Annotated in this window: 45 protein-coding genes and 2 tRNA genes (2 of these 47 cut by a window edge); 24 read left to right on the top strand and 23 right to left on the bottom strand. The window is 69.1% G+C overall.

Annotated features, from left to right (window positions below):
- On the bottom strand, positions 1 to 690 hold the beginning of the coding sequence (gene ggt / locus J4O73_RS18430; RefSeq protein ID WP_426219663.1) for a gamma-glutamyltransferase. It extends 1,080 nt beyond the left edge of the window; the window shows 690 of its 1,770 coding nt (coding positions 1-690); the start codon lies at positions 688 to 690; its stop codon lies beyond the left edge, outside the window.
- A 166-nt stretch (positions 691 to 856) separates the two neighbouring features.
- On the opposite strand from ggt, the gene J4O73_RS18425 reads away from it, so the two are divergent.
- The 11 genes from J4O73_RS18425 to J4O73_RS18375 all read left to right on the top strand — a co-directional run bounded on the left by J4O73_RS18425 (position 857) and on the right by J4O73_RS18375 (position 13,529).
- Complete coding sequence (locus J4O73_RS18425; protein ID WP_426219662.1) at positions 857 to 1,786, top strand: rhamnosyltransferase; 930 nt, start codon at positions 857 to 859, stop codon at positions 1,784 to 1,786.
- Positions 1,783 to 2,709 carry a glycosyltransferase family 2 protein gene (locus tag J4O73_RS18420; RefSeq protein WP_426219660.1) on the top strand — a complete coding sequence of 309 codons (927 nt, stop codon included), beginning with the start codon at positions 1,783 to 1,785 and terminating at the stop codon, positions 2,707 to 2,709. Before J4O73_RS18425 ends, J4O73_RS18420 begins: the two co-directional genes overlap by 4 nt.
- Positions 2,710 to 2,730: 21 nt before the next feature.
- Positions 2,731 to 3,495, top strand: a complete 765-nt coding sequence (locus tag J4O73_RS18415) for a glycosyltransferase family 2 protein (RefSeq protein ID WP_426219658.1) — start codon at positions 2,731 to 2,733, stop codon at positions 3,493 to 3,495.
- Positions 3,492 to 4,220, top strand: coding sequence for a TVP38/TMEM64 family protein (locus tag J4O73_RS18410; protein ID WP_426219656.1), 729 nt, complete (start codon positions 3,492 to 3,494; stop codon positions 4,218 to 4,220). Before J4O73_RS18415 ends, J4O73_RS18410 begins: the two co-directional genes overlap by 4 nt.
- Positions 4,217 to 5,650: a DUF2142 domain-containing protein gene (locus J4O73_RS18405; RefSeq protein WP_426219654.1), complete on the top strand. Its 1,434-nt coding sequence runs from the start codon at positions 4,217 to 4,219 to the stop codon at positions 5,648 to 5,650. Before J4O73_RS18410 ends, J4O73_RS18405 begins: the two co-directional genes overlap by 4 nt.
- A 71-nt stretch (positions 5,651 to 5,721) precedes the next feature.
- On the top strand, positions 5,722 to 6,138 hold the full coding sequence (locus J4O73_RS18400; RefSeq protein ID WP_426219652.1) for a DUF4864 domain-containing protein: 417 nt from the start codon (positions 5,722 to 5,724) through the stop codon (positions 6,136 to 6,138).
- Between the two features lie 75 nt (positions 6,139 to 6,213).
- Entirely contained in the window at positions 6,214 to 7,626 is a 1,413-nt protein-coding gene (gene thrC / locus J4O73_RS18395) for a threonine synthase (RefSeq protein ID WP_426219650.1), read from the top strand.
- 8 nt (positions 7,627 to 7,634) lie between these two features.
- Positions 7,635 to 8,930: a M16 family metallopeptidase gene (locus J4O73_RS18390; RefSeq protein ID WP_426219823.1), complete on the top strand. Its 1,296-nt coding sequence runs from the start codon at positions 7,635 to 7,637 to the stop codon at positions 8,928 to 8,930.
- A gap of 222 nt (positions 8,931 to 9,152) precedes the next feature.
- Positions 9,153 to 12,050, top strand: a complete 2,898-nt coding sequence (locus J4O73_RS18385; RefSeq protein WP_426219648.1) for an EAL domain-containing protein — start codon at positions 9,153 to 9,155, stop codon at positions 12,048 to 12,050.
- A 131-nt stretch (positions 12,051 to 12,181) separates the two neighbouring features.
- Positions 12,182 to 12,472, top strand: coding sequence for a hypothetical protein (locus tag J4O73_RS18380; protein WP_426219646.1), 291 nt, complete (start codon positions 12,182 to 12,184; stop codon positions 12,470 to 12,472).
- A gap of 124 nt (positions 12,473 to 12,596) precedes the next feature.
- Positions 12,597 to 13,529, top strand: coding sequence for a ferredoxin--NAD(+) reductase (locus tag J4O73_RS18375; protein WP_426219644.1), 933 nt, complete (start codon positions 12,597 to 12,599; stop codon positions 13,527 to 13,529).
- Positions 13,530 to 13,532: 3 nt separating this feature from the next.
- Here J4O73_RS18375 and J4O73_RS18370 read toward each other — a convergent pair whose 3' ends face one another.
- The 5 genes from J4O73_RS18370 to recO form a co-directional block, all read right to left on the bottom strand.
- Complete coding sequence (locus J4O73_RS18370) at positions 13,533 to 18,812, bottom strand: alpha-2-macroglobulin family protein (protein WP_426219642.1); 5,280 nt, start codon at positions 18,810 to 18,812, stop codon at positions 13,533 to 13,535.
- 77 nt (positions 18,813 to 18,889) lie between these two features.
- Positions 18,890 to 20,917: a protein meaA gene (locus tag J4O73_RS18365; protein WP_426219640.1), complete on the bottom strand. Its 2,028-nt coding sequence runs from the start codon at positions 20,915 to 20,917 to the stop codon at positions 18,890 to 18,892.
- A 253-nt stretch (positions 20,918 to 21,170) separates the two neighbouring features.
- Positions 21,171 to 21,812 (bottom strand): SGNH/GDSL hydrolase family protein, encoded by a 642-nt coding sequence (locus J4O73_RS18360; protein ID WP_426219638.1) that lies wholly within the window; start codon positions 21,810 to 21,812, stop codon positions 21,171 to 21,173.
- Positions 21,812 to 24,058, bottom strand: coding sequence for a DNA topoisomerase IV subunit A (parC, locus tag J4O73_RS18355; protein ID WP_426219636.1), 2,247 nt, complete (start codon positions 24,056 to 24,058; stop codon positions 21,812 to 21,814). Before parC ends, J4O73_RS18360 begins: the two co-directional genes overlap by 1 nt.
- Before the next feature lie 160 nt (positions 24,059 to 24,218).
- A complete protein-coding gene (gene recO / locus J4O73_RS18350) occupies positions 24,219 to 24,938 on the bottom strand; it encodes a DNA repair protein RecO (RefSeq protein WP_426219635.1) in 720 nt (239 codons plus the stop codon).
- Between the two features lie 46 nt (positions 24,939 to 24,984).
- Here recO and J4O73_RS18345 point away from each other — a divergent pair, with 46 nt between their 5' ends.
- On the top strand, positions 24,985 to 25,692 hold the full coding sequence (locus J4O73_RS18345) for a gamma-glutamylcyclotransferase (RefSeq protein WP_426219633.1): 708 nt from the start codon (positions 24,985 to 24,987) through the stop codon (positions 25,690 to 25,692).
- A 58-nt stretch (positions 25,693 to 25,750) separates the two neighbouring features.
- Here J4O73_RS18345 and J4O73_RS18340 read toward each other — a convergent pair whose 3' ends face one another.
- Positions 25,751 to 25,894, bottom strand: a complete 144-nt coding sequence (locus tag J4O73_RS18340; protein ID WP_378973583.1) for a hypothetical protein — start codon at positions 25,892 to 25,894, stop codon at positions 25,751 to 25,753.
- Between the two features lie 158 nt (positions 25,895 to 26,052).
- On the opposite strand from J4O73_RS18340, the gene J4O73_RS18335 reads away from it, so the two are divergent.
- Complete coding sequence (locus J4O73_RS18335; protein WP_426219631.1) at positions 26,053 to 26,580, top strand: hypothetical protein; 528 nt, start codon at positions 26,053 to 26,055, stop codon at positions 26,578 to 26,580.
- 162 nt (positions 26,581 to 26,742) lie between these two features.
- Here the strand turns inward: J4O73_RS18335 and dnaE are convergent, their stop codons facing one another.
- From dnaE to J4O73_RS18310, 5 genes are all read right to left on the bottom strand, one after another.
- Complete coding sequence (gene dnaE / locus J4O73_RS18330) at positions 26,743 to 30,261, bottom strand: DNA polymerase III subunit alpha (RefSeq protein WP_426219630.1); 3,519 nt, start codon at positions 30,259 to 30,261, stop codon at positions 26,743 to 26,745.
- 586 nt (positions 30,262 to 30,847) lie between these two features.
- The gene (locus J4O73_RS18325; RefSeq protein WP_426219628.1) at positions 30,848 to 31,561 is read right to left on the bottom strand and encodes an ABC transporter ATP-binding protein; all 714 of its coding nucleotides are present in this window, start codon (positions 31,559 to 31,561) and stop codon (positions 30,848 to 30,850) included.
- Between the two features lie 11 nt (positions 31,562 to 31,572).
- Positions 31,573 to 32,823, bottom strand: coding sequence for a lipoprotein-releasing ABC transporter permease subunit (locus J4O73_RS18320; protein WP_378975634.1), 1,251 nt, complete (start codon positions 32,821 to 32,823; stop codon positions 31,573 to 31,575).
- An 81-nt stretch (positions 32,824 to 32,904) separates the two neighbouring features.
- On the bottom strand, positions 32,905 to 34,230 hold the full coding sequence (gene proS / locus J4O73_RS18315; protein WP_426219626.1) for a proline--tRNA ligase: 1,326 nt from the start codon (positions 34,228 to 34,230) through the stop codon (positions 32,905 to 32,907).
- Positions 34,231 to 34,709: 479 nt separating this feature from the next.
- Complete coding sequence (locus J4O73_RS18310) at positions 34,710 to 34,907, bottom strand: hypothetical protein (protein WP_426219624.1); 198 nt, start codon at positions 34,905 to 34,907, stop codon at positions 34,710 to 34,712.
- Positions 34,908 to 35,083: 176 nt separating this feature from the next.
- Between J4O73_RS18310 and J4O73_RS18305 the strand changes: the two genes are divergently transcribed.
- Positions 35,084 to 35,362: a hypothetical protein gene (locus J4O73_RS18305; protein ID WP_426219622.1), complete on the top strand. Its 279-nt coding sequence runs from the start codon at positions 35,084 to 35,086 to the stop codon at positions 35,360 to 35,362.
- 289 nt (positions 35,363 to 35,651) lie between these two features.
- Here the strand turns inward: J4O73_RS18305 and J4O73_RS18300 are convergent.
- From J4O73_RS18300 to rocF, 4 genes are all read right to left on the bottom strand, one after another.
- Positions 35,652 to 35,727, bottom strand: a tRNA-Asn gene (locus J4O73_RS18300).
- Between the two features lie 171 nt (positions 35,728 to 35,898).
- A tRNA-Cys gene (locus tag J4O73_RS18295) sits at positions 35,899 to 35,972 on the bottom strand.
- A 104-nt stretch (positions 35,973 to 36,076) separates the two neighbouring features.
- Positions 36,077 to 36,940 (bottom strand): urease accessory protein UreD, encoded by an 864-nt coding sequence (locus J4O73_RS18290; protein WP_426219620.1) that lies wholly within the window; start codon positions 36,938 to 36,940, stop codon positions 36,077 to 36,079.
- 5 nt (positions 36,941 to 36,945) lie between these two features.
- Complete coding sequence (rocF, locus tag J4O73_RS18285; protein ID WP_426219618.1) at positions 36,946 to 37,911, bottom strand: arginase; 966 nt, start codon at positions 37,909 to 37,911, stop codon at positions 36,946 to 36,948.
- 206 nt (positions 37,912 to 38,117) lie between these two features.
- Here rocF and urtA point away from each other — a divergent pair, with 206 nt between their 5' ends.
- The 6 genes from urtA to J4O73_RS18255 all read left to right on the top strand — a co-directional run bounded on the left by urtA (position 38,118) and on the right by J4O73_RS18255 (position 46,447).
- Positions 38,118 to 39,377, top strand: a complete 1,260-nt coding sequence (urtA, locus tag J4O73_RS18280) for an urea ABC transporter substrate-binding protein (RefSeq protein WP_426219820.1) — start codon at positions 38,118 to 38,120, stop codon at positions 39,375 to 39,377.
- A gap of 280 nt (positions 39,378 to 39,657) precedes the next feature.
- Positions 39,658 to 41,232 (top strand): urea ABC transporter permease subunit UrtB, encoded by a 1,575-nt coding sequence (gene urtB / locus J4O73_RS18275; RefSeq protein ID WP_426219616.1) that lies wholly within the window; start codon positions 39,658 to 39,660, stop codon positions 41,230 to 41,232.
- Between the two features lie 79 nt (positions 41,233 to 41,311).
- Positions 41,312 to 42,457, top strand: a complete 1,146-nt coding sequence (urtC, locus tag J4O73_RS18270; RefSeq protein WP_426219614.1) for an urea ABC transporter permease subunit UrtC — start codon at positions 41,312 to 41,314, stop codon at positions 42,455 to 42,457.
- The gene (gene urtD, locus J4O73_RS18265; RefSeq protein WP_426219612.1) at positions 42,454 to 43,254 is read left to right on the top strand and encodes an urea ABC transporter ATP-binding protein UrtD; all 801 of its coding nucleotides are present in this window, start codon (positions 42,454 to 42,456) and stop codon (positions 43,252 to 43,254) included. Before urtC ends, urtD begins: the two co-directional genes overlap by 4 nt.
- Before the next feature lie 157 nt (positions 43,255 to 43,411).
- Positions 43,412 to 44,107, top strand: a complete 696-nt coding sequence (gene urtE, locus J4O73_RS18260) for an urea ABC transporter ATP-binding subunit UrtE (RefSeq protein ID WP_426219610.1) — start codon at positions 43,412 to 43,414, stop codon at positions 44,105 to 44,107.
- Positions 44,108 to 44,293: 186 nt separating this feature from the next.
- On the top strand, positions 44,294 to 46,447 hold the full coding sequence (locus J4O73_RS18255) for a methyl-accepting chemotaxis protein (protein ID WP_426219608.1): 2,154 nt from the start codon (positions 44,294 to 44,296) through the stop codon (positions 46,445 to 46,447).
- 62 nt (positions 46,448 to 46,509) lie between these two features.
- On the opposite strand, the gene J4O73_RS18250 is transcribed toward J4O73_RS18255, so the two are convergent.
- Both J4O73_RS18250 and J4O73_RS18245 read right to left on the bottom strand, forming a co-directional pair.
- The gene (locus tag J4O73_RS18250; RefSeq protein ID WP_426219607.1) at positions 46,510 to 47,910 is read right to left on the bottom strand and encodes an ATP-binding protein; all 1,401 of its coding nucleotides are present in this window, start codon (positions 47,908 to 47,910) and stop codon (positions 46,510 to 46,512) included.
- Positions 47,907 to 48,662, bottom strand: a complete 756-nt coding sequence (locus tag J4O73_RS18245) for a response regulator (protein WP_426219605.1) — start codon at positions 48,660 to 48,662, stop codon at positions 47,907 to 47,909. Before J4O73_RS18245 ends, J4O73_RS18250 begins: the two co-directional genes overlap by 4 nt.
- A 101-nt stretch (positions 48,663 to 48,763) precedes the next feature.
- On the opposite strand from J4O73_RS18245, the gene J4O73_RS18240 reads away from it, so the two are divergent.
- Positions 48,764 to 50,002, top strand: coding sequence for an acyl-CoA dehydrogenase family protein (locus J4O73_RS18240; protein ID WP_426219604.1), 1,239 nt, complete (start codon positions 48,764 to 48,766; stop codon positions 50,000 to 50,002).
- Positions 50,003 to 50,110: 108 nt separating this feature from the next.
- Complete coding sequence (locus J4O73_RS18235) at positions 50,111 to 51,979, top strand: glycoside hydrolase family 15 protein (RefSeq protein WP_426219603.1); 1,869 nt, start codon at positions 50,111 to 50,113, stop codon at positions 51,977 to 51,979.
- 18 nt (positions 51,980 to 51,997) lie between these two features.
- Here the strand turns inward: J4O73_RS18235 and J4O73_RS18230 are convergent, their stop codons facing one another.
- The 4 genes from J4O73_RS18230 to J4O73_RS18215 all read right to left on the bottom strand — a co-directional run bounded on the left by J4O73_RS18230 (position 51,998) and on the right by J4O73_RS18215 (position 55,870).
- Positions 51,998 to 53,476, bottom strand: coding sequence for a DUF2336 domain-containing protein (locus tag J4O73_RS18230; protein ID WP_426219602.1), 1,479 nt, complete (start codon positions 53,474 to 53,476; stop codon positions 51,998 to 52,000).
- Positions 53,473 to 54,573: a lytic transglycosylase domain-containing protein gene (locus tag J4O73_RS18225; RefSeq protein ID WP_426219601.1), complete on the bottom strand. Its 1,101-nt coding sequence runs from the start codon at positions 54,571 to 54,573 to the stop codon at positions 53,473 to 53,475. The genes J4O73_RS18230 and J4O73_RS18225 overlap by 4 nt, the downstream gene beginning before the upstream one ends.
- 96 nt (positions 54,574 to 54,669) lie before the next feature.
- Positions 54,670 to 55,299, bottom strand: coding sequence for a flavin reductase family protein (locus tag J4O73_RS18220; RefSeq protein ID WP_426219600.1), 630 nt, complete (start codon positions 55,297 to 55,299; stop codon positions 54,670 to 54,672).
- A 7-nt stretch (positions 55,300 to 55,306) separates the two neighbouring features.
- Complete coding sequence (locus J4O73_RS18215; protein WP_426219599.1) at positions 55,307 to 55,870, bottom strand: nitroreductase family protein; 564 nt, start codon at positions 55,868 to 55,870, stop codon at positions 55,307 to 55,309.
- Positions 55,871 to 56,020: 150 nt separating this feature from the next.
- Here J4O73_RS18215 and J4O73_RS18210 point away from each other — a divergent pair, with 150 nt between their 5' ends.
- Together J4O73_RS18210 and J4O73_RS18205 are read left to right on the top strand one after the other, a co-directional pair.
- Positions 56,021 to 56,992: a hypothetical protein gene (locus J4O73_RS18210; RefSeq protein ID WP_426219818.1), complete on the top strand. Its 972-nt coding sequence runs from the start codon at positions 56,021 to 56,023 to the stop codon at positions 56,990 to 56,992.
- 113 nt (positions 56,993 to 57,105) lie between these two features.
- Positions 57,106 to 57,510, top strand: coding sequence for a PRC-barrel domain-containing protein (locus J4O73_RS18205; protein ID WP_426219598.1), 405 nt, complete (start codon positions 57,106 to 57,108; stop codon positions 57,508 to 57,510).
- Positions 57,511 to 57,593: 83 nt separating this feature from the next.
- Here the strand turns inward: J4O73_RS18205 and J4O73_RS18200 are convergent, their stop codons facing one another.
- A protein-coding gene (locus J4O73_RS18200) for a YcjF family protein (protein ID WP_426219597.1) crosses the window boundary here: on the bottom strand, positions 57,594 to 57,671 show its 3' end. The gene runs 948 nt beyond the window's last position; 78 of the gene's 1,026 nt are visible here — the last part of the coding sequence; its start codon lies off the right edge, out of view; its stop codon occupies positions 57,594 to 57,596.

The following is a 57,671-nucleotide window of genomic DNA, read 5'->3' as shown; positions in this document are numbered from 1 at the left end:
CTCACCCTTGTAGAAGGCGTCCGGCCCGCCCTCGGCGATGGCCTGGAGGGTGCGGGCGAGATCGGCCTGGACCATCTTGTCCCCCGGCCGGAACGGCGTCCCGTCGGGCCGCAGGAAGATTCTTGCCACGGCCGGGTCCCGGGCGAACTTCTCCGTGCCGGTTTCCAGGATGTCGGTATCACCCCGCGTCAGTACGAAGCCGTCCCGTGCGAGGGCGATGGCCGGGGCCATCACCCTGGCCAGCGGCAGGGTGCCATAGCGCGACAGGGCGGTGGTGAGGCCGAGCACCGTGCCGGGCACGCCCGCCGCCTTCCAGCCGCGCAGGGTCGAGCCCTCCACGACCCTGCCGCTCGCATCGAGATACATGTCCCGGCTTGCGGCGGCGGGGGCCTTCTCGCGGAAATTGACGAAGTGGCTTCCGCCCTCTGCGGTGTGGACCAGAAGGAAGCCGCCACCGCCGAGATTGCCGCAGCAGGGGTTCACGACCGCTTCGGCGAAGGCCACCGCCACCGCCGCATCGACGGCGTTGCCCCCCGAGGCGAGGATGTCCGCGCCGATCCGCGAGGCCAGGGCCTGGGACGAGACGACCATGCCGTTCTCCCCTTCCACCGCCGGGGCGGAGGCGGCATGCGCGAGGCCGGGCAGGGCCAGCAAGGCGACGACGCACGCGATCCGCAGGCCTGCCATCATTCCCGGTTCCTCTCCTTCCGCCGTCCATCCCGATCTAGGCCAGGATAGACGGGAATCAGCCATTTGCGCCGCGTCCTCGGGGCGCGGATCGCGTCGGCCTCATGAAAACCGTATTGGAACCGTCACCACGCTGGCTGACACGGAAGCCGCCCGGATCAGAGCCCCCATGCCGTCCCCGCCTCCGGAGCCGGCGACCGCACGCCCCGCCGCGGGGCTCGCGCGGATCGCCGCCGGATTGACCCTGTTTCAGCCGACACAGGCGCAGGTCGCGTCCCTGTCCGGGCGCCTGCCCGCCGGGCTCGTAGCGCGGTTCGCCTATGCCAACTCGCTCCTCGACCCGGCCTCGAAGGCCGAACTGGAACGGGCCGGTTTCACCCTTCTGGGCGACGGCACGAATCTCGGCATCGCCGAGGCGCTGAATCGGCTGGCGGCGGCGGCCAAATCCGCTGGGGCGGATGCCCTCTACCTGCTCGATCAGGATGCTGCAGCCTCGCCTACCCTGCCAGGCGCTCTCGCGGCCTCGCGGGAGCGCCTGCTCGCGCGCGGCCTCGCCCCGGCGGTGGTCGGCCCCTCCCCCGCCGCCGCGCCGGGTCACAAGGCGCCTGCCTATCCGGGCCGGCCGGGCGTCGAGGCCATCGGGGACTTGCGGCCGGTGCAGTTCCTGGCGACCTCCGGCAGCCTCGTCGATCTGGCCGTCTTCGCGCGCACCGGCCCTTTCCGGGCCGATTTCTTCATCGATGCCGTCGAGCTCGAATGGTGCTTCCGTGCCTGGAGCTTCGGCCATGGCAGTTATCTCGACCCCGCCGTGACGCTGCCGCACCGGGTCGGTGGCGGGACTATCCGCGCCTTCGGGGTCGCGATGCCACGCCAGCCCCTGTTCCGGATGGCGACCTACCTGCGCAACAGCGTGTATGCGTGGCGCCTGCCGCACCTGCCCCTGTCGTGGAAGCTCGCCCAGGGGCTCTACCTGCCGGTGCAGGCCCTGCTGTTCTGGGCGGATTCCGGATGGCGTCCCGCCGTGCTCCGCCGTCTCGCCGGAGCGGCGCGCGACGGGATGCTCGGTCGCCTGGGCCCCCCGCGGGACCTGCCCCGATGACCGATCTCGACGTGGTGATCGTCAATTGGAACGGCGGCGACCTGCTGCGTGACTGCCTTGCGGGGCTCGCCGCCTCGGACGGCGCGGAGCGCGTCGCGGTGACCGTGGTCGACAACGCCTCGACCGATGCGTCCCTCGCTGGATTGCCGACCCTGCCCGGCCCGCTCGAGATCATTCGCAACGCTGAGAATCGCGGCTTCGGCCGCGCCTGCAACCAAGGTGCGGCGGCGGGCAAGGCTCCTGTGATCCTGTTCCTCAACCCCGATGCGCGGGTCGAGCCGGATACGCTGGCCCACGCGAAAGCCGCGCTTCTTGCCGAGCCCGGCTGGGGCATCGTCGGGGCGCGGCTCATCGAATCGAACGGGCGCACCGCCCGTTCCTGCGCCCGCACGCCGACCCCCGCTGCCATGTTCGGCCGGGCCTTTGCGCTCGACCGGCTCGGCCTCGTGCCGCCGCACTTCCTTCTCGACTGGGACCACGAGGACGACCGCGCCGTGGATCAGGTGATGGGCGCCTTCCTGATGATCCGGCGGGACCTGTTTACCGCGCTCGACGGCTTCGACGAGCGGTTCTTCGTCTATTACGAGGATGTCGACCTGTGCCTGCGGGTACGTCAGGCCGGCTTTTCCGTGCGCCACCTCGCCGGGCCGGTGGCCCGCCATCTCGGCCAGGGTACGACCCGGCAGGCCAAGGCACGGCGCCTGTTCTACATCCTGCGCAGTGAGATCCTGTATGCCGCCAAGCACCACGGCCGGATCGCTGCCCTCGCGCTCGCCGTCGCCGCCTTCTGCGGGCAGATTCCCCTGAGGCTGGCCCAAGCCCTGTCACGCCGCTCCATCGCCGAGGCGGGGGAGGTGCTCCGCGCCGCCCGCCTCCTCGCCGCCGCCCTGCCCGAGATCGCCCCTGTGATCCTCCGGGCCTGACCCTTCCTGAAGACCCCGCTGATGCTCCACGGACACCGAATCGCCGTCGTTCTGCCCGCCTACAACGCGGCAGCGACCCTGGAACGCACCCACCGCGAGATCCCGTTCGACATCGTCGATGACGTGATCCTCATCGATGATGCCAGCCGCGACGCGACGGTGGCGGTGGCCGAACGGCTCGGCATCCACACGGTGCGGCACGCGAAGAATCTCGGTTACGGTGGCAATCAGAAGACCTGCTACCGCACGGCCCTGGAGCGCGGCGCCGACGTGGTGGTGATGCTCCACCCGGACTACCAATATGCCCCGCGCCTCGTGACCGCGATGGCCTCCATGATCGTTTCAGGCGAGTACGACGCGGTGCTCGCTTCGCGCATCCTGGGTAACGGGGCGCTGGTCGGGGGCATGCCTCTCTACAAGTACGTCGCCAACCGGGGGCTGACCCTCGTGCAGAACTGGCTGATGGGCCAGAAGCTCTCCGAGTACCATTCGGGCTACCGGGCCTGGAGCCGGAAAGTGCTGGAATCCCTGCCGCTCGACCGTTGCTCGGACGATTTCGTGTTCGACAACGAGATGCTGGCGCTGGCCATGCACCAGGATTTCCGCATCGGCGAGATTTCCTGCCCGACGCGGTACTTCGACGATGCCTCGTCCATCAACTTCCGTCGCTCGTGCATCTACGGGCTCGGCGTCCTCCGCACGAGCCTTGCCTACCGCCTGCATCGCTCCGGCCTGAAGGCGGACCCGCTCTTTGCGGACCCCGTCCCCACGGAGGCGCGCCCGTGACGCTGCCACCTCTCTCCCGCCTCGCCGGGCTAGCGCTCCTCGGCGGTCTCGCCGCCGCGCCGTTGGTGGCTGGGATCCTTGCCCCCGACGCCGCCGCCCGGCTGACCGCGCGACTCGCGGAGCTCGGCCCGGCGGGGCCCGCGATCCTCCTCGTCGTGCAGGCGCTGGTCGCCGCCTCGGGCGTGGTACCCGCCTCGGGCGTCGGCATCGCGGCGGGGGCTCTGCTCGGGCCTGTGGAGGGATTCTGCGTCGCGGCGCTCGGCACCATGACGGGCGCGCTCATCACCTTCGCCGTCGCTCGCACCGTGCTCGGGGCCCGCGCGCTCGCCCGGTTCGGCGGCCGACGTCTGGCCGCCCTCGACGGGGCGCTCGCAGCGGAGGGCTGGCGGCTGGTCTGCCTGATCCGGCTCTCGCCGATCATGCCCTTCGCGCCCACGAGCCTCGCCCTGGGGGCGAGCACGGTCGGCCTGCGTGACTACGCGCTCGGAACGCTCGCCGCCCTGCCCGCCCTGTTCGCCTATGTCGCCCTCGGGGCGATGGGCCAGGGTGGCGGGCACCTCCTTTCCGGCGCCGGTCCGGCGGAATGGCTGCGGCTCGGCGTGCTGAGCGCGGGCGCGGTCGCCACCGTGCTGCTGATGCTGCGCCTGCGCCGGATCCTCGGCCGGGCCGTGCCCGGCCACGCCCTGCCGAACGGAAACCTTCCCGGCGGAGACCTGACCGCGTGATCCGTCTGCCTTCCGGCCCCCGTTTCTGGTGCTGGGCCTATCTGGTCCTCTGCGCCCCGGTCTGCATCGCGCTCGCGCTGATCGTGCCGCCGGGCGAGGTCGCCGACGAGGGCTCGCATCTCGCCCGTGCCGTGGCCCTGACCCAGGGCGACATGATCGGCCACCGCGAGCCGGTGCGGTATTCCGACGGCTCGACCCACGTGGCGGCGGGGGTGCGGATCGACCCCTCCTGGGAGCGGCTGACGCGCTCGCGGCCGAAGGATTTCGGCGGCGTCCTCTACCCCCTCGACGACCCGCCGGATGCGCGGGGCCGGGTTTTCGTGCCCCTCTACACCGTCGGCACCTACCCGCCCTTCCTCTATGCCCCCGCTGCGGCGGGGCTGATGGTCGGGCGGATTCTCGGCCTCGCGCCGGAGGTCTGCTTCTATCTCGGGCGGCTCGGCATGGCGACCGCGACCCTCGCCATCGCCATGGCCGCCCTGGCGTTGGCGCAGCGCGGCCGAGTGGCCTTCTTCGCGATGCTTGCCCTGCCGATGACACTGTCGCTCGCGGCCTCGTTCAACCAGGATGCGCCGATCATCGCCCTCGCGGCGCTCGCCGCCGCCCTGCTGACGCCCCGGCCCCTCGCCGGGCCGGGCATGCGGCTGCGTCTCTCCGGCGCGATCGTCAGCCTCGCCCTCGTGGTCCTCGCCAAGCCGCCCTATGCCGGGCTCGCGGCGATGCTGTTGATCCCCCTCCCCTCGGGCGAAGGATCCGGCGGCCTCGCGCGCCATGCCGTCCGGCGCCTCGCGGCGGCGGCGCTGACCGTGCTGCCCGCCGCGCTCTGGACGGTCGCGGCCACCGCCACCGTCGCGACGCCGGTGCCGCGCGATGCCTATGAGGCCGGGCCGCTCTGGTCGGGCCCCCGCCCGGCGACCTTCACGTCGACCGATCCGAAGGCCCAGGCCCAGATTCTTCTCGACAAGCCCGCCCGTCTTCTGACCCTGCCGGGGCATTTCCTAGGCACGATCAAGCACTTGACCATCCTCGCCAAGGGCGCTGTCGGCATCTTCGGCTGGCTCGACCGGCCGCTGCCGGGCTTCGTGTACGGGATTTGGGCTTTGGCCCTGCTGGCGCCGTTCCTCCTGCTCAGGCACGGCACGATGCCGCCCTGGCCGGAATGGCTGCTCCTCACCGCCTCGGCCGTCGCGTGCCTGTGGCTGGTGGTGATCTCGCAATACCTGACCTGGACCAATGTCGGGGAGAACCGGATCGACGGGCCGCAGGGGCGCTACCTGCTGCCCCTCGTGCCGATGTTGATCCTGGCCTTCGCCCCCACGCGACGGAGCCCTTCGCCCGGACGCTGGCCTGCGATGCTGCCCGTGGCGGCGGCCGCCGCCGATCTGATCGCGGTTCCGCTCGCCGCCCTCGCCATGACGGCGCCGACCTGAGCGGCCGGGACAGCTTGCCGGGCGAGCCGAGCCGCCTACAATTCTGGGTTGCTCCCTCGGAGTGATCCGCCATGCGCGCCCTCGTCTGTCTCGTCCTCGTCCTGGGGTGTCTCGGCTCGGGTTCATGGGCGGGCGAGACGGAGCAAGCGGCGGCTCGCGCCGTCATCAGTCGACAGGCTGAAGCCTTCGGACGGGACGACGCCTCGACCGCCTATGCCCAGGCGGCCCCCGCGATCCGCGAGATCTTTCCCAACCCGGACCTGTTCCTCGGGATGGTGCGCAACCAGTACAAACCGGTCTATCGCCATCGCAGCTTCGTCTTCGGCTCGGCCCGCGACCTCGGCGAGACCTCGGTGAGCCAATCCGTGGCGATTCAGGACGAGTACGGCACCGATTGGACCGCCGAATACACCCTCGAGCGCCAGCAGGACGGCGAATGGCGCATCACCGGCTGCCGCTTGGTCAAGGCACCGGGGATCAGCGCATGACCGCCCGGCCGCGATCGCATTTCGACACGCAAGCCTGCATCGTGTAGAGGGTCCGCCTTCCCCACGGAGGCCCCTGTGCTCCACGTCTCGACCCGCGGCGAGGCCGCGCCTCTTTCGTTCTCGGATGCGCTGCTCGCCGGCTTGGCCCGCGATGGCGGGCTCTATCTGCCTGAGACCTGGCCGCGAATCGGCCGGGACGAGATCGCCGCGCTCGCCGGTAAGCCCTATGCGGAGGCCGCCAAGCGCGTGCTGCGCCCGCTGGTCGACGGTGAGATCGCCGATGCCGACCTCGACCGGATGATCGACGCCGCCTACGCCACCTTCCGGCACCCGGCGATCTGCCCGATCACCCAGCTCGACGACAACCTGTTCCTGCTGGAACTTTTTCACGGCCCGACGCTCGCCTTCAAGGACGTGGCGATGCAGCTGCTGGGCCGCCTGATGGACCATGTGCTCCGCCAACGCGGCAGCCGGGCGACCATCGTCGGTGCGACCTCGGGTGATACCGGCTCGGCCGCCGTCGAGGCGTTCCGGGGCCTCGATCAGGTCGACGTGTTCATCCTCTACCCGCATGGGCGGGTCTCGGAGGTGCAGCGGCGGCAGATGACCTCGGTCGATGCGCCCAACGTCCATGCGCTCGCCGTCGACGGAACGTTCGACGATTGCCAGAACATCGTCAAAGCCCTGTTCCAGCACGCCGAATTCGCCGACGCGGTGCGCCTGTCCGGCGTGAACTCGATCAACTGGGCGCGGGTCGCCGCGCAGGTGGTCTATTACTTCACCAGTGCCGTGGCGCTCGGCGCCCCTCACCGGGAGGTCTCCTTCTCGGTGCCGACCGGCAATTTCGGCGACATCCTCGCCGGCTGGGTCGCAAAGAAGATGGGCCTGCCGATCAAGCGCTTGATGATCGGCACCAACGCCAACGACATCCTCGTGCGCACCCTGGAGCACGGCGCCTACGAGCTGCGTGGCGTCGAGCCCACCACCTCGCCGTCCATGGACATCCAGATCTCCTCGAACTTCGAGCGGCTGCTGTTCGAGGCCCTCGGCCGGGATGCGTCGAGCCTGTCGCGGCTGATGGCCGGGCTGAAGCAATCGGGCGGGTTCCAGCTCGACGAGACGGTGCTGGCCAAGGTCCGCGACGAGTTCGACGCCCATGCGGTGCCGGAACATGCGGTGATGGAGGAGATCGCCTTCAGCCATGCGGCGACGGGCGTGACCCTCGATCCGCATAGCGCCATCGGCGTGAATGCCGCCCGCCGTCTGCTGAGCAAGGACCCGGCGACACCGGTCGTGGCGCTCGCGACCGCCCATCCCGCCAAGTTTCCCGACGCGGTGGCCAAGGCGACGGGCGGCCAGCGCCCCATCCTGCCCCCGCACCTCGCCGACCTGATGGACCGGCCCGAGCGCGTGACCCGCATCGCCAACGATCAGGGCGCCGTCGAGCGCCTGATCCGCGAGCGCGCCCGCATCACGAAGGGCGCGTGACCGCCACGATGAACGAGCATTTCTCGACTCACGCCGCCTCTCCGACACTCAAGGTGACGCGGCTTGCCAACGGCGTCACCGTGGTGACCGAGCCGATGCCGGGGGTGGCGACGGCGAGCCTCGGCGTCTGGGTCGGGGCGGGCTCCCGCCACGAACGGGCGGACGAGAGCGGGCTCTCGCACCTCATCGAGCACATGGCGTTCAAGGGCACCGCCCGCCGCTCGGCCCGGGACATCGCGGAGGAGATCGAGAATGTCGGCGGCGAGATCAACGCCGCCACCTCCACCGAGACCACGAGCTACACCGCTCGCGTGCTCGGCGAGGATGCGGGCCTCGCCCTCGACGTGATCGGCGACATCCTGACCAGCGCCACCTTCGAGGCGGGCGAACTCGCCCGTGAGAAGGGCGTGATCCTGCAGGAATACGCGGCCATCGAGGACACGCCGGACGACGTCGTCTACGACGCCTTCACCGAAGCCGCCTTCCCCGGCCAGCCGGTGGGGCGGCCGATCATCGGTCGGCCCGAAACGATCCAGAGCTTCGACGAGGCGGGCATCCGCGCCTACCTTGCTCGGGAATACACGCCGGACCGCCTCGTGGTGGCGGGCTCGGGCAGCGTGCAGCACGAGGCCATCGTGGCCGCGGCCGAGCAGCATTTCGGAGGGTTGAAGGCCGCCGAGGCGCCACCGATGGAGCCCGGCCGCTACGGCGGCGGCGAGCGGCGCATGAAGCGCAAGCTCGAACAGGCCAATCTGGTCATCGGCCTGCCCGGCCTCTCGTTCCGCGACGAGGGCTACTATGCCCTGCACATGTTCGCTCAAGTGCTCGGCGGCGGCCTGACCTCGCGCCTGTGGCATGAGGTGCGCGAGACCCGCGGCCTCGCCTACGAGATCCAGGCGTTCCACTGGCCCTTCTCCGATTGCGGCCTGTTCGGCATCGGCGCGGGCACGGCGGGCTCGGATGTGTCCGAACTCGTGGCCGTGACCCTGGAGGCGACGACCCGCGCGGCCCGCGACCTCGACGAGGTCGAGATCGCCCGTGCCAAGGCCCAATTGAAGGTCTCGCTGCTCTCGGCGCTGGAAACGCCGGGTGGGCGGATCGAGCGCAACGCCCGCCAGATCCTCGCATGGGGCCGGGTGATCCCCGCCTCCGAGGTCATCGCCAAGGTCGATGCGGTGACGGTCGATGACGTGCGCGCGGTGGCGGCGACGATGCTCGGCGGCACGCCCACGGTTGCCGCCATCGGGCCGATCGCGGGGCTGCCGTCGATCGACAAGATCGCGGCGGGGCTGCAGGGAGCTTGATCCGCCGTTCCCCATCGCCACCCTCATCCTGAGGTGCCCGGCGGGCCGGGCACCTCAGGATGAGGGCGAGGGGTGGATGGGGAACGCTGGCGGGGATGCCTGAAAGGCCATCAACTTGATTTGGCCGCAAAGGGGCGCGATCCGCGAACGGTGGACCGGCGCGCCCTCGGCCTTGCCGGGCCTTAGCGTCGCCTTTACCAATCGCGGTCGCCAGGGCGGCCGATGCAGACACCCCCGGCCGGACACGTCAGCCCTTTGCGCATCCTCGCCCTCCTCCTGATCCTGGTCGGCGGCCTCGTCTTCGGCGGCCCCGCGCGTGCCATCGAGGCGGTGCGGGTCGGCCTCGACCAGCCGGTCATCGACCTGACCGGCGCCATCGAGCGCTACCGCTCGGACGGCGACCTCGTTCAGATCTCCACCGCCGCCGGCAAGGACGGCATCAAGCGCCGCATCGTCGTGAAGGCCCGCGACGCGGGCGCCCGGCCGGACTGGATCGCCTTCGCGCTCACCAACGACACCGACGAGCAGATCGATCGCATCCTGATCGCCCCGCATTTTCGTCTGGTCGGATCCGGGGTGATCTGGCCCGATCTCGGCGGCTCGCGCATCGCCGCCATCACCGCGAGCCAGGGCATCCGCCCCGAGCGAGACGAGAACCCGGACGCGGACCAGTTCACGATCACCCTCGATCCCGGTACGACGGTCACTTACGTGGCCGAGTTGCGCAACGCCAACGTCCCGCAACTGCACCTGTGGGACCAGGATGCCTACCGCCGGAAGACCTCCGGCCTGACCCTCTACAAGGGCATCATCATCGGCATCAGCGGGTTGCTCGCCCTGTTCCTCACCATCGTCTTCGTGGTGAAGGGTGCGATCATCTTCCCCGCCGCCGCCGCGCTCGCATGGTCGGTGCTGGCCTATGCCTGCATCGATTTCGGCTTCCTGCAACGGATCTTCCCCGTCACCGAACTGGCCGAGCGGGTCTATCGCGCCTCCGCCGAGGCGGTGCTCGGCGCGACGCTGCTGGTCTTCCTCTTCGCCTACCTCAACCTCGCCCGCTGGCACGTGCGCTACAGCCACGTCGCCTTCTTCTGGCTCGCCTTCCTTGCGGGGCTCGTCGGGCTCGCGGTGTTCGACCCGCCGGTCGCGGCGGGCGTGGCGCGCATCTCGATCGCGGCGGTGGCCGGAATCGGCCTGCTGCTGATCCTCTATCTCTCCGTCCATAACGGCTACGACCGGGCGATCCTGCTGGTGCCGACCTGGCTCCTGTTGATGATCTGGGTGACGGCCGCGGGCTTTGCCGTGACGGGCCAGATCGGCAGCGATCTCGTCCAGCCGGCACTGATCGGCGGCCTCGTGCTGATCGTGATGCTGATCGGTTTCACGGTGCTCCAGCACGCCTTCGCGGGAAGCGGCCTGTCCCATGCGCTCGTCTCCGATACGGAGCGCCGGGCGCTCGCGCTGACCGGCGCAGGCGACGTCGTGTTCGATTGGGACGTGCCCGCCGACAAGATCTTCGTCGGCCCGGAGATCGAGGCGCAACTCGGCCTGTCGCGCGGAGCGCTCGAAGGGCCGGCCTCGAACTGGCTCGGTGCCCTGCACCCGTTCGATACGGAACGCTACTCGGCGGCCCTCGACACGGTGATCGAGGAGCGGCGCGGCCGCATCGTTCACGATTTTCGTCTGCGCTCGGCGGCCGGAAGCTATTTCTGGTACCGGCTGAAGGCCCGGCCGGTGATCGGCGCCGATGGCGAGGTGATCCGCGTGGTCGGCACGATTGCCGACGTGACCGAGGTGAAGACCGCCGAGGAGCGCCTGCTGCACGACGCGGTGCATGACAGCCTGACCGGCCTGCCGAACCGTGAGCTTTTCGGGGACCGGCTCGACGCGGCCTTGGCCTTCGCGGGCCAGGATGCACGCCTCAAGCCCACCGTCCTCGTCCTCGATATCGACCGCTTCACCGGCATCAACGACGCGATCGGCCTCTCGGCGGGCGATTCGATCCTGCTCACCCTGTCCCGCCGCCTCGGCCGCCTGCTACGCCCGCAGGATACGCTCGCCCGCCTCTCCGGCGACGAGTTCGCGGTGATCCTGCTCTCCGAGCGAGATCCCGACCGGATCCTCGCCTTCGCCAGCATGATCCAGAGGGCCATCGCCACGCCGATCACCTATGCGGACCGGGAGATCTTCCTCACCGTCTCCATCGGTCTCGCCCTCTATGAGGGTGGCCAGAAGCGCGACGAGGTGCTGAAGAACGCCGAGGTCGCGATGATCCAGGCCAAGCGCCAGGGCGGTGACCGGATCGAAGTGTTCCGGGCCCATATGCGCTCAGAGCGCTCCGACCGGCTGATGCTCGAAGGCGATCTGCGCAAGGCGATCGAGCGCAACGAGATGCGGGTGCTGTTCAACCCCGTCGTGCGCCTGGACGACCGCACGGTCGCCGGTTTCGAGACCGTGCTGCGCTGGGACCACCCGAAGCTCGGGCGCATCCCGGCGGCGACCTTCATGCCGCTCGCCGAGGAATGCGGCCTCATCGTCAATCTCGGCATCTTCGCGCTCGAGCGCACCGCGCTGGAACTGGCGGCGTGGCAGCGCTCTCTCGAAGTCGAGCCGCCGATCTTCGCGGCCTGCAACCTCTCCTCGCGGCAGCTCCTGCGCCACGATCTTCTTCACGATGTGAAGACGGTGCTCGCCCGCTCCGGTGCCCTGCCCGGCTCCCTGAAGCTCGAATTCAGCGAGAGCCTCGTGATGGAGAACCCGGAATACGCCGCGCAGATGCTCTCGCGCATCCACGACCTCGGCGCAGGCCTGTGCCTGTCCGATTTCGGCACCGGCTACTCGGCGCTGTCCTACTTGCAGCGCTTCCCCTTCGACACGATCAAGGTCGACCGGGACTTCGTGCGCCAGATCTCGTCGGGCCAGACGGCGATCCTGCGGTCCATCGTGAAGATGGCGAGCGAGTTGAACCTCGCCATCGTCGCAGAGGGCTGCGAATCGGAAGCGGATGCGGTGGCGCTCGCCGAGCTCGGTTGCGAATACGCCCTCGGCCCGGCCTTCGGCGAGCCGATGACCATGCTGCAGGCCCGGCAGATCGTCGGCGCCGCGCCCGAAGCCGCCTGAGCCTTCGAATTAAGCCCCCCTTAACCACGTTCACCCACAGTCATCCACAGTTCGCGTGAGCGTGGGGATGGGCGATGGCCGAGGCGGCGAGGCGTTTTCAACCGGCGGGTAGCCCGGATCTCGTGCGCCGCATGATCGCTCGTCCGATGCGTCACGCGTATCAGGTCCGCACCCGCCTGCCGGAGCGCGAGGCTCAGACCCTTGCCGTGGCGCCGGTCCTGGCGCGGGCCGAGGCCGCCATTGGCCGGCTCGAATCCGAACTCGGCGTGATGAAGGCGGTGGTGCGGGCGCAGCGGGAGGAGATCGCTTCCCTGCGTGCCCAGCGCCAGCTCCTCACCGAATCCTCGCCCGACGACGACGTGCGGGCGACCCGCGAACGGTGGGCCGCGCTGGTCGACAGCCTGCTGATCCGCGCCCGCTGAACACGTCCGGGCCTGCCCCCGCCCGTCCGTTCCCGTCCAGGATAATCCAGTGTCGTACGATGTCCGCGGGAACGCCGATCCCACCTTTCCGCATCGTGCCTTGAGACAGGGCGAGGGTTCCGCCATGCGCGCGCGCTGCTCGCTCGTCGTCAACGGCCGTGCCGTCCGCTGCTCCCCCGGCGAGACGCCCCTGGAGGCCGCCTTGGCAGAGGGGATGATCGCGCCGGTTCCGGGGCTCCACGGGGCGAACCTGCTCGGTCAGGGCGCGGCGCCCGCCATGCGCCGCAGCCAGGGCCGCCGCGCCCGCGAGGCGCCCGCGCCCCTGTCGGAAATCCCCGAAAGCGATCCCGCCTCGGCGCCCTCCCCTGCGCAGCAGGAGCGCGCGAAGCAACAGAACCTCAAGGGCAGCGTCACAGAGGTGCGGCGGCTCGGCCCCGGCATCCTCGAAGTGGTGACCACCCTGTCCCGCCGCCCCCTCCACGAGCCGGGCCAGGCCTTCACCGTGACCCTGCCGGGCCTGGGCGCGCGGAGCCTGTGCCCGACCCTGCGGGTCGACGGCTCGGCCGAGATCAACGAAGCCGTGTTCCACATCCCTCGCGATGCGGAGGCTGGCGACCCCGAAGGACTGATCGTCGGCGGCGAGGTGAAGCTCAAGGGCCCACTCGGGCGCAGTCATTACCGTCCCGGCGGCGGTCGGCTGGTGCTCGCCGCTTCGGGCGCCGGGTTCGGGCCGATCTGGGCCATCGCACGGGCCGCACGCTACATCGAGCCCGGGCGGGACATGGCCCTGTCGATCGGCGCCCGTGACGCCCTCGATCTCTACATGCGCGAGAGCCTGGACTGGCTCCGTGCCACGGGCGTCGGCCGGATCGTACTCTGTACCGAGCGTGGCCGTCAGCGTCCGCCGGATGTCCGCCTCGGGCCGGTGGGCGCCCATCTCCCGCAATTGCGGGCGACGGACGTGATCCACGTGGCGGGCGATATCGGCACGGTCGGCGCCGTGCAGGCGCTCGCCGGAGCGGTCGGCGCGCGCTGCTACCCGATCGTGGTGGAGTAGGCCCTATCTCCCTTCCCCCACCGTCAGGTTCCCGGTGCCGGTCCGCCCGTAGCGGGCGGGGCGGTACATGTCCTCGACGCTGGCGCCGGGATGGACGTAGGTTCCCGGCGAGACCGCCCGCACCGCGTAGGCCACGGTGAAGAAGGCGGGCTGGCTCGTCTCACGGGTATAGGCGGCCACGAATCGGTCGTCCCGGAATTCGGTGTGGACCGGCTGCACATCCGATTTCGCGAAGGCGAGGCCTTGCAGCGCATCCGCGTCGAGGAGCTTCGGATTGTCGATCTCCAGCCCCGCGGGCAGGCGATCCACGAGGAGGAGGCGGGCGGCCTCGGCCTTGGCTTCTGTCACCTTGAGAACCACGACGAGGCGGTCGTTCTGGCGGATGCCTGTCGCGGCATCGACCACGCTGCCGTCGAGCCGGTGCAAACTGCGCTCCACCGTATAGCCGCGCGACTCGGCGGGTTCGGGGGTGAGCGGGTTGCCCGCGACGCCCAGCGACACCTGAACCGGCGCCGCGCCGGTATTCACGAGCACTTTGTCGCCCGCGCTCAGATCCGCCTCCCGGAAGGTGCGGGCCAAGGCTCCCGTCTGGGCTGCGCCGTCGAGGGTGAAGGACAAGCCCTTTGCCTCGTCCGCGAGGCTCTGCGCGGCGAGCACCATCCAGGCATTCTCTTGGGTGCTGGTCGGGCGCCCATCCGCCCGTTCCTGGCCGAGGACCGCGCTTGCGGGCGCAAGGGCCGACCCGGCGAGCCCGGTCTCGGCGGCGAGCGCGATCAGCCCGGCGCCGTCGCGCAGGCGGGAGCCGTAATCGGCACGGTAGCCTCCCCGATCCCGCTCGGCGGACAGCGCGGAAACGGCCGAATCCATCACCTTGGCGGCCCGGCCGCGGTCTCCCAGCAGGGCCAGGGCGGCGGCGAGCTGTGCGCGCCCGAGGGGCGTCCGAAAATCGGAGAGGCGCGAATCGGCGAGGTAGCGCAGGTCGCCCATTACCGGGCGTCCGTTGCGCGCGAGCACATAGGCGGCATAGGCGAGGTCCGCGCCCCCGTCGCGCACCTCGCTCGCATTGGCGACCGCGTTGCGCAGCCGGTCGAGGGCCAAAGCGAACGGCCCCTGCGGCACGGCGAACTTGCGCTCGCGGGCACGGGTGAGGAAGTCGCTGACATAAGCGTCGAGCCAGAGGTCGTTCGACCCGTCCGCCGACCAGAGCCCGAAATCGCCGCTCGAGTCCTGACGCGACAGCACCCGCTCGATGGCCTCGCGCACCCGCCCGTCCACGTCCGGGTCGAGGGCCATGCGGTCGAGGCTGGCGAGCCGGTTCACGTAGAGGAGCGGCAAGGCCCGGCTCACGATCTGCTCGGAGCAGCCATAGGGATAGCGATCAAGCGCCTGGAGCAGCACGGGCACATCGATCCCCGGCGGGGTCGAGGCGGAGAGCGAAACGCTGCCCGTGCCGGGAATCACATCCGCCAGGAGGTCGGCCGAGACCCGCAGGCTTTCGCCGGCTGCGAGGGTCCGCACCGAGCGCCGCAGCAGCGCGCCCGTGCCGGGTGCGATGCCGAGGCTGAGGCTGCGCGACAGCAGGGTGGGCAGGCCCGGCCCCGAGAGCGTGACATCGAGCCGGGCGGTGCCGGGCCCCGCCGCCGTGAGCGGCACGGCGAAACGACCCTGACCCTGTGCGGCGAGCTTCAGCGTGGTCCTGAGCGCCGGCGCGCCGACGAGGACCGGCCCGGACGGGCTGATCGTGGCCACGTACTCGCCTGCCGGTCCCTCGACATTGTCGAGGGCCACGAACAGGCGCGAGCGGTCGCCGATATCGAGGAAGCGCGGCAGGGTGGCGCTCACCACGACGGCATCGCGGATCGTCACATCCGCCTGGGCCTGCCCGACGCGGGAGCCGCTCCACGCCGTCACCATCACCCGGCCGGTTCCGTTGAAGGCGGGAACGGGGAAGGTGACCCTGGCCGTGCCGTCCGGCCCGACCTTCACCACGCCGGAGAACAGGGCGAGCGGCGCCTCGGTCGGTGGCGCGTCGGCGAGTTCGGCTCCGGCCGCGTCGCCGCCGGAGCGGATCGCCCCGGCGCTGCCCTGCATGCCATCGATCAGGTAGCCGTAGACGTCGCGGAATTCCGGCCCGAGCGCTCGTTGGCCGAGGAAGTAGCGGGTCGGGTCCGGCGCGACGTAGCGCGTCAGGTTGAGGATGCCGACATCGACCATCGCGACCGTCACCCGGGCCTCTTCGCCCGGAGCGAGCCCCAAGATCTTCACCGGCAAGATGAGATCCTGCCGGGGGCGCACCTTTGCTGGCGCGTCGATGGAGACAGTGAGGGCACGCCTGTCGCGATCGACGGAGAACCACGCAAGGCCGACCGCCCGGCCGGGCTGACGCTTGGCCGCCTGATCGAGGGGCCGGTAGGCAGTGGCGACGAGATAGGCGCCCGCGCCCCATTCCGCCTTCACGGGTAGGCGGATCGTGGTGCCGCCCTCGGGCACGCTCACCTCGCGGATGTCGTGGATCCTGTCGCTCACCACCATCACGCTGGCTTGCCCAGCGAATTTGGAGCCGAGCTTGGCGGTAAGGGTGTCACCTGCCGCGTAGGCCTGCTTGTCGAGGGTGAGGTCGAGGAGATCGGGGGCCTGCGCCGTCTCGGAGCCTGCCCAACCGACATCGAAGCCAAGGCTCGCCGCCGCCTCGGGCGCGCCGGGGGCCGTCACGTCCAGGCGGTAGGAGCCGAGGCCGACCGGCGCCTGGATGCGGCCGGGGGCATCGGCAGTCAGGTCGAGGGTGCCGCTGGCGATCCGTTTCGTGGTCTTGGCGGCCTCGAAGGACCAGCGGCCATCCGCGCGGTACCATTGATAGGTCTTCTCGACCCGGTTCAGGGTCCACGTCACGCCCGCCTTGGACAGGCGGCGCCCGTCGGGCGAGGCCATCACCACGTCGAAGCTCGCGAGATCGCCGTCCTTCAGGTCCGAGAAACCCTTGCGCAGGGCGAGTACCGGCCCCGAGGGCAGGATCGGCAGGGCCACGCTGCGCGAGAGCGCCCGCCCGCCGGGCTCGCCCACCGCCAGGGTGATCTTCGCCTCGAGCGGCCGGGGTGCGGCGATCTCCGGCACCGGCACGGCGACCTTCGCCGCGCCCTGCGCATCCGTGGTAGCGTGGGCGGAGAGTTCCCGCGTCGTCGCCTCGACCGCCTCGTCGTCGAGGCCGACCGTGAAACCGTCGAGACCCTTGATCCCATTCCCCGAGGCGGCCTGCACGGTGACGCTGCCGGAGACATCGAGCCCCGAACCCGGCGCGCCGTAGAGGTAGCGGGCGGCGACCGCGATTTCGGCCGTCTCGCCCCGCGTCAGGCTGGGGGAGGCGGAGGTGAGTGTCACGTCGAGCCGCTCGGGGACGTAATCTTCCAGCAGGAAGCTCGCCTCCCCCACCGGTGGGGCCTTCGGGTCGGTATAGGCCGCGATCCGCCACGTGCCGTGCATCGCCCCCGACAGGAGCGGGAGTGGCAGGGCCCGCCCGCCGAGCCCCTGATCGGCCACGGAAACCCGGCGATACTCGACGCCGTCCGGGCGCTTCACCACCAGGGTCAGGGGTAGATCGGCCACGGCGTTGCCGCGAGCATCGCGCAGGAGGGCGGCGATCTGCACTGTCTCGCCGGAGCGGTAGACCCCGCGCTCGGTAAAGACGTAGGCATCGAGCCCCCCGCCCTCGGGACGGCCCTTCACGCCCCGATCCGTGAGGTCGAAGGCGGCCTGATCGAGATCGAGGAAGCCATAATCGTTGCCGAGCGAGGCCACGACGAGGCTCGGCGCGGTGCCACCCTCCCCCCGGCTCAAGCCCGCCTCGAAGGCGGCATGGCCCTGCGCGTCGGTCTTGCGGGTCGCGAGAACCTCGTTGTCCCGGGCGACGAGGCGGATCTCCGCCCCCTCCATCGCCTTGGCCGTGCCCAGCGAGCGCAACACGACGTGCACGCCGTCCCGCCCCTTCGTGGCGGTGAGGCCGAGATCGGAGACGACGAACCACTGCGTCGCCTGGGTCTCGTACTCCTCGTCCGAGGCGGCCGTGCCGGAGGCCCGGGCGAGCATCACGTAGACGCCCGGCTCCAGCGTGCCGACCGCCTGGAGCACCGGGAAGGCCGTGACGCTCTCCTGGTTGATCTCGGCCTTGGCGGTGTCGAGGCTGCCCTTCCAGACCCGGACGCCCTTCTGCGCAGCGATGGTCTTGGCGGTGGAACCGCTGAGTTGGCCGAGGAAATCCTCCGAGCGCAGGGTCGGCAGCAGGCCGCGATCCCCGATGCGCAGCACTTCGACATCGAGCTTCGGGGCGTTGACCGAGACGATGGGAATGCCCGCCTGACCGGTGCGCGGCAGAACGTAGTTGCGCCCCGTGAAGCGAGCCTGCGGTGCGCGATCCCGGACGTAGATTTCGTAATCGGCGGGTTTCAGCAGGGTCTCGCCGACCGCCGAGGGGAGGCCGGGGCGCAGCACCACCGCGTAGCGGTTCCCGTGCTTCAGGCCATCGACGCAGACTTGCGACCCCTCCCCCGTCACCGCCGCGGAGGCGCTTCCGGACACCGCGACGTAGGGCGCGAAATCCGCCTTGGGCGCGACCGCCTCCGAGAAGGTGAAGCACAGGCGCGGGGCGGCGGCGTCGGAATCGACCGTGTAGTTCAGGATGCGGAAGCCATGCTCGGCGCGCAGTCGCTCGTAAGTCTCCCGGATCGACGCATCGTCCAGCAGCGCGAGGCTCGCGGCATAGGCGTCGAGCGCCGGGCGCCACTCCTCCTGATCGGCAGCATTCTCGCCGAGCAGGGCGAGGGCCGAGGCGGCATCGGGGGCGGTGCGGGCGCGCTCGTAGGCGCGATAGGCGGCGGCCAGCGCCTGACCGCGCAGGCGCGTCCGGCCTTGATAATCGTTCTCTTCCGTCTCGCCCGCAGCGGCTTGCGCGGCGCGGGCATAGGCGCGCCAATTCGCCGGATCGCCCGGCTCGGCCGCCACGGCGGCGGCGAGCGGCGCCAGCGCCTCGGCAGGCTTCTCTGCGGTGAGCAGGGTCTCACCCTTGCGGCGGGATTGCGTGGCGGGCGGAAGATTCGTCCCGGCCTCGGCCTTGAGGCTCGCCTCCAGGCGGACGGCATCGCTCGCGAGGTTCGGGCGGGCGAAGGTCTTCTGGAACGGGGCGGGTTGGGGCGCTGCGGCCGGAAGCGGCCTCGGCTGGGCGGAAACGGGCGCTGCCGTGAGTAGCAGAGTGGCGAGACCGCCCGCCACCGCATCGATCCACCACCGCGCCATGCGTCCCTCCCCCGCCGCCGCGACGCGAATCGCGATGGCGGAGGGAGATTACAGGGCGAGAAGGGGAAGTGAACCGCTCAGTAGACCTGAGCCGGTTCCGCCTGCGGCCGGTTCGCCTTGGCGTCCAGGCTTTTCTCGATGACCTTGCCCAGGTCGATCATGATCCGGTCGATGGCGTAGTCCTTTGGCGTGTAGACGGCCCGCACGCCCATGTTCTTGAGCACCAGTTCGTCCTCCGGGGAGATGATGCCGCCGACGACGACCGGAACGTGATCGAGCCCGGCCTCGCGCATCATCGCGCGGACCTCGCGCACCAGCGGGACGTGGCTACCCGACAGGATCGACAGGCCGACCACGTGGGCGCCGGTCTCCTTCGCCTTGGCGACGATCTCGGACGGGGTCTGGCGGATGCCGTCATAGGTCACGTCGAAGCCGACATCGCGGGCGCGCAGCGCAATCTGCTCCGCGCCGTTGGAATGGCCGTCGAGGCCCGGCTTGCCGACGACGAGCCTGGGCTGCTCGCCCAGGCGCTCGCCGAGATCGGCGATGAGCAGCCGCGCCTCGTCGGCGGCGCCGGACGAAGCGGTCTCCACCGTGACGCCGGTCGGCGCGCGGTACTCGCCGAACACCTGACGCAGGCGTCCGCCCCACTCGCCGGTGGTGACGCCCGCCTTCGCCGCCGCGATGGAGGCAGGCATGATGTTGGTGCCCGAACGCGCCGCCTCTTCCAGCGCGTCGAGGGCGGCCTTCACCGCCACATCGTCGCGCTGCTCGCGCCACGCCTTGATGCGGTTGGCGGCTTCCATCTCCACCGTCTCGGAGACGGAGAAGATCGCCCCTTCGCCCGCCGTGAGCGGAGAGGGCTCGCCCTGTTGCCACTTGTTGACGCCGACGACGATCTGGTCACCCGCCTCGATGGCCGAGATGCGCTTGGCGTTCGACTCCACCAGGGCGCGCTTCAGGGCGCCGGTTTCCACCGCCGCCACGGCACCGCCGATGCCGCCGATCCGCTCCAGCTCGGCGCGGGTCTGAGCCTTCAATTCCTCGACGCGCTTCTCGATGACGTGGCTGCCGTCGAAGATGTCGTCGTATTCGAGCAGATCGGTCTCGAAGGCGAGGATCTGCTGCATGCGCATGGACCATTGCTGGTCCCACGGGCGCGGGAGGCCGAGCGCCTCGTTCCAGGCGGGCAATTGCACCGCACGGGCGCGGGCGCGCTTCGACAGGGTAACGGCCAGCATCTCGATGAGGATGCGGTGGACGTTGTTCTCGGGCTGCTGCTCGGTGAGCCCGAGCGAATTGACCTGCACGCCGTAGCGGAAGATGCGCTTCTTGGCGTCGGTGATGCCGTACCGCTCCTGGGCGATCTCGTCCCAGAGTTCCGCGAAGGCCCTCATCTTGCAGATTTCAGTGACGAACCGCATCCCTGCGTTCACGAAGAACGAGATCCGGCTGAACACGTCGGAGAAGCTGGCCTCATCGAAATTCGGGTCCTCGCGCACCGTGTCGAGCACGGCGATGGCGATGGCCAGCGCGTAGGACAGTTCCTGGACCGGCGTCGCCCCCGCTTCCTGCAGGTGGTAGGAGCAGACGTTCATCGGGTTCCACTTCGGCACTTCCTTGGTCGTGAACAGGATCACGTCCTTGGTCAGCCGCAGGCTCGGCGCGGGCGGGAAGACGTAGGTGCCGCGCGAGAGGTATTCCTTGATGATGTCGTTCTGCGTCGTGCCCTGAAGAGCGGCGATCGGCGCGCCCTGCTCCTCGGCGACCGCGAGGTAGAGGGCGAGCAGCCACGGCGCCGTGGCGTTGATCGTCATCGACGTGTTCATCTGGGCGAGCGGGATCTGGTCGAACAGGGCCCGCATGTCGCCGAGATGCGCGATCGAAACGCCGACCTTGCCGACCTCCCCGCGCGAGAGCTCATGGTCGGGGTCGTAGCCCGTCTGCGTCGGCAGGTCGAAGGCGACCGACAGGCCGGTCTGGCCCTTGGCGAGGTTGCCCCGGTAGAGCTTGTTCGATTCCGCTGCCGTCGAGTGGCCCGCATAGGTGCGGATGATCCACGGCTTGTCGCGCTTCACCTCGGCGATTTCGGCGCTCGCGCCCATTCCACCCTCTCCCGTACCGCGTTCTGATTGCAACGCTCAGAGCGCCGCTTGCGGCGCAGCGTAGCCGAGGCTCAGGCCGCCGTCATCCGGGCCGGGCTGCACGAAAAATCGGGGTTGACGGTGAAGGGAATTTGAGACCCGGCCCTTCTGCTCCGGCATCGCGAGCGTAGCGACACGACCCAGTGTAGCGGGACACCGCCAGACGTGGCGCGTCCCTGGATGGCTTCGCTCTCGCTCGCAATAACGAGTTTGGCTAGTCCAGCAGCGCCGCGACCGCCCGTGCCGCCGCTCCGTAATCGGCGAGGTGGACGCCGTCGCCGAGCGCGCCCGGCCGGGCGAGACCGCTCCGGCCTTCGCGCAGATCCGAAAAGGGATCGGCAAAGCCGCAGCCGTTCTCAGACGCCAGCCGTTCGAGGCGGGCGGAGTAATCCTCGACCGCCGCCGCCTCGCGCTCCTGGCCGGGAATCGGATCCATCGGCGGCAGGGCCAACACCACGACCCTGTCGGCCTGGGTGCGCAACCAGCGCATCAGCGACAGGGCCGCCGCCTCGAACCGGCCGATCCCCTCAGGAGAGAGCGGGCGGACGCGCACCGAGAGGTCGTTGCTGCCGAGGATCATCACCGCCACCCCGGCCCGGCAAGGAACGCGCAGCTCCGGCAGGCGCGCCGCGTAGCCGCCGATGCCGATACCGCCGACGCCGCCATTCACGACCGGCCAGGGACCGAGGGGGTGTCCGCACAGGAACTCGGCATGGGAATCACCGAGGACGAGGACGAAGCCGGGCTCGGCCGCGTCGAGATCCTGCTGGATCAGGGGGAAGCGCATGGCGATGCGCTCCCGGCAGATCCGTCTGTAGCGGCGGCGCTGGAGCGACCGGCGCAGCCAGCCGAGCATCAGCGCCCGAACCGCTCGAATTTCGGGAAGCTGCGCGCCATCATCAAACCGACCTCGGCACGATGGCCGATCCACTTCTCGAGGATCGTCGCGTTGGCGAGGCGTCCCTCCGCCGAGCCGTCCTGCCAGGGCAGGCCGTCTTCCAGCTTGAAGACATGGGCGTGGGTGAGGTGTCCGCTGCGGCAGCGCTGAAGCCGCACGCCCTTGCCTCGCGCGAGTTCCGCCACCTCCCCGATCGGGAAGATCAGGAGCAGCTTCTCCGAGTTCAGCACCGCCACATGGTCGCCCTCGGCGGGGACCATCAGCGCCGCCGTGGCCGACCCGTCGAGGCCGAGGATACCCTTACCCTTGCGGGTATTGGCGACGAGGGCGTCCGAGGGCGCCACGAAGCCGCGCCCGTCCGAGCCCGCGAGGAGCAGCTTCGTCTCCGGCCGGTAGGGCAGAGCCGCCACCACCTCGGTGCCGTCATCGAGATCGACCATCAGCCGCACGGGATCGCCGAAGCCGCGCCCGCCCGGCAGCTTCGACGCGTCGAGGGTGAAGACCTTGCCGTTCGATGCGAGCAGCAGGATCTTCTGTGTCGTCTCGCTCGGGAAGGCGATCTTGAGGCGGTCGTCACCCTTGAAGGCCACGCCCGACAGGTCTGCCACATGGCCCTTGAGGGCGCGGATCCAGCCCTTCTCGGAGACGATCACCGTGATCGGCTCGCGCTCGACCAGAGCCGCCGTCAGGTCGACGCCCGCCGTATCGGGCGGATTCTCCAACGTGGTCCGGCGCTTGCCGAGCTTGGTCTCCGGTCCGAACGTCTTCTTCACCGCACGGATCTGAGCCTGGATCGCCTTCCACTGCGCCGGCTCGGAGGCCAGCAGCCCGTCGAGTTCGGCCTTCTCGGCGGTCAGGGCGTCGAACTCGCGCCGCAGTTCCATCTCCTCCAGCTTGCGCAGGGAGCGCAGGCGGGTGTCGAGGATGGCGTTGGCCTGCACCTCGGTGAGTTCAAAGCGCGCCATGAGGGCGGGCTTCGGCTCGTCTTCCTCGCGGATGATGCGGATCACCTCGTCGAGGTCGAGATAGACGATGAGCAAGCCGCCGAGGATTTCGAGCCGGCGGTCGATCTGGCCCAGCCGGTAGCGCGAGCGGCGCTGCAGCACCACCCGGCGGTGATCGACCCATTCCCGCAGGCATTCCGCGAGCCCGATCACCTTGGGTACGAGGCCGCCGACGAGGACGTTGAGGTTGAGCGAGACCCGCGCCTCGAGTTCGGTGAGGCGGAACAACGATTCCATCAGGATGACCGGATCGACGCTGCGCGAGCGCGGCTCCAGCACCACCCGCACATCCTCGGCCGATTCATCGCGGACATCGGCGAGCAGCGGCAGCTTCTTCTCCTGCAGAAGCTCGGCCATCTTCTCGATCAGCCGCCCCTTCGGAATTCCGTAGGGGATCTCGGTGACGACGATGTTCCACGTCCCCCGGCCGAGATCCTCCTTGTGCCAGCGGGCGCGGACCCGGAACGCCCCGCGCCCGGTGCGGTAGGCTTCCGCGATCGACTCGGCTGAATCCACGAGGATGCCGCCGGTCGGGAAATCCGGCCCTTGCACGAACTTCGCGAGCTGACCCGAATTCGCCTCGGGGTGATTGATCAGGTAGAGCGCCGCGTCGCAGAGTTCGGCCGCGTTGTGCGGCGGGATCGAGGTCGCCATGCCGACCGCGATGCCCTGGCTGCCATTGGCGAGCAGGTTCGGGAAGGCCGCCGGAAGAACGATGGGCTCTTCCTTCTCGCCGTTATAGGACGGCCGGAAATCGACCGTGTCCTCATCGATCCCGTCGAGGAGCAGGCGGGCCACCTCGGTGAGGCGCGCCTCGGTGTAGCGGTAGGCGGCGGGGCCGTCGCCGTCGATGTTGCCGAAGTTCCCCTGACCATCGACCAGCGGGTAGCGCTGCGCGAAATCCTGACTGAGCCGCACGAGGGCGTCGTAGATCGCCTGATCGCCGTGGGGGTGGAAATCACCCATCACATCGCCGACGATCTTCGCGCATTTCTTGTGCGCGGTGTTCGGGTCGAGCCGCAGGAGGCGCATGCCGTAGAGGATGCGCCGGTGCACCGGCTTCAAGCCGTCGCGAGCATCGGGCAGGGCCCGGTGCATGATGGTCGAGAGCGCATAGGCGAGGTAGCGCTCTTCCAGCGCGGATTTCAGCTCGACGCTCTCGATGCCGTCGCCGGACGGCGGCTCGAAGGGCTGACCCATGGTGGTTCCCCGACTCTTCCCGCTGCCCTCTCCGTCATTGCGAGCGGAGCGAAGCAATCCAGGGGGGGCGCCGTCGTCTCAGGCGTCCCGCTGCCCTGGATTGCTTCGCTCCGCTCGCAGAGACGCGGAGGCCGCGGCCAACTAGAACATACCGCGAACACTAGCCCGCTGCGACGCCGAGCGCAACGAATCGCGCCCGCTCCTCAGGTGGCGTGAGGCCGCGCGGACCCCAGACGTGCCGGTCGAGGAAGTATCCCGTCAAGGTAAACCCTTGTGCAACGCCGTCCGGCCCCGGCGCGCCGCCCTCGCGCAGGAAGGTCGGGAGGGGAAGCAGCTTGTCCCGGTAGGGCTCCCCCGCCGCCGCACTCACCGCCCGGCCGGTACGGGGCGAAACATAGGCGAGGCGGTCGTTGCCGCCTGTCGCGGCACAGGCCGAGAGATCGAGGCCGAAGCCGAGTTCGGTGAGCACGGCGAGTTCGAACCGCACCATCAGCGGCGGGGCGATGTCGGCATCGTCCAGATGCTCCACGAGGATGCACGCCGCTTCGTAGAGCGCGGGGTGTGGATCCCGCTCGGGCAGGAGCCGCAGCAGCGACCCCATCGCGCCGAGCCCGTAAAGGGCGAGGCCGGAGCCGATCATCCGCGACACTTCCGAACTCAGCGGCTCGACGGCGAAGGCGCCGAGCCCGTCATCGAGCCGCGCCCGCCATGTGACGCGCACCCGGTTGCCCGGTTGCAGCACCGGCTGCATCCGGCGCGAGCGCCCGCCATGCACGAGGCCGAGATGGCGACCGTGCTCGGCTGTCATGGCTTCGAGGATGATTCCGGTCTCCCCGTGCCGACGCAGGCCCAGCACCAGGGCATCGTCCGTCCATTGCATGAGAGGGATATAGGTGTTTTCCGCTCCGTTGCGTTAGCCTTGCGCGATGCCAGCCACGAACCTCGACCTGACCCTGGACCTGATCCGCGCCGCCCATGCGTGCCCCATCGCCGACGATCCCTCCGCACTCACGGTGATGACCGACGAGGAGCTACGACCCGGCCTTGAGGAGATCGTAGCCGGACGGGAGGGCGCCGCGCTCTGGGTCTTCGCCTACGGCTCGCTGATGTGGCGGCCGGAATTCCCGGTGGCGGAGCGGCGGCTCGGCACCGTGCGCGGCTTCCACCGCCGGTTCTGCCTGTTGCAGCGGCGCTTCCGGGGCACGCCGGAACGGCCGGGCTTCGTGCTCGCGCTGGACCGGGGTGGCCTGTGCCGGGGCGTCGCCTTTCGCCTGCCGGATGCGGAGATCCGCGAGGCGCTAATGCCACTGTGGCGGCGAGAGATGCGCGGGCGCGGCTACGTCGCCCGCTGGCTTCCGGTGCAGACCGAAGAGGGAACCGTCTCCGCCCTCACCTTCCTCGCCAACCGGGCGAATGACCGCTACGCGGGCCGCCTGCCGGACACCGAGCTCGCGGAGATGATCGCGACGGCCTGCGGCCATATGGGGCCGAGCGCCGAATACCTCTACCGCACCGTCGAGGCCTGCGAGGCGCTCGGTATCCGCGACCGGCACCTGTGGCGGTTGCAGGCGCTGGTGGCGGCGCGGCTCAGGGAGAGTCTGGATGGTTCCTCCCATCCACTGTCCTCATCCTGAGGTGCCCGGCTTGCCGGGCCTCGAAGGAGGGGGGGGGATGGGCGGCGAGGCCGTCGCCTCAGATCCACGCGCGCTTCGTCGCGACGATGCTGCGCGCACCGGCATGCTCCGCATCGGGGTTGCGGAGTTCGCGGAAGCCGGGAGCCCGGCCGTCGATGAGATAGACGACCAACATGAGGCCGAGGGTGATCTTGATGCGCATGGCCACGCCTGAGGACTTAAGCGTGGCGGTGTAGGATCGATCGATTTTGAATGAGTTGCTGCAGCGCACATCAACCCTGAGCTGCGCACCCCTTTCCTTTCACCGTGGTAAAGCGGCCCTTCCCGGCTGCGTCGCGGCATTAACGGATCAAGCTTTCCATGCGGATCGTGGCCCCTGCCCTCGCTGTTGCGCTTCTGGCCTCCCCGGTCCTGGCGGGTGAGGTCGGCGTCGTGGGCGAGGCGACCATCGGCAGCGCGTCGCGCCACGCCACCCTGCGCCTTGCCTGCGACCCGGCCCATGCGGGGCTCTCGGCCACGCTGACGATCCCGCGCTTCGCGGACCTGTCCTCGACGTTCGATTTCGACGCCTTCGAGGGGCCGAGCGGCACGACGAAACCCCTCACCGCCCTCCGGGTAGCGGGGGCGAACGGCGTGCGCAGCATGATCGCCCCGGCGAGCGGATCGGTGGCTGCCGATCCATCCACGAGCTACATCCTGACCGTCGCCGGCCCGAAGCGCACCGAGAGCCCCCTGCGCGGCATCGCGCCGGGTCTCGCGGAGGCGGGGGCACGGATCGTCTGGACGCAATCGAGCCCCCGCGCCGGGGACGCCTCGGTGATCGCGACCTTCCCCGTCACCGACGCGGCGGCGGTACGGAAGGCGATCGAGCGCTGCGTCGGGCCGTAGCGTCCGCCTGTCTCTCACCCCTGCGGGGGAGGGGAGCGACGATCGGACAGTCGAGGTTTCGAAAGGACCGAGTCCTTTCGCGGGTGCAGGGCAGCGCCCTGCTCATCCAAGGGCTTCGCCCCTAGGACCCCACCAAAGGGCTCGCCCTTTGGGAACCCGATCTCAACTCACCTCAACCTGCGCCACCCCCGGCATCGCGCGGAGCATGCCGGCCAGTTGCGGCGTCGCTTGGTAACGGCCCGGCAGGCGGATCTCCACCTCGCGCTCGCCGCCGTCGAGGCGCAGCACCAGGGACACCTCCCCCTCCCCGCGCATGGTCAGGCGGCTCTGCACCGCCTGGATGCCGCGCGCATCGTCGAGATGGATGCGCATGCCCTTCTGGAAGCGGGCCACCGCCGCATCCAGGGGTTCGGCGGTCATGATCCGGGCGCGCACATCCTCGCCCTCCAGATTCGCCTGAAGCTGGAGCACCAGCGGGCGGCCGGGCTCCAGGATCTCGCGATAATGGCCGAGACCTTCCGAGAAGATGATCGCCTCGAAATGCGCCGTCCGGTCCGACAGGGTGACGATGCCCATCTTGTTGCCGGTCTTGGTGCGCCGCTCCGCCCGGTCCAGCACCGAGGCCGCCACCCGGCCGACGCTCGTCGTCCCCGCCCGAACCGCCCGGCAGAAATCCGCCCAGCTCTGCACCCGCAGCTTGTCGAGGAGATCGCCGTATTCATCGAGCGGATGGCCCGAGACGAAGAAGCCGATCGCGGCGTATTCCCGCTTCAGCGTGTCGGCCATGGGCCACAATTCGTGGGGCGGGATGCGCAAGGAGACATCTGCCGAGGCGACACCGCCGAACATGTCGGTGACGCCGGTCGTCTCGGCTTCGACCGCGCTGGCGGCGAGCCGCATCATCGGCTCGACCGCCGCGAAGGCCCGCGCGCGGTCGGGCTCGATGCAGTCGAGCGCGCCCGCCTGGACGAGGCTTTCCATCGTCCGCTTGTTCACGAGGCGCGGGTTGAGGCGCCGCGCAAGGTCTGAGAGGTCGGTGAAGGGCTTGTCGCCCCGCGCCTCCACCAGCGCCCGCACCGCCTCACGGCCGACACCCTTGATGGCGGCGAGCGCGTAGAAGATCTTGCTGTCGCGCACCTCGAACACCTCGCCCGAAGCGTTGATCGAGGGTGGCTCGACGGTGATCTTCAGGCGCTGCGCGTCCTGCCGGAATTCCGCGATTTTGTCGGTGTTGTCGATATCGAGCGTCATGGCGGCGGCCAGGAACTCGACTGGGTGGTTCGCCTTCAGATAGGCGGTCTGGTAGGTCAGCAGGGCATAAGCCGCCGCGTGTGACTTGTTGAAGCCGTAATCCGCGAACTTGGCGAGCAGGTCGAAGATCTCGTTCGCCTTGGCCTTGGTCAGGCCGCCCGCCTCACAGCCCTTCACGAAGCGCTCGCGCTGAGCGTCCATCTCCGCGCGGATCTTCTTGCCCATGGCGCGGCGGAGCATGTCGGCCTCGCCGAGGGTGTACCCGGCGAGCACCTTGGCAATTTCCATCACCTGCTCCTGGTAGACGATGATGCCGAAGGTCTCCTTCAGCATCGGCTCCAGGCTGGGATGCGGGTACCAGTTGGCCTCGTTGCCGGCATCTCGGCCGAGCTTGCGCTCGCAATAGACGGGGATGTTGGCCATCGGGCCCGGCCGGTAGAGGGCCACCAGGGCGATGATGTCCTCGAACCGGTCGGCCTGCATCTCGCAGAGCGCCTTGCGCATGCCCGCGGATTCGACTTGGAACACGCCGACCGTCTCGCCCCGGCCCATCGGCGCGTAGGTTTCCGGGTCATCCAGCGGCAGGGAGGCGAGATCGATCTCGATGCCGCGCGCCTTGAGCAGGTCGGTGCAGCACCTCAGCATGGTCAGCGTCTTCAGGCCGAGGAAGTCGAACTTCACGAGGCCCGCCTGCTCCACCCACTTCATGTTGAACTGGGTGACGCGCATGCCGGTCTTCGGGTCTCGGTAGAGCGGAACCAGCTCTTCCAGCGGCCGGTCGCCGATCACCACGCCCGCCGCGTGGGTCGAGGCGTGGCGGTGCAGCCCTTCGAGCTTTCGCGCGATATCCACGAGCCGGGCGACGACCGGTTCTTCCTCGATCGCCTGCTGGAGCTTCGGCTCGCCCTCGATCGCCTGGGCCAGCGTCACCGGGTTGGCCGGGTTCTGCGGCACGAGCTTGGTCAGCTTGTCGACCTGCCCATAGGGCATTTCGAGCACGCGACCGACGTCGCGCAGCACGCCGCGGGCGAGCAGCGTACCGAAGGTGATAATCTGCCCGACCTGCCCCTCACCGTAGCGCTCCTGCACGTAGCGGATGACGCGCTCGCGGCCCTCGACGCAGAAGTCGATGTCGAAATCCGGCATCGAGACGCGCTCGGGATTCAGGAAGCGCTCGAACAGCAGGCCGAAGCGCAGCGGGTCGAGATCGGTAATGAGCAGCGACCACGCGACCAGCGAGCCTGCGCCGGAGCCGCGCCCCGGCCCGACCGGAATGTCGTGCTCCTTCGCCCACTTGATGAAGTCCGATACGATCAGGAAGTAGCCGGGAAACTTCATCGAGACGATGACGTCGAGCTCGAAGGCGAGCCGCTTGCGGTAATCGTCCTCCGTGAAGCCCGGCGCGGTGCCGTGCTGCTGCAGGCGCAGTTCGAGCCCCACCTCGGCCTGACGACGTAGCTCCGTCGGCTCGTCGGCGGCGATCGCCTGCGCCACAGCGCCCGAGGCTTCGGCCAGCGCCTCGGCCATCGGGGCCGCCTCGCCCCCGGCGACCCGGGAGAAATTGGGCAGGATCGGCTTGCGGGTCCGCGCGCGCACGGCGCAACGCATGGCGATCTCGACCGTGGACGTCAGGGCGTCGGGCAAGTCGTGGAACAGGGCGGCCATCTCGGCCCTGGTCTTGAAGTTGTGGCGCGGCGTCAGCTTGCGGCGGCGGTCGTCCGACACGATCCGCCCATCCGCGATGGCCAGCAGCGCGTCGTGGGCGTCGTAATCGTCGGGCTTCGAAAAGAAGGTCTCGTTCGTCGCCGCGACGCCGAGCCCGTTCCGGTCCGCGAGATGGAGCAGGGCCGCCTCGATGCGCCCCTCTTCCGGCAGACCGTGGCGCTGAATCTCGACATAGAGCTGGTCCTCGCCGAAGGCGCGCTTCAGGCTCTCCAGGCGGCTCGTGGCGAGTTCGGGGCGTCCGGCCCGCAGGGCGGCATCGAGGGGGCCGCCCGCTCCGCCGGTCAGCGCGATGAGCCCGTCGGCGTAATCCACCAAGGCGGTCGCGGCCACGCGGGGCGCCTCGCCGAGGGGGGAATCGAAATAGGCGCGGCTCGCGAGCCGGAGGAGGTTGGCATAGCCGGCCTCGTCCTGCGCCAGCAGGACCACGCCGTGATAGGTCGGCAGGGTGCGGGCATGGGGATCCGCCGCCTCGAAGGCCACGGAAAGCTGCACGCCCGCGATCGGCTGAAGCCCGTCCTTGGCCGCCTTCTCGGAGAATTCCAGGGCGCCGAACAGGTTGTTGGTATCGGTGAGGGCCAGCGCCGGCTGCCGGTCGGCCACGGCGGCCTTCACGAGGTCGCCGAGTTTCACCGCGCCTTCGAGCAGGGAATAGGACGAGTGGACGTGGAGGTGGACGAAGCCGACCTCCTTCAATTGACGTGTCATGTCCGGCCTTGTTCGGGGGCCGACGAGGATCGGCCCTGCCCGCCCCGGAGTCGACCGCCCGGCGGCCACAGCGGCCACTTATCCACTGCTTGGGGGCCGATTTCCGGCCCCTGTGGCAGCCCAGTGAAACGCGGGGACATCCTGTGGATAAGCGCCTTTCGAAGGGAACTTTCGCCCGTTTGCGGACCCGCTTTCAATGAATCGGTGCGAGGGCTACCGCCCAGGCGCCGAACGCGCCGAACAGAATACCGAACGCCATGAACTCCACCATCCCGGTCAGGATCGCCCGCTTCAGCATCATCGCCGCCTCCCGTCTTTGTTGAGGCAGTATGTTCTTGTTTTGTTCTTTTGAAAGCGGAGATTTGAACGGACATCACGTGGCGTTTGAAGATGGTTGACGAAGGGTTGAGGAGGGAGAGGCCCCATCCCAAGCCTTATCCTCATCCTGAGGTGCGGAGAAAGCCGCCTCGAAGGAGGGCCCCAGGGTTCGCCGAGTCTTCTGGAGCCCTCCTTCGAGGCCTGCTGGCGCGGGCACCTCAGGATGAGGGCGAGGGTGGGAAGGGCCGCGAAACGATGACGGCTTGCGTCAGTCGAGCGGCGTAATCTGACCGTCGCGGATCGTCACCCGCCGGTCCATGCGGGCGGCGAGATCGAGGTTATGGGTCGCGACCAGGGCGGCCAGCCCCGAGGCCCGCACCAGCGACATCAGCACCGAGAAGACATGACCCGCCGTGCCGGGGTCGAGGTTGCCGGTGGGCTCGTCCGCGAGCAGAAGGCGCGGCCCGTTGGCGACCGCGCGGGCGATGGCGACGCGCTGCTGTTCGCCGCCGGAGAGTTCGGCCGGGCGATGGACCAGCCTCTCGCCGAGTCCGAGGAACGTGAGGAGTTCGGAGGCGCGCGACTTGGCCTCGCCACGCTTCAGGCCCCGGATGAGCTGGGGCATCATCACATTCTCCAGCGCCGAAAACTCGGGCAGGAGGTGATGGAATTGGTAGACGAAGCCCATCTCCTCGCGGCGCAGTCGGGTGCGCTCGGCATCCCCCATCGCGGCGGTCGGGCGCCCGCCGATATAGACCTCGCCTCCGTCCGGCCGTTCGAGCAGCCCGGCGAGATGGAGGAGCGTCGACTTGCCCGCGCCCGAGGGGGCGACGAGGGCGACGAGTTCCCCCGGCCAGATCGCGAGATCGGTACCCCGCAGGATTTCCAGGGCGCCCTCGGCCTGGGCGTAGCGGCGCTCGACCTGTGCGAAGAACAGGGCCGGGACCGGCGGGGCGTCGGCGGCAGCGGGGCCGGAGCTCATGGACAGGGGCCTCAGCCGTAGCGCAGGGCCTGCACCGGATCGAGCCGGGCGGCGCGCCACGAGGGATACAGGGTGGCGGCGAGCGACAGGATCAGCGTGGTGACGACCACCGCCACGATCTCGCGCGGATTCATCTCGGCGGGGATCTCCGCGAGGAAGCGTACGGTCGGATCCCAGGCACCGGGGAAGAGGAAACGCTGGATCGGCTTGATGTTCAGGGTGATGACGATGCCGAGCACCAGCCCCGACAGCGTGCCCACCACGCCGATCAAGGCGCCGTTGATGAGGAAGACCCGCATGATCGTGCCGGGCGTCGCCCCCATGGTGCGCAGGATCGCGATGTCGCTCGACTTGTCCCGCACCAGCAGGATCAGGCCGGAGACGATGTTCAGCGTCGCCACCACCACGATCAGGCTGAGGATCAGGAACATCACGTTCCGCTCGACTTCGAGGGCTCCGAAGAAGGTGCGGTTGCGTTGGCGCCAATCGGTGAGCAGCAGGGGGCGCTCCGCCGCCATCTCCAGGGGCTCGCGCATGTCGCCCACATGGTCGGGATCGTCGACGTAGATCTCGATGAGCGAGACGTCGCCCTCGCGGTTGAAGAAGGTTTGTGCCTCGGTAAGCGGCATGAACACGAAGGTCTGATCGAACTCGGTCATGCCGACTTCGAACACCGCTTTCACCGTGTAGCTCTTGGTGCGGGGCGCCGTGCCGAAGGGGGTCGAGGCGCCCTTCGGCGTCGAGAGGGTGATCGTGTCCCCGGCCTGAAGGCCGAGCGTGTCCGCGAGGCGCTTGCCGATCAGCACGCCCGTGCCGTCATCGAAGCCTTCGAGGGTGCCGCCGCGGACCGACGTGGTGACGGCGGCGAGCGAATCGAGATCCTGCGCCCGCACTCCGCGCACCAGCACGCCCGACCCGCCATATTGCGAGGAGGCGAAGGCCTGTCCCTCGACCAGCGGCACCGCCGACTTCACCCCCGCCACCTTGGACAGGCGTTCGGACAGGTCCTGCCAATCGTTGAACGAGCGGTCGATGGGCGTCGCGAAGAGGTGGCCGTTGATGCCGACGATCTTCGACAGCAACTCGGCCCGGAAGCCGTTCATCACCGAGAGCACGATGATGAGGGTCGCGACACCGAGCGCGATGCCGAGCACCGAGAAGAAGGCGACGACGGACACGCCCCCACCCCGCCGCCGGGCGCGGAGATAGCGGCCCGCCAGAAGCCATTCGAACGGGGCGAAGGGCGGCGTGCCCGCGCGCATGGCCGCGACGAAGCCCGACGTCCAATGGGCCGCCTGCCCCCTCAGCCGGTCGAAGGTCTCGCGCCCCGCCATCGGGCCGCCTCAGACGCGCTTGATGCGTGCCAGGAGGTCGATCGCCGGCAGGCTCTCCCGCTCGCCGCCCGCACGCCGCTTCAACTCGACCTTGCCCTCGGCGAGGCCCTTCGGCCCGACCACGACCTGCCAGGGCAGGCCGATCAGGTCGGCGGTGGCGAACTTGGCGCCCGGCCGCTCGTCGCGGTCGTCGTAGAGAACAGAGAGGCCGGCGGCCTCGAGCTCGCTCTGGATCTGCGCGCAGGCGGCATCGGTCGCCGCGTCGCCGACCTTCAGGTTGATCAGCGCCACGTCGAACGGAGCCACCGCATCCGGCCAGATGATCCCGGCCTCGTCATGCGAGGCCTCGATGATCGCGGCGACGAGGCGGCTTGGGCCGATGCCGTAAGAGCCCATATGGACCGGCCGCTCGATGCCGTCCGGCCCGGCGACCTTGGCATTCATCGGCTCGGAATACTTGGTGCCGAAATAGAAGATGTGCCCCACTTCGATGCCACGGGCGGAGAGTCGACTCTCCTCGGGCACCTCGGCGAAGGCATCCGCCTCGTGCATCTCCTCCGTCGCGGCGTAGCGCGAGGTCCAGGCGTCCACGAGGCCCTGGAGGCCGGCGACGTCGTCGAAATCGACGTTCTCGGGTGGAATCTCCATGTCGAGATAGGCTTTGTCGCAGAACACCTCGCTCTCGCCGGTCTGGGCGAGGATGATGAACTCGTGCGAGAGATCGCCGCCGATCGGGCCGGTATCGGCGCGCATGGGGATCGCCTTCAGGCCGAGCCCGGCGAAGGTGCGCAGGTACGAGACGAACACCTTGTTATAGGCGTGGCGGGACGTCGCCTGATCGAAGTCGAAGGAATAGCCGTCCTTCATCAGGAATTCGCGGGAGCGCATGGTGCCGAAGCGCGGACGCACCTCGTCCCGGAACTTCCACGAGATCTGGTAGAGGTTCTTGGGCAAATCCTTGTAGGAGCGCACGCTCGCCCGGAAGATCTCGGTGACCATCTCCTCGGCGGTGGGGCCGTAGAGCATTTCGCGCTCGTGACGGTCCTTCAGGCGCAGCATCTCCTTGCCGTAGGCATCGTAGCGGCCGGATTCGCGCCACAGCTCGGCCGATTGCACCGTCGGCATCAGGATCTCGACGGCGCCCGAGCGCTCCTGCTCCCGGCGGATCACGTCGCAGACCTTGTTCAGGACCCGCAGCCCGAGCGGCAGCCATGCATAGATGCCGGCCGATTCCTGCCGCACCAAGCCGGCGCGCAGCATCAGGCGGTGAGAGACGATCTCGGCTTCCTTGGGCGTCTCGCGCAAGGTCGGGAGGAAGTAGCGGGAGAGACGCATCGATCGCTTCGAAAGGAGGCCTGCGGGGCCTCAAGGCGCCCGGCGACGGGCACACAACACGTCACTGTGGCAAAAAACAAGCGGATCCTGTCCGGGAACGACCGCTCAGGCTTTACCGGATGGCGGGGCGCAACCCCGGCGCGAGCGGTCAGTTCCACGGGTCGGCAAAAAAGCGCAGATTTTTTCTCCAACCCCGGTGACAGCACGCATTGTTGTTCCTATAAGCGTGCCGCGATGTTTGCGACGCCCCGAGGGGCTGGCGCAGGGTCCGAGTCTCGGGAGGAAAAACCGGCCACCACGCAGGCAATGCGTCGGGCAATTCAAGGCCGAACAACTGGTAAATTTAAAAGCAAGGCCCTGGGGCCTTGCTTTTTTGTTTTGTGCCTAGTGCTCTCGATTGAGGCAACACTTGTGGGTTGCCGTTCCTCGCGAGAGCAAATTTTCAATTGCTGGTAGAATCGCTGTCGCGGCAGGAGGTTTCAGCGGATCCCGGCTTCGGAGAGTTCGCGCCGCCAGCAATCTGCCGAAATGAGCGCCCCCTTCTCGGTCGAGAAGGCATAGGGCGATTGCCGGACGGGCGTGCCGTCCTGGCGGCGGATGATCCAGCGAAAGGTCGGCGAGGCGCCCGAACTGGGCACGATCTCGACGGTATGGGAATGGTCGTGGGCAATGCTCATCAACCAATAACGTTCGCAGCCGCGATATTGCTCCGCGGTGCAGATTGCCTAGCTTGAAGTGTGACCCGGATACCACGCCCACCGGTTGATCTGTCCCGGTAAGGATAAGCTGCCACACTCTGTACGAACGCGGCCCGCATGGAGAGGGGATCGCAGGAACAGGAGCGGCGGAGCCGATGAACAAGTCCAGCCAGGCGGAAGAGGCGACTGTCGTGGCCTTCCCGGCCCGCCTCGCGCCGACGATCACCGATGAGGCGGTCGCCTCCGTGATCGAGGTGCTGCAGGACCAACTCGCCCTCGCACGCGAGGGCAAGCTGCGCTCAGTCGCCGTGGTCTCGGTCTCGTCGGACGGCGAGGCGATCGGCACGCAATGGTCCTGCCGCAAGGGCGACCTGACCAGCCTGATCGGCAAGCTGACCGTCCTCACCCACGACATGATGGCCTCGCGGGAATAAGGCCGCTCAGCCCCGATCAGGGGCTGGTCAGGTCATCTCGTCGAGTACAGCGAAGCCATCCAAGACCGCAAAACGCCCCCGGGCGGCGCGGACCCTCGGATGGCTTCGCTGCGCTTGGGGCGATGTCGAAGGCTGATGGCGCCCTGCGAGCCGGACCTTCGTGGCAGGCTCGGATCAGGTGGCTCGCCGTATTCCCGTGCGCCTGAACGCCAAAGCTTGGCCGAACCACAGCACAAAGCGTGGCCGTCGAAGCAAAGACGCTAGCGATGTGAGGGAGTTGTTAGTGTGATGGCTCCCCGAGCAGGACTCGAACCTGCGACAAGGCGATTAACAGTCGCCTGCTCTACCAACTGAGCTATCGGGGATCACGGGGGTGTCTCTACACAGCGCCGACGGACCGCGCAAGTCCTGTTCGACGCCAATTTTGCCGCCGACCGATTTGTTGCCGAAAGGCAACGCGGTCCGTGAGGGCGGAACGAAAAAGCCCCGGCCTTCAGGGCGCGGGGCTGCATCGTCATCGTGCTGTCTGGAAAGATTGGAGGCCTCGGAGGGAATCGAACCCCCGTACAAGGATTTGCAGTCCTCTGCGTAACCACTCCGCCACGAGGCCATCGCGATCACGGCGTGAGCCGCGCGGGGTCTGGCGGACGACCCCGGAGGCCGCGTCTCTAGCAGAGGTTCCCCCTGACAGGCAACGGGCCAGATGGCGCCAATTCAGGTCTGCCACACGCGCGGCATCGGCAGCCTGCGATAGGCCGAGAGGAACCGGGCAGCGCGCTCTCGCAGCGGTCCTACCGCCGGACCGAGCATCCGTAGGGCGAGATGCCCGTTCCAGGCGCTGGCGGCGGCCTCGATACCGTCCGCTGGCCGGTCGAGGCGTTCCAGTTCGGCGCGCGCCTCCTCCAGGCGAGCCGCCGCGCCGGGGTCGAGGTCGAGCAGGGTCGCCGCTGCGCTCGCGCCACCGCCGATCGGGGGGCGGGCCAAGAGGTCGGAGATCGGCCCTTGGATCAGCGCCGTGTCGGCATAGGTCAGGCGCCCGTCCCGCCGCACCCGCCACGCATCGGCGAAGAGCCCCTCCCCGATCCGCTCCCGCCGCGCCGCGCGGCCGAAGGCCACGATCTCGACGGCGAGCATCCCGGCCCCCGGCGCGAGATCGACCTCGAAGCGGCGGCGCAGGCGGGCCTGATCGAACAGGATCGTCTCCTGTGGCAGCCAAGCGAGCCGCGCCCCCTCTCCGATCGTGACGTGGTTCTCGACGCGGCTCTCCGGCCCATCCGAGCGGTAGATCTTCTCCGCCGCCGTCGTGGTGAAGACGAGTTCGCTCCCCGCCGCGAGGTCGAGCTCCACCCGGAAATCGTCACCGCAGGCGACGCCACCCGCCGTGTTGACCAGCACGGCTTCCGGCGCCCCGCCGACGCGGGGGAACCGCAGCCGCGACGGGCCGGATTCGGCGAGGTCGCGGATCCGCGTCGGCCCGCCCTCCCCGCTCGGTCCCACGACGAGCCGGATCCGCCCGACAGACCTCTGACGCGCGGCGACGCCTGCGGGAGCGTCGCAGTTTGCCTCCTGAATGTGCATGCCCCTCATCCGCGCCCTGCCTCTTCCGTGGGCAATGCCTCCGAGGAGGACGGTCTGTCGAGGATGCGCCTACCAAACAGGCTGGCCACCAACTCCACCAGCACCCGTGCCGAGCGACCGCGCTCGTCCAGGAACGGGTTCAGTTCGACCACGTCCAGGGAGCCGACCAAACCGCAATCGTGCAGCATCTCCATGATGAGATGCGCCTCGCGGAAGGTGGCGCCGCCGGGTACCGCCGTGCCGACGGCGGGGGCAATCGAGGGATCGAGGAAGTCGATATCCAGGCTGACATGCAGATGGGCGTTCTCGGCCGACGCGTGTTCGAGCACCCGGCGCAGGGGCGCGACTACGCCGAACTCATCGATGGCGCGCATGTCTGTGACGCCGACCCGGCGGGCGCGGACCAGGGCGCGCTCACCCGCATCGACGGAGCGCAGGCCGAAGAGGTGGACGTGGCGTGGGTCGAGTGGTGACGGTGACGGCTCACGGAACAGGCCGGTGAAGCCCGGTTCGCCGCAGAGCGCCGCCAGCGGCATCCCATGGACATTGCCGGAGGGCGAGGTCTCCGGCGTGTTGAAATCGGCATGGGCATCGAGCCACAGCACCCGGAGTGGACGCCCCGTCCGGGCGCAATGGCGCATCGCCCCGTCGACGGAGCCGAGCGACAGGCTGTGGTCGCCCCCGGCGGCGATCGGCACCGCGCCCTCCGCAAGCGCCGACTCGACGGACGCCGAGAGGGCCTTTGCCCAGGCCGCCACCGCGGTCAGGCCGGTCGCGCCTGGCGCCAACCCGGCCGGGGCGACATCACCCCGGTCCTCGACCATGTGGCCGAGGTCCCGCAGCGTCCGTACGAGCCCGGCGGTGCGCAGTGCCGCCGGGCCCATCAAAGCGCCCGGCTCGCTGGTACCGACCTCGATCGGCGCGCCGATCAAGGCGATGTGCCTGCTGTCCTCGTCGCGTTCATGCGGCATCGGTTTCTCCGGAAAACGAGAGCGGCTCTAGCAGAGACCGGACCGCTCCTGATGACGGCCCAAGCGGCGCTGCGTGCTCGTCAGGAAAGCAATCCTCGTTTCTGCCCAAAAAACTGGCACGGCCATTGCCTCCGGTTGCGACGTCTCGTGCAGACGACAAGGGGAAGACCGTGAAGACTTGGAAGACGTGGAGTTCGGCCGCCGCGATGGCCGCCGGCCTTGCCCTGGGCGCGCTTTCGACAGGCGCCGCGCGGGCGGAAGACACCATCAAGGTCGGCATCCTGCACTCGCTGTCGGGCACGATGGCGATCTCGGAAACGACCCTCAAGGATGCGATGCTGATGCTCATCGCCGAGCAGAACGCCAAGGGCGGCGTGCTCGGCAAAAAGCTGGAGCCGGTGGTGGTCGATCCGGCTTCGAACTGGCCGCTCTTCGCCGAGAAGGCCCGCGAGTTGATCTCGAAGGACAAGGTCTCCGCCGTGTTCGGCTGCTGGACCAGCGTGTCGCGCAAGTCCGTGCTGCCGGTCTTCAAGGAGCTGAACAACGTCCTGTTCTACCCCGTCCAGTATGAGGGCGAGGAGAGCGAGCGCAACGTGTTCTACACCGGCGCCGCCCCGAACCAGCAGGCGATCCCGGCGGTGGATTACCTGATGTCCGAGGATGGCGGCGGCGCGAAGCGCTGGGTGCTGGAGGGCACCGATTACGTTTATCCCCGCACGACGAACAAGATCCTCGAAGCCTACCTCAAGTCGAAGGGGGTCGCGGCCGAGGACATCATGATCAACTACACGCCGTTCGGCTTCTCGGATTGGCAGACCGAGGTGTCGAAGATCAAGGCGTTCGGCTCGGCGGGCAAGAAGACCGCCGTCGTCTCGACCATCAACGGCGATGCCAACGTGCCGTTCTACAAGGAGCTCGGCAACCAGGGCATCAAGGCGACCGACATCCCTGTCGTCGCCTTCTCGGTCGGCGAAGAGGAACTCGCGGGCATCGACACCAAGCCGCTGGTCGGACACCTCGCGGCCTGGAACTACTTCGAGTCGATCAAGACCCCGGAGAACGAGGAGTTCATCAAGAAGTGGCAGGCGTTCAAGAAGAACGCCAAGGCCGTCACCAACGACCCGATGGAGGCCCACTATATCGGCTTCAACATGTGGGTGAAGGCGGTCGAGAAGGCGGGTACCGCCGATCCGGACAAGGTGATCGCCGCGCTGCCGGGCATCGAGCAGAAGAACCTCACCGGCGGCACCGCAACGATGCTTCCCAACCACCACATCACCAAGCCGGTCTTCATCGGCGAGATCGAGGCCAACGGCCAGTTCGATGTGGTGTGGAAGACCGACAAGCTGATCCCCGGCGAGGCGTGGTCCAAGCAGCTCGAAGGTTCGAAGGACCTCGAGGCCGATTGGGTGAAGCTCAACTGCGGCAACTACAACACCAAGACCAAGAAGTGCGGCGGGGCGTAAGTCCTTCGCCTTGCTTGCTCCACGAGCGGGGATCGCTGACCGACTCATCCCACCCTGGACCTCATCCTGAGGTGCCCGCTTCGGCGGGCCGCGAAGGAGAGCTCCAGAAAGCTCCGCGATCCCTGGAGCCCTCCTTCGAGGCGGCTTCGCCGCACCTCAGGATGAGGGAGCGAAGGGATCGAGAGCGGTGGTTCGCGTCACGCACTGATCTCCGGGCGTGGGGCAGGGGGACCGGCGCCCCTTTCGTTGTCGGCGCCGGCTCATCCGAGATGAGAAAAGAATGATCCGCCTTATTACCCTCCTCGTCCTGCTCCTCGCCGGCCCGGCCTTGGCCCAGACGCCGGACCCCTACGCGCAACTCGCGGGCGACGGCTATGCCGAGATCGAGGCGGGCGTCGCCGGGCTCGCCGCCAGCGGCGATCCGCGCGCCGGGGCCGTGCTCTCGGCCCTGTCCGACGGGCGCCTCCTGGCGCGGCCCTCGGACAAGGCGCTGTTCATCCGCCAGGGCAGTACCCTGGTCGACGCGAAGACCGGCGCCGCCGCGTCCGACGATGCGACCCTCAAGCCCGTGCGCGCCAACAACCGTGTCCGCCGGGGCATCGAGGCGGCTCAGGGCCAGTTGAACCTCATGAGCCCCGATCCGGCCAAGCGGCGGGAGGCGGCGGATGCCGTGTTCAAGGCCCGTGACGCGGCCGCCCTCCCCGCCCTCGATGCGGCCCTCGCGCGGGAGAAGGATGCAGGCATCAAGCAGGCCATGGCCGAGGCCCGCGCGGCGGTCCTCCTCGCCAAGCCCGGCACGTCCGAAGCCGAGAAACTCGCGGCGGTCCCCGCCATTCAGAAGCGGGGGGACGGCGACGCCATGGGTATCCTGCGCGGCCTCCAAGCCGATCCGAGCGAGGCGGTGCGCGCTGCTGCCGGGCGGGGCATCTCGGCCATCGAGACCCGGCTCGCGATCCTGGGGGCGCTTCAGAACGTTTGGTACGGCATCTCGCTGGGCTCTGTGCTGCTGCTCGCCGCCATCGGGCTCGCCATCACCTTCGGCGTGATGGGCATCATCAACATGGCCCATGGTGAGATGGTGATGCTCGGGGCCTACACGACCTATCTCGTGCAGGAGGCGATCCGCACGAAGGCGCCCGCCCTGTTCCCGTGGTCGCTGGCCATCAGCATCCCCTGCGCCTTCCTCGTGGCGGGGCTGGTCGGCGTTCTGATCGAGCGGTTCATCATCCGGTTCCTCTACGGGCGCCCGCTGGAAACCTTGCTCGCCACCTTCGGCGTCAGCCTCGCCCTGCAGCAGGGGGTGCGCTCGATCTTCGGGCCGACGAACCGCGAGGTTGGTGCCCCGGCCTTCATGAGCGGTGCCTTCGATTTCTACGGCCTGTCCATCACCTGGGGCCGGATGTGGATCATCCTGTTCGCGATGGCGGTATTCCTCGGCTTACTGTTCGTCTTGCGAAGAACGTCGTTCGGGCTGAAGACCCGGGCCGTCACCCAGAACCGGCGCATGGCCGCCGCCATGGGCATCCGCACGCCCTATGTCGATGCGCTGACCTTCGGCCTCGGCTCCGGCATCGCGGGCATCGCCGGGGTGGCCCTGTCGCAGATCGACAACGTCTCGCCCAATCTCGGCCAGGGTTACATCATCGACTCGTTCCTCGTGGTGGTGTTCGGCGGCGTCGGCAACCTGTGGGGCACGCTGGTCGCGGCCCTGACGCTCGGAGTCGTGAACAAGCTCGCGGAGCCGTATATCGGCGCCGTGCTCGCGAAGATCGGGCTCCTGATCTTCATCATCCTGTTCATCCAGAAGCGCCCGCGCGGGCTGTTCGCGCTGAAGGGCCGGGCGGTGGAGTCGTGATCGCCTCCCGTTCCCCGACCTGCGCCGTCATTGCGAGCATCAGCGAAGCAATGATCGTGGGTATGCCCGGAGCCGCCCCATGACCCGCCTCATCGACCTCAAGGGCTGGATCTTTCTGGCCGTCCTGGCGGCGTTCTGCCTTGCGGTGCCGCTGCTGAACCTGGCGGTGCCGGAGGGCTCCGGCCTGCACCTGCCGACCTACCTCGTCTCGCTGTTCGGCAAGTATCTCGCCTATGCCCTGCTCGCGGTCAGCCTGGACCTCGTCTGGGGCTATTGCGGCATCCTCTCGCTCGGCCATGGAGCGTTCTTCGCGCTCGGCGGCTATGCGATGGGCATGTACCTGATGCGCCAGATCGGCAGCCGGGGCGTCTACGGCAACCCGATCCTGCCCGACTTCATGGTGTTCCTGAACTATAAGGAACTGCCCTGGTATTGGTACGGGTTCGACCATTTCGCCTTCGCAGCCCTGATGGTGCTGCTCGTGCCGGGGTTGCTCGCCTTCCTGTTCGGCTGGCTCGCCTTCCGCTCGCGCGTGACGGGGGTCTACCTGTCAATCATCACCCAGGCGATGACCTACGCCCTGATGCTCGCCTTCTTCCGCAACGACATGGGGCTCGGCGGCAATAACGGTCTGACCGATTTCAAGGACTTGCTGGGCTTCAATGTCCAGTCGCAGGGTTTCCGGGTCGGCATCTTCGTGGCGACCGGCCTCGCGCTGGCGCTCGGCTACCTCATCGCCCGTGTGATGACGGTCTCGGCCTACGGTAAGATCCTCATCGCCGTGCGGGATGCCGAGAGCCGCACGCGCTTCCTCGGCTACAGGCCGGAGCACTTCAAGACGCTGGCCTTCACCGTTTCGGCGATGATGGCGGGCGTCGCGGGCGCCCTTTACGTGCCGCAGGTCGGCATCATCAATCCCGGCGAGTTCGCACCGGGCAATTCCATCGAGGCGGTGATCTGGGTCGCCGTCGGCGGGCGCGGGACGCTGGTCGGCGCGGCGCTCGGGGCCGTCGTCGTCAACTACGCCAAGACCGTACTGACGGGCGCGATGCCCGATGCGTGGCTCTTTGCGCTCGGCGCCCTGTTCGTCGTCGTGACGCTGTTCATGCCGCGCGGCATCGTCGGCACGCTGGTGGAGAGGTTCGGCAGCCGCCGGGCGGCGGCCAAGCTCCCGCCGGAACCCGAGATCGCGCCGAAGCTCGCGGAAGAGGGGCAGGGATCGTGAGCACCGACCTCATGGAACGACCCGCGTCGGCGCCGGGCCCCGCCAACAAGACGAAAGTCACCGACGCGCTGCTTTACGTCGATGACCTGCGCGTGACCTTCGACGGCTACAAGGCCCTGCGCGGCCTGTCGCTGACGCTGCTGCCGGGGGAGATGCGCGCGATCATCGGTCCGAACGGCGCCGGCAAGACCACGATGATGGATTGCATCACCGGCAAGACGAAGCCCGACAGCGGCATCGCCCTGTTCGACGGGAAGCACGACCTGCTGGCACTGGACGAGCCGGCCATCGCCGACCTCGGCATCGGTCGCAAGTTCCAGAAGCCGACCGTGTTCGAGAGCCACACGGTGGCGGACAACATCCTGCTGGCCCTGAAGGGTCCCCGCGCGGCGGCGGCCTCGTTGTTCGGCTGGCGCAATCGCGTGGCGGCGGAGCGCATCGACGCGATCCTGACCACCGTCGGGCTCATCACCCATCGCGCCCGTCCCGCAGCCGATCTCAGCCACGGGCAGAAGCAGTGGCTGGAGATCGGCATGCTGCTCGCGCAGGATCCGAAGCTCCTCCTCGTGGACGAGCCGGTCGCGGGCATGACCGATGCCGAGACCGCGCAGACGGCCGATCTGCTCCGGCGGATCGCAGGTGAGCACGCGGTGGTGGTGGTGGAGCACGACATGCATTTCGTGCGCGCACTCCAGTGCCGCGTCACCTGCCTGCACGAGGGCGCGGTGCTGGCGGAAGGCTCCATCGACGCCGTGTCGGCCGACCCGAAGGTGGTCGAAGTGTATCTGGGGCGGTGATGACCGCGCCCTCCCCTTCATCACCCGCCGTCATTGCGAGCGAAGCGAAGCAATCCAGGGCAGCGCCACGTTCGGAGGCGGTCCGCATCCCTGGATTGCTTCGCGATGCTCGCAATCACGAGATTGGGCTTCAACAGCGAGCCGGGGCCACAACATCATGCTGAGCGTCGAAGGCATCGACCTGTATTACGGCGCGGCGCAGGCCCTGCGCGGCGTGTCCCTGAAGGCCGAGGCCGGGCAGGTCACGACCGTTCTCGGCCGCAACGGCGTGGGCAAGACCTCCCTCCTCCGGGCCATCGTGGGACAGCAAGCGGTGAAGGGCGGGGCGATCCGCCTCGATGGCCGCGAGATCCAGGGGCTGGCGCCCTATGACCGGGCGCGGGCGGGCGTCGCCTTCGTGCCCCAGGGCCGGGAGATCTTTCCCCTGCTCACGGTGAAGGAAAATCTCGAGACCGGCTTCGCTCCCCTCAAGCGGCGGGACCGGCACGTCCCCGCCGAGATCTACGACCTGTTCCCCGTCCTGAAGGACATGCTGCATCGGCGCGGCGGCGACCTGTCTGGCGGCCAGCAGCAACAGCTCGCCATCGGCCGCGCCCTCGTCACCCGGCCGAAACTCCTCGTCCTCGATGAGCCCACGGAGGGCATCCAGCCTTCGATCATCAAGGATATCGGCCGAGCCATCACCTACCTGCGCGGCAAGGGCGAGATGGCGATCGTGCTGGTCGAGCAGTACTTCGAATGGGCGCGCGACCTCTGCGATCATTACGCCGTGATGGATCGCGGACAGGTCGTGCTTTCCGGATCGCGCGCGGACATGGTCGAGGCCGACGTCCTGAAATGGATGTCAGTTTGACGGAAAACATGTCAAGCAGAACGCCCGACCGGCATCGGCCCAATCGAAACAGTCAAAAGGGCGTAAAAGCCGCGATATCAGATCTCGAACGGTGTCGGGCATCAATTACAAATTGCGCTCCCCTTAAAGCTATCTCAATCAGCCGCTCCTAGGGTGCAACCCACAATAAGAGTGGGGCGCTCCATTATGTTGAATTCATCGCGGCTGAGCACGCGTCTTCCGGCCATGACGATCGGTCTGGCCCTGATGAGTGCCGCCACAATGGGTGGCATCAGCTGGTATTCAGCCCGGGCGAGCCTCCTGACTGCGGCGGGGGATCGCCTCCAACTCGCCGCCTCCGCCCGGCGGGACAGCATCGAACTCACGGCCGAGCGCATGCACGCCGATTTCGTGGCCGTCGCCGCCCATCCGCAGGTCGTCTCGAACTTCCCGGACCTGATCGAAACCCTCGATCCGGGCAAATCCGATTACGCGACGGTGATCGAGGCCTTCCGTGCGCCCAAGACCGTCGAGGAGCGCATCGCCCTCGATGGCGGTGCGGGCACGGGGATGTATGGACGCCGCCACGGCAAAGTGCAGGAGATCGCCCGCAAGCTGGTGGCGCAGCCGGGCTATGGCGACCTGCTCTTCGTCGATGAAAACGGCCGGATCGCCTACACCACGACCAAGAGCGAGGATTTCGCGGGCACCGTGGCGGAGGGTCCGCTCAAGGAGACCGGTCTCGGTCGCCTCGTGGAGCGGCTGAAGACGGCTGAGCCGAATGCCGTCCTGTTCGAGGATTTCTCCGCCTACCCGGTCGGCGGCGTGCCCTCGGCCTTCATCGGCCGGGCGATGACGAAGCGCGCCAACGTCGCCATGGGGACCTCGCAGGCGGTGGAGCGCATCGGCTTCATCGTCATGCGCGTCACGCCTGCCCTGTTCAACCAAGTGCTCGCCAAGCGCACGGGACTCGGTGAGACCGGACAGGTGCTGGCTGCGGGCCAGGATGGGCGGCTGCGCAGCGATCCGCCGCTCAACGCGGAAAAGGCGGGCACCGCGATCAAGGATCTCGGCATTCTGTCCTTGGGCGGATCCGGCAACGGAAGCTTCAGCTATGAGGCGGTGAACGGCCCCCATATGGCCGCCGCCGCGACGGTCTCCGTCCATGGTGCGCCCTGGACCGTCATCGCCGAGCAATCCGAGGCGGAGGCGCTTCAGGATGCGCAGTCGCTCTCGCACACGCTCATCATGATCGGCCTCGCCGTTCTGGCGGCGACGGCCGTGCTCGGCCTGCTGCTCGCCCGCTCCATCGTGAGGCCGCTCGGCGCCCTCACCCGCGCACTCAAGGCGCTGGCCGCACGCGAGGACCTCGCCGAGGTGCCCGGCAGCCGCCGCGCCGACGAGATCGGCGACATCGCGCGCGCCGTCGTGACGATCCGCGACATGACGCTGGAGGAGGCTGCGCAGCAGTTGCGCACGACCGAGGCGGCCCGGCTTCGCGAAGAGCAGGCCCGCCGCGCCATGCTTCAGGACCTTGCGGACAATTTCGAGCGGTCCGTGGTCGGGATCGTCGGTGACGTCAGCGGCGCGGTCACGACTCTCGGAGGCACCTCCGGCACGATGAGCTACGCGGTCGGCGAGACCTCGCAGCGTTCGGCCAACGTGGCGAGCGCCGCGCACCAGACCGCAGCCAGTGTCACCACGGTGGCAGCGGCGGCCGAGGAACTCGGCGCGACGGTGTCCGAGATCAGCCGTCAGGTCGAGCAGGCGGCGGGCATGTCGGACGCGGCGGTGCAGGAGGCCGAGCGCGCGGGCAGGACGGTGGCGGATCTCTCCGCTGTCGCGACCCGCATCGGCGATGTGGTGCGGATGGTCTCGGCCATCGCGGGCCAGACCAACCTCCTGGCCCTTAACGCCACGATCGAGGCCGCCCGCGCGGGCGAGGCCGGACGGGGCTTCGCCGTGGTGGCCAACGAGGTGAAGGAACTCGCCGCCCAGACCTCCCGCGCCACGGACGAGATCGGGCAGCAGGTCGCGGCGATCCAGGCTGCGACCGGCGGCGCGTCGGTGGCGATCCAGTCGATCACGACGCAGATCGAAGCCATGAACCGCACCACCACCGGCATCGCGGCGGCGGTCGAGCAGCAGGGCGCGACGACACAGGAGATCGTGCGCAGCATGACCCAGGCGTCGGAGGGCACCAGCGCCATGACCTCGGACATCGCCGAGGTGGCCCGCGTGGCCGACGAGGCAGGCCGGGCCGCGGCTTCGGTGGCCGAGGTCACGGGCCATCTCGCCACGCAATCCGAGCGTCTGCGGGCCGAGGTCGCCCAGTTCCTCCAGAACGTCCGGGCGGCGTAGGAACAGGATGCCTCCTCTCCCCGTCTACGGGGAGAGGAGAGGGTTCGAACGGTTCGAGCCGCTCATGCAGCCCGCGCGGCCGGTTCCTCGGCGGCGGGCGGCGTCGGCTTCCCGCCCGAGAAATCCCGCGAGGCCAGCGGCAACTCGATCGCCGCACAGAGGCCGCCTTCGGGGCGGTTCTCCAAGGTCAGGCGCCCGTCATGGGCCTCCACGATGGCCTGAACGATCGAGAGACCCAGGCCGAAGCCGCTCGCCGCATTGAGATTGCGCGCCCGGTCGCCGCGCACGAAAGGCTGCAGCATCGTCTCGCGCTCCGCATCGGGAATGCCCGGCCCCTGATCGAGCACGCAGATCCGCACCCCGCGCGCCGATCCTTCCATCGTCAGGCTGGCCCGGCCGCCGTATTTCACGGCGTTGTCCACGAGGTTGGTGACCGCCCGTTGCAATTCGTCGGGCTGGCCGCGCACGAGGACATGGCGGCTGCGCTCCACGGTGACGGGCGCCCCGATATCGGCGAAGCCATCGCAGACCGTCTGCACCACCGAGGCGAGGTCCACGAGACTGTGGCTGCCGGGATCCCGCGCCTGCCCGTCGCGGACGAAGGACAGGGCCGCCTCCACGAGGCCGTTCATCTGGTCGAGGTCGCGCAAAGTCGCCGCGCGGGCGGACTCGTCCTCGATGAACTCGGCGCGCAGGCGTAGACGGGTGATCGGCGTGCGCAGATCGTGACTGATCGCGGCGAGCATCTGCGTGCGGTCGTCGATCAGCCGCCGGACGCGGGAGCGCATCCGGTCGAGGGCGCTGGAGACGGCGAGCACCTCCTGCGGACCGGATTGGGGCAGGGCGACGTGGTCGTCCCTTGCACCGAACGCTTCCGCCGCGCTCGCGAGCCGGGCCAGGGGCGCCGTGAGCGCCCGCGTCGCCCAAAGGCAGAGCAGGGCCAGCGTCAGGGCCAGGAACACCACGGTGAAGATCAAGGCGCCCTGGCGCGGCGGGCGCAGGGGATCGTCCGCCAGGGTGGCGCGCAGCATCGCGCCGTTGCCGGTGACGATGCCGACATGCAGGAATTCGCTGTTGCCGGAGGGCTTGAGGCTCGTCACCGTCACCGGGCGTCCGGCGGCGGCGCGCAGGCGGCGAACGATCGCCCGGTCCGGGGCGGGCTCGGCGCCGGGGGGCGCCACGCCGTCCCAGGGTTCGACCTCGACCAAGGGCAGGGAGCGCGCGCCCGCCGCGATCAGGGCCGGGCGCGCGGAGGGCTCGGCGACATCGAGGAGGCGGGCCAGCACGCCGACCCGCGCGGCGGCGACACCAGGCAGCGTGTCGGGGTTTTGCGGCTCGTGCAGGAGGAAGAACGACATCGTGGCCACCGCATGCGCCACGGCGATGCCCGCGACGACGAGGAGTGCCATCTGCCCCGCGATGCTTCGCGGGCGCAGGCGGGCGCGCAGGGCCGCCAGCGTCATGACCGGGTGACCTCCGGCGTGAACAGGTAGCCGCCCGAGCGGATGGTGCGGATGTATTCAGGGTTACGCGTATCGCGCTCGATCTTCTGCCGGATGCGCGAGACCAGGACGTCGATGCTGCGCTCGAACGGCCCGGCCGCCCTCCCCTGCGTCAGATCCAAGAGCTGGTCACGCGAGAGCACCCGCCCTGGCCGAAGGCAGAGAGCGTGGAGCAGGTCGAACTCCGCCCCCGTGATCGCCACCCGCGCGCCTTCGGGGCTCAGGAGCTGACGCAGGGACACGTCGAGGGTCCAGCCCGCGAAATGCAGGCGCTTGCGCTCATCCTCTTCGGGGGCCTCGGCCGAGACCCGCCGCAGGATCGCCCGGATGCGGGCGAGCAGCTCGCGCGGGTTGAACGGCTTGCCGAGATAGTCGTCCGCGCCGAGTTCGAGCCCGAGGATGCGATCCACCTCCTCGGATTTCGCCGTGAGCATCAGGATCGGGATCTGAGAGGTCTCGCGCAGACGGCGACACAAGCTGAACCCGTCCTCGCCCGGCAGCATCAGGTCGAGCACGATGAGGTCGATGCGCGCTTCCGCGAGGGCCCGGTCCATCTCGCGACCGTCCCCGGCAATCGTCACGCGGCAATAGTTGCCGCGCAGATAGCGCGCCACGAGGGCAGAAATCTCGCGGTCGTCTTCCACCACGAGAATGTGGGGGGCGGCGGAATTGGTCATCGCGCGGGTATCGAGGAGTGGATCGGCAAGCGTCATCCTCCGATTATGGCCCCACGACGCCGATATTCGAAGATCCCGGAGGGAACCATTTTGTAAACCGGTGTTTCCAGCCCCGCGAGATCGAACGGGGAGGCACCATGACACGCAGCGATACACGCCGTGACACGATCGCACCGCAGCCGCCGGAGCTGGCTTCCCCCTGGCGCACCGAGGCGCGGGCCGCGCTGCAGGCCGAGGCCCGCGCCTTCGCCCGCGAGACCGTGATGCCGATCGCCGACGAACTCGACCCGCAGAAGGCGCAGATGCCGCCCTCCCTCATCGCGGCCATGGCCGCGAAAGGCTGGTTCGGCATCACCATCCCGCAGGAGCATGGTGGGTTGGGGCTCGGCGTGTTCGAATACTGTCTCGTCTCCGAGGAACTCGCCCGGTCCTGGCTGTCGGTGGGCTCGATCCTGGCGCGGGGCCAGGGGCTCGGCACCCAGACCCTCGATCCCGAGCGCCGTTCCGCCCTGATGCGCCGGTCCGCAAAGGGCGAGTGGATCGGTTCGATCTCCCTGTCGGAGCCCAATGCGGGCTCGGACCTCGCGGGCGTATCGACCAAGGCCGTGCGCGAGGGCGATACCTGGGTGCTCACCGGCCGCAAGCGCTGGGCGGGCTTCGCCAAGGGCGCCCACTTCATCGAGGTTCTGGCGCGGACCCGCGAGCCGAAGCCGGGCGAATTCCGCTCGGCCGGGCTGGAGCCCTTCCTCGTGGTCAAGCAGCCCGGCACCTTCCCCGAAGGCATGAAGGGCCGGGTGATCGATAAGATCGGTTATCACGGCTTCGAGACCTTCGAGCTCGACCTCGAAGGGGTGCGGGTGCCCGAGAGCGACCGTCTCACCGGCCTCTACGGCGACCAGGGGGCGGATGCGGATTCCGGCGGGTTCGCCGCCGTGCAGCGCGGGCTGAACATCGCCCGCGTCCACACCGCCGCGCGGGCGGTCGGCGTCGCGCGGGCGGCGGTCGAGGATTGCCAGCTCTACCTTCAGGAGCGCGAACAGTTCGGCCACCCGATCGGCGACTTCCAGGCGCTTCGCTTCGCGCTGGCCGACATGGCCGCCGATGTGACGCAAGCCCGTGCCTTCTGGCAGCAGGTCGCCCATCTCCTCGATCAGGGCGAACCGGCTGAGGCGGAATCGGCCATGGTGAAGCTCACCTGCACCGAGATGGCGGTGCGGGTGACGAACCAAGCGATGCAACTCCATGGGGGCAACGGCTACACGACCGAGCGCCGGGTGGAGCGATACTGGCGCGATGCCCGCCTCACCACGATCTTCGAGGGGACCAGCGAGATTCAGCGCCGGATCATCAGCGACCGGATGCTGCCGCGGCCCTGAGGCCATGCGGCGAATCGTCGAGCCCGCCTCCCCACCGACCCGCCATCGGCTACCTCAACGGTGGGGACTGTCCTTTGCCGCCCATTTGGCGGCCCAACCGGAAATCCAGTGTCGAAGCCCATCAGCGATTACGCCATCGTCGGCGATACCCATTCCTGCGCGCTGATCGCCCGCGACGGCTCGATCGACTGGCTGTGCTGGCCGCGTCACGATTCGCCTGCGCTGTTCGTGAAGCTTCTGGATGACGAGAAGGGTGGCTCCTGCGCCGTCACGCTGGCGGGGCTCACAGGCACCCGTCGGCACTACCGTCCCGACACCAACATCCTGGAGACGACCCTCACGACGCGGACGGGCCGCGCCGTCCTGACCGACCTGATGCCCGTCAACCCGCCCTCACCCGAACCCGAGGAGGGGCCGGATGGCGAGGGCGAGAGCCGCCTGATCCGCCTCCTCACCTGCGAAGAGGGCACGGTCGAAGGTGTCTTCACCGTGCGCCCCACCTTCGACTATGCCCGCCGGGCCTGCACGCCGATCGAGGCGGAGGGCTCCGTCCTGTTCGAGGCGGGGGATTGGCGGATCCGCGTCAACGCAGCCCCCTGCCCGCGCATCGAGGGCGATACGGCCACGGTGACGTTCCGTCTCGCGGCGGGGGAGACGGCTTATCTCGTCCTGACCCATGGCGAGGATTCGGAGGGCGCCGGTATCGACGATCTTGCCGGGGCACAGAGGAGCCTCGCCGGCACAGAGGAATACTGGCGCCGCTGGAGCGGCCGGTGCACCTATCGCGGCCCTTACCGGGAGGCGGTGCTGCGCTCGGCGCTTTGCCTCAAGCTCCTCACCTATTCGCCCTCGGGCGGCATCGTCGCGGCCGCGACCGCCGGCCTGCCGGAGGCCGTGCCCGGCAACCGCAATTTCGATTACCGGTTCACGTGGATGCGCGATGCCGCCTTCACGGTGACGGCCTTCGTCATGCTCGGCTACGTGCGCGAGGCCTCCGAATTCCTGCGCTTCCTGCGCGAGCGCGACGACACCTTCGGCCGCGAAACCAAGCTGATGTACGGCGTCTGCGACGACATCCCGCCGGAGGAGGCGCTGACCCATCTCGCGGGCTGGAACGGGGTCGGCCCGGTGCTGGTCGGCAACGCTGCCGAGGGGCAGGATCAGCACGACATCTACGGCGAGTTGATCCGCGCCCTCTGCGTCTTCCTCGAAGCGGTGGATTACGACCCGCCTGAGAAGGTCAACGATCGCCTGCCGAGGGTGCTTGAGAACCTCACCGCCCGTGCGATCCGCCACCGGCACGATGCCGATCACGGTATCTGGGAATTGCGCACCGGACCGCGTCAGCAGGTCCATACCAAGGCGATGATCTGGGTGGCGCTCACCGATGCCGCCCGCATTGCCCGCCGGATCGACGGGGTGCCCGGCGACACAATCGCGGAGTGGGAGCGGATCGCCGCCGAGGTCCGCGCGGAGTATCTGGACAAGGGCTGGAGCGAGGAGCGCGGCGCCTTCACCGGCGCCTACGGCTCGCACCATCTCGACGCGGCGGTGCTGCGCGTCGCCCTGTTCGGGGCCATCGACCCGTCCGATCCGCGCCTGCGCGCGACGCTCGCCGCCATCGAGCAGGAACTCGGCGCGGGCGATCTGATCTACCGATACCGGATGGAGGATGGGTTCGAGGGCGACGAGGGGGCCTTCACGGCCTGCGCCTTCTGGCGGGTCGGCTGCCTCGCCCTCGACGGGCGGACCGGCGAGGCCAAGGCCACGTTCGAGCGCCTGCTGGCGCGCGGCAACGATGTCGGGCTTCTCGCGGAGGAGATCGATCCCGTGACCGGCGAGCAGCGAGGCAACACCCCGCAGGGCTTCTCGCACATGGCGTTGATCAACGCCGCGTTGCGCCTCGACGGCGCCATCGCCCGCTTCGGCCTCGTCGAGGATGGCGGGGCGACGGTCCAGGCCCGCGCGGCCGAATAGGACCGGCGCGGGGCGCCTTCACGCGGCGATGGCGATGCTGTCCTTCGCCGGGCTCGTACGGCTCGCGCGGAATTCGGCGATGAGGGCGGTGTCGAGTTCGGTGAGGATCGTCTCCGGCACGGCCTCGACAGGCGCGGGCTCCCGGCCCTTGCGGAACCAGTCGATGATCTGATCCGGCAGGGATTCGAGGATCGCGCCGACAGGGTCGGTCCGGCCTTCCTTGACCGGCGTCTCGACGGGGGTGGCCTCTGCGAAGCCCTGCGCCCGGCGATGGGCGTCCAGCGCCTCCTTCCAGGCGGCGTCGGCGGCGAGGCGTTCGCGCTCGGCGGCCTCGCGCGCCGTGGCCTCGGCCAGGATCGCGCGGGTGGTCTCGCGCGCCTCGTCGCGGGCGGCCTCGGCTTCGAACCGGGTAAGCAGCGCGACGACGCTGCGGATCTCGGGGCTCTCCCAGCCCTCGCAAGCCTCGATGGCCCGTTCGATCATCCGGCGGGAGAGGCCCGCTGCCCTCACGGCGCCGTTCGGCTCCGTGCGGGCGGTGTCGCGCCATGCCGACAGCACCGCCTGCATCGCGGGGAGAAGGGCGGCGGGCAGGCGCGCCCGCTCATGCAGCCCGGCCACCGCCTTCGGATCGCGCATGGCGCGGGCGACGACCGCATGGTCGAGCCCCGACAGATCCGCGAAGGCCGTCTGCGCGAATTCGATCCGCCCCGACAGGATGGCGCGAAGGATCAGCCCCGCATTGAGCTGGTGCGTGCCGCGCAGGTAGCCGACGAGGCGGGAGGTCGCCGCCGCGCCCGCTCCAGCGCTGAGGTCGAGGGCGGTGCGCTCCGCGATCTCGCGGTTGATGCGCTCGGAGCGCGCCGCGCCGAGCCAGCCACGTTCGGTGGCGAAGGAGGAAAGGCTCTTGGCGAGCGCCATGGCGATGGCGTGGCGCACTTCAGGCGGCAGGTCGTGCCGGGCGAGGAGGGCCTCGCGCAGGTCGGCCTCGTGGCCGAACCGCTCGATCATCCGCAGGAGGCGCCCGCCGGTGATCCGCGCGGTCGGGTTGCCTGCGAGCGCCACCAGGGTCGGAAGATCCGCGATCTCGGCGAGTGCCCCCGACACGGCCGGGGTGAGGTGGTGGCGCCGGGCGATCACTTCGCGCGCCTCCTCGTCGCCGAGGGCGGCGGCCTCGACCAGATCGGCCTCGGTGAGGACCGGGGAGCGGGCGAGGATCGGCTCGGACACCTCGAACCCATCGCAGGACAGGGCGACCACGATCGGGCGCGGGCTGCGGGCGGAATCGGCACAGACCTCCGCGAGCGCCCGGCGCACAGAGGGGGCCGGATCGTCGAGGAGGCTCAACAGGGCGGTCTTCGCCTCCCACGAGGCTTCCGCATCGAGGTTACCGTAGAGGTAGGCCCGCGCCATGGCCGCTGCCCCTTGCGCCCGGCGATCCGCCGGCGCGTTGAGGGTCAGGGCCAGGAATTGGCGGATGATCATGGACTTCTTGATCATGGGCCTCTCCTTGGGGCGAACAGGGTGTTCGCGGACGGGGGCGCGCCGAATTCCGCCGGGCGGCGGGGCGGCAGCGGGGCGTGGGTGAGGGCCGGACCGGGCGGAACGACCTCGCTCGCCAGCGAGCCCGTCACCGCCGGGATGTCTTCGGGATCGGCCGAGGCGAGGAGTGGCGGCGCGATGGGGCTCTCGGCCTCGTTCGAGCGCGGGAAGTAGGACGGCGCGGGCCGCGCGGTGGCGGTGCCGGAGGTCCGACCCTGCCAGAGCTTGGCGACGGCATCGTTGGCGGTCGCGCGGCGATCGGTCTGGAACAGGCTGCGCAGATCGGAGCCGCCGCCGAAGGCGGTGGCCGTCGAGACGTAGGCGTTGGCCGAAGGCGGGATAGCCTGAGCCTCGGACGGGCTGTCCTGGCGGATCGCGACGGGTGCGGCATTGGCGTTCGCACCCTGGGCCGCCGCCGAGAGGCTGGCATAGAGTTCGGCCGCCGTGCGCGGGCGCCCGGAGCGGTCGTAGAACAGCGACCGGTTGGCGGCGGCGGCCTCCGGCAGGTCGAGGGCGGCCACGCGCTCGGGAAAGGTCTTGGCGGTGCCGATCAGGCTGGCGGCGCCCTTCGCCCCGAGGACGTGGGCGGCGTAGAGATCGCCCGCCGTCGGCTCGTGGCCGATGGCGGCTTGCAGGGCCTGGGCATTCTTCTGGGTCAGGGCGCCTGCCAGCACGGAGGCGACCTTCGGGTCGCGCCGCAGATCCAGGATCGCCTGCTTCTGAGACGGGTCGGCGACGGCGTAAGTGCCGTCCGACTGGCGGACGATGGCATCCGCCTGCGCCTGCAGCCCGAGCTGCGGGCCGGCGTTCTTCATCGTGCCGAGCCAGGTCTGCTCGATGAACTGGAACAGCCCCGTGGCACTGGAGGTCGGTGCCTTGGCCGCGGGATCGAGAGCCGATTCACGGCGCGCCGTGGCGAGGAGGTAATCGAAGCCGACGCCCGTGGCGCTCGCCCCGTCGCGGATCGCCTGCACGACCGGAGCCGGTGCGGGACGCACGAGCGCGGGCGGCGTCGGGATCTCCGGGGGTGTAGCCGTGGTGGTGAACAGGAACATCCGGCGTCGGCCAGTCTGTGAGGACCGGCCGACCCTGCGCCTGTCATGGTAAATAAAGCCTCAAGAATGAAGCGGTGTTAACGCGGGCTTCAGCCGTTAAGACCCGGTAAACTCTCCTGCACCCTTCGGGCGGCGCATGGTGAAACGCGTCTCTGGAGTGGCATGAAAGTAATCGAAATAACCTCCACGCATGATCGGATGCATCGCGGCGGTGTCGACCATTCCGTCTGTAACAAATCGATCTTCGACATAAATCGAGACGACCTGCCCGATCACGAGGAAATTCTCGGCTTCGCCGCCGCCGAGCGGCACGAGCGGGACGGTTTGCAACCACCGGCATTCGAGGGCGGCGGGCGAGGCGGCGACCCGGGGCGGGCGCACCTTGCGAGAGGGGGCCGTGTCCAGCCCGGCGAAGGTGAACTCGCTCTCTCCGCGTGGCAGCGGCGCGGACGAATCGTTCATCCCGTCGCGCAGATCCCAGGTGGCGAGGCTGCACACGAACTCGCCGCCCTCCTCCGTGAAGACCAGGGCGTCCTTCCGCCCCGTGGAGGAGAACGCGACCATGTTGTCGCCGACCGCATTGAAGAACGAATACGGTGCGAGGTTCAGGCGCCCGGCCTTGTCCATGGCGCTGATCCAGCCGATCGGCCGGGGGGCGACGATGGCCTTGAGCGGGCTGTGGGGAAGGCTGCGCTCGGCGCGCGGAAGATCGAGATCGTAATGCACGGTCGCCTCACAGGGTGGTGACGATGTCGGCCAGGACCGGTCGCGGCCGGTCCGAGGGGATCTCGCGGCCGCGCCCGATATGCACGTAACCCGCCAGCTTTTCCTGCGGGGCGAGGCCCAGCGCGTCGAGCACCCGGCGGTCGTAGGCGTGCCACTCGGTGAGCCAGGAGGTGGCGTAGCCCATGGCGTTGGCGGCGACGATCAGATTCATCGCCACCGCCCCCGCCGAGAGCACCTGCTCCCATTCGGGGATCTTCACGTGCGGACCGGCGCGGGACACGATGGCCACCACAACCGGTGCGTGCTGCAGGCGCTTCCGCTCCTGCTCCAGCCGATCCGGCCCGGCCTCGGGATTGTCGGCGGCGAAGGCGGCGGCGATGGCCTCGCCGACCCGCGCCCGCGCCTCGCCCGCAATCACAATGAACCGCCAGGGGGCGAGCTTGCCGTGATCCGGCACCCGCGAAGCGAGGGTGAGCAGGGTCTGAAGCTCGTCTACCGTGGGGCCGGGCCCGTCGAGGAGCGGCGGCGGGACCGAGCGGCGGGTCCTCAGAAGGTCGAGTGTGGCGGTCATGGCTCCCGTCCGAACGCTGTCGTGAGGCGGTCTTGGGCCGGTGTGGCACGCGACGCCCCGGCGTGGAAGGTCCGGGCCGCTGATGCGGCCTTGCCGCCGCCATGGTCACGCGCCACAGGAGCGATCATGGCGGAACGAGGATCGGCGGGGATGGGCACGGGTCGGCTGACGAGGTGGCGCGTGGGGCTGGCGGCGTCGGCCTTCGCGCTCCTGCCCTCCCTTGCCCCAGCGCAGCAGCCCATGCTCCAGCCCGGCACGAACACGCCGATGCTGACGCCCTCGATCACAAGCCCTTCGCTACCGCCCTCCCTGCCTGCGGCCGAGCCCGACGCGCAGCTCAGCCTGTCGGCGATTCTCTCGGGTGCTGGAACGCCCCTGCGGGACGGACTCGCTTGGCGGATCTTCGACGATCGAGGCGAGGGCACGCGGCCCACGATCGTGGCCCGCTCGACCGAGGCCGAGCCGCGTTTCACCCTGCCGCCGGGGGCCTATGTCGCCACGGTCACCTACGGTTTCGCCAGTTCCGCCAAGCGCATCGTGCTCGGCGGGCAGGCCTCGAGCGACACGTTGAGGATCGCCGCTGGCGCGCTCCGTCTCTCCGGGGCCGTGGGCGACACCAAGATCCCGCAGGATCAGGTGACCTTCTCGGTCTTCGTGCCCGTGGGGACGAATTCGGAAGGGCGCCTCGTGCGGTCGGCGATCCGTACCGGGGAGGTGCTGCGCCTGCCGGAGGGCACCTATCACGTGGTCTCGATCTACGGAGAGTCGAACGCGATCCAGCGCGCCGATCTCAAGGTCGAGAACGGTAAGGTCACGGAGGCGACCCTCAACCACCGGGCTGCTACCGTCACCCTCAAGCTCGTCGCCTCGCCAGGAGCGGAGGCCTTCGCGGGCACTGCCTTCTCCGTGCTGACGCCGGGCGGCGATACGATCCGCGAAGCCATCGGCGCCTTCCCACAGGTGACCTTGGCCGAAGGCGATTACGTGCTGATCGCCCGCCATGACGGGCAGGTCTTCACCCGCGAGTTCAAGGTGGAGAGCGGGCTCGACCGGGATATCGAGGTGCTCGCCAAGACCGAGCCGAAGCCTGAGCCAAAGCCCGAGGCGGCTCCCGCGAACTGAAGGGGCGGTTTTCGTTCCATGTTTCGCAGATTTACATTTCTGCGTGAGGGGGGAACGATAGCGGGAGGTCGATGCTTCCCTGCCGCCCACTTCAACGGGCGTTGGAGGTTATCATGCGTCGTCTCGTTCTTGCTTCTCTCGCCGCTGTGCTGCTCGCCGGCCCCGCCCTCGCCGCCGGAGAGAAGGCCGCCCCCGCGACCGTGGCGCCCAAGTTCGTGAACGTGCCGCAGGACGCGGTGCTCAGCTACAACCTGATCGGCCTCAACGTCACCGACGCCCAGAACAACACCGTCGGCGAGATCAAGGACCTCGTGATCGAGAACCAGAAGCTCGCGGGCTACATCCTCTCCGTGGGCGGCTTCCTCGGCATGGGCGAGCGCTACGTGGTCGTGGCTCCCGATTCCGTGGCGCTGGGCTACGATGCCGACGCCAAGAAGTGGAAGGCGATCATCGGCGCCAGCAAGGACCAGCTGAAGTCGGCGCCGGAGTTCAAGTACGACGGCAAATTCAAGCGCTGATCGAAACGCGCATTCCCTCTCCCCGCTTTACGGGGAGAGGGGGCTTCTTCCCGGTCCGCCCGTTCGGCGGCTGCGATCAAGCCTTACGGTTCCTTCTCTTCGCCCCCGCGCATCAACTCCCCGGCGACGTCGGTCAGCCGCGGCGGTTCGGTGCGCACGAA

The organism is Methylobacterium sp. NFXW15 (genome assembly GCF_049887755.1).
Lineage (GTDB): Bacteria > Pseudomonadota > Alphaproteobacteria > Rhizobiales > Beijerinckiaceae > Methylobacterium.
Note: the sequence above shows the minus strand (reverse complement) of the source record. Positions and strands in the feature narration are given on the sequence as shown.

Coding starts and splice junctions, on each gene's coding strand:
- J4O73_RS18425 (WP_426219662.1), top strand. CDS start 857: ATGCCGTCCCCGCCTCCGGAGCCGGCGACCGCACGCCCCGCCGCGGGG.
- J4O73_RS18420 (WP_426219660.1), top strand. CDS start 1,783: ATGACCGATCTCGACGTGGTGATCGTCAATTGGAACGGCGGCGACCTG.
- J4O73_RS18415 (WP_426219658.1), top strand. CDS start 2,731: ATGCTCCACGGACACCGAATCGCCGTCGTTCTGCCCGCCTACAACGCG.
- J4O73_RS18400 (WP_426219652.1), top strand. CDS start 5,722: ATGCGCGCCCTCGTCTGTCTCGTCCTCGTCCTGGGGTGTCTCGGCTCG.
- J4O73_RS18390 (WP_426219823.1), top strand. CDS start 7,635: ATGAACGAGCATTTCTCGACTCACGCCGCCTCTCCGACACTCAAGGTG.
- J4O73_RS18385 (WP_426219648.1), top strand. CDS start 9,153: ATGCAGACACCCCCGGCCGGACACGTCAGCCCTTTGCGCATCCTCGCC.
- J4O73_RS18380 (WP_426219646.1), top strand. CDS start 12,182: ATGATCGCTCGTCCGATGCGTCACGCGTATCAGGTCCGCACCCGCCTG.
- J4O73_RS18375 (WP_426219644.1), top strand. CDS start 12,597: ATGCGCGCGCGCTGCTCGCTCGTCGTCAACGGCCGTGCCGTCCGCTGC.
- J4O73_RS18370 (WP_426219642.1), bottom strand. CDS start 18,812: ATGGCGCGGTGGTGGATCGATGCGGTGGCGGGCGGTCTCGCCACTCTG.
- J4O73_RS18365 (WP_426219640.1), bottom strand. CDS start 20,917: ATGGGCGCGAGCGCCGAAATCGCCGAGGTGAAGCGCGACAAGCCGTGG.
- J4O73_RS18360 (WP_426219638.1), bottom strand. CDS start 21,812: ATGCTCGGCTGGCTGCGCCGGTCGCTCCAGCGCCGCCGCTACAGACGG.
- parC (WP_426219636.1), bottom strand. CDS start 24,058: ATGGGTCAGCCCTTCGAGCCGCCGTCCGGCGACGGCATCGAGAGCGTC.
- recO (WP_426219635.1), bottom strand. CDS start 24,938: ATGCAATGGACGGACGATGCCCTGGTGCTGGGCCTGCGTCGGCACGGG.
- J4O73_RS18345 (WP_426219633.1), top strand. CDS start 24,985: ATGCCAGCCACGAACCTCGACCTGACCCTGGACCTGATCCGCGCCGCC.
- J4O73_RS18340 (WP_378973583.1), bottom strand. CDS start 25,894: ATGCGCATCAAGATCACCCTCGGCCTCATGTTGGTCGTCTATCTCATC.
- J4O73_RS18335 (WP_426219631.1), top strand. CDS start 26,053: ATGCGGATCGTGGCCCCTGCCCTCGCTGTTGCGCTTCTGGCCTCCCCG.
- dnaE (WP_426219630.1), bottom strand. CDS start 30,261: ATGACACGTCAATTGAAGGAGGTCGGCTTCGTCCACCTCCACGTCCAC.
- J4O73_RS18325 (WP_426219628.1), bottom strand. CDS start 31,561: ATGAGCTCCGGCCCCGCTGCCGCCGACGCCCCGCCGGTCCCGGCCCTG.
- J4O73_RS18320 (WP_378975634.1), bottom strand. CDS start 32,823: ATGCGCGCGGGCACGCCGCCCTTCGCCCCGTTCGAATGGCTTCTGGCG.
- proS (WP_426219626.1), bottom strand. CDS start 34,230: ATGCGTCTCTCCCGCTACTTCCTCCCGACCTTGCGCGAGACGCCCAAG.
- J4O73_RS18310 (WP_426219624.1), bottom strand. CDS start 34,907: ATGAGCATTGCCCACGACCATTCCCATACCGTCGAGATCGTGCCCAGT.
- J4O73_RS18305 (WP_426219622.1), top strand. CDS start 35,084: ATGAACAAGTCCAGCCAGGCGGAAGAGGCGACTGTCGTGGCCTTCCCG.
- J4O73_RS18290 (WP_426219620.1), bottom strand. CDS start 36,940: ATGCACATTCAGGAGGCAAACTGCGACGCTCCCGCAGGCGTCGCCGCG.
- rocF (WP_426219618.1), bottom strand. CDS start 37,911: ATGCCGCATGAACGCGACGAGGACAGCAGGCACATCGCCTTGATCGGC.
- urtA (WP_426219820.1), top strand. CDS start 38,118: ATGGCCGCCGGCCTTGCCCTGGGCGCGCTTTCGACAGGCGCCGCGCGG.
- urtB (WP_426219616.1), top strand. CDS start 39,658: ATGATCCGCCTTATTACCCTCCTCGTCCTGCTCCTCGCCGGCCCGGCC.
- urtC (WP_426219614.1), top strand. CDS start 41,312: ATGACCCGCCTCATCGACCTCAAGGGCTGGATCTTTCTGGCCGTCCTG.
- urtE (WP_426219610.1), top strand. CDS start 43,412: ATGCTGAGCGTCGAAGGCATCGACCTGTATTACGGCGCGGCGCAGGCC.
- J4O73_RS18255 (WP_426219608.1), top strand. CDS start 44,294: ATGTTGAATTCATCGCGGCTGAGCACGCGTCTTCCGGCCATGACGATC.
- J4O73_RS18250 (WP_426219607.1), bottom strand. CDS start 47,910: ATGACGCTGGCGGCCCTGCGCGCCCGCCTGCGCCCGCGAAGCATCGCG.
- J4O73_RS18245 (WP_426219605.1), bottom strand. CDS start 48,662: ATGACGCTTGCCGATCCACTCCTCGATACCCGCGCGATGACCAATTCC.
- J4O73_RS18240 (WP_426219604.1), top strand. CDS start 48,764: ATGACACGCAGCGATACACGCCGTGACACGATCGCACCGCAGCCGCCG.
- J4O73_RS18230 (WP_426219602.1), bottom strand. CDS start 53,476: ATGATCAAGAAGTCCATGATCATCCGCCAATTCCTGGCCCTGACCCTC.
- J4O73_RS18225 (WP_426219601.1), bottom strand. CDS start 54,573: ATGTTCCTGTTCACCACCACGGCTACACCCCCGGAGATCCCGACGCCG.
- J4O73_RS18215 (WP_426219599.1), bottom strand. CDS start 55,870: ATGACCGCCACACTCGACCTTCTGAGGACCCGCCGCTCGGTCCCGCCG.
- J4O73_RS18210 (WP_426219818.1), top strand. CDS start 56,021: ATGGGCACGGGTCGGCTGACGAGGTGGCGCGTGGGGCTGGCGGCGTCG.
- J4O73_RS18205 (WP_426219598.1), top strand. CDS start 57,106: ATGCGTCGTCTCGTTCTTGCTTCTCTCGCCGCTGTGCTGCTCGCCGGC.